General features: G+C 48.1%; 43 protein-coding genes, 1 other RNA gene and 2 pseudogenes (1 of these 46 only partly in view). 12 read left to right on the forward strand and 34 right to left on the reverse strand.

Annotated elements, in window-relative coordinates:
• Window positions 1–258: 258 nt before the first annotated feature.
• From ACTHTS_RS05085 to yhbY, 6 genes are all read right to left on the reverse strand, one after another.
• The gene (locus ACTHTS_RS05085; protein ID WP_440369392.1) at window positions 259–597 is read right to left on the reverse strand and encodes a P-II family nitrogen regulator; all 339 of its coding nucleotides are present in this window, start codon (window positions 595–597) and stop codon (window positions 259–261) included.
• An 89-nt stretch (window positions 598–686) separates the two neighbouring features.
• Complete coding sequence (gene lpdA, locus ACTHTS_RS05090; RefSeq protein ID WP_107769380.1) at window positions 687–2,471, reverse strand: dihydrolipoyl dehydrogenase; 1,785 nt, start codon at window positions 2,469–2,471, stop codon at window positions 687–689.
• A gap of 77 nt (window positions 2,472–2,548) precedes the next feature.
• A complete protein-coding gene (gene aceF, locus ACTHTS_RS05095; RefSeq protein ID WP_440369393.1) occupies window positions 2,549–4,135 on the reverse strand; it encodes a dihydrolipoyllysine-residue acetyltransferase in 1,587 nt (528 codons plus the stop codon).
• A 148-nt stretch (window positions 4,136–4,283) separates the two neighbouring features.
• Entirely contained in the window at window positions 4,284–6,947 is a 2,664-nt protein-coding gene (aceE, locus tag ACTHTS_RS05100; RefSeq protein ID WP_440369394.1) for a pyruvate dehydrogenase (acetyl-transferring), homodimeric type, read from the reverse strand.
• Window positions 6,948–7,540: 593 nt separating this feature from the next.
• Window positions 7,541–8,971, reverse strand: coding sequence for a tetratricopeptide repeat protein (locus tag ACTHTS_RS05105; protein WP_440369395.1), 1,431 nt, complete (start codon window positions 8,969–8,971; stop codon window positions 7,541–7,543).
• 224 nt (window positions 8,972–9,195) lie between these two features.
• Window positions 9,196–9,483 carry a ribosome assembly RNA-binding protein YhbY gene (gene yhbY, locus ACTHTS_RS05110; RefSeq protein ID WP_440369396.1) on the reverse strand — a complete coding sequence of 96 codons (288 nt, stop codon included), beginning with the start codon at window positions 9,481–9,483 and terminating at the stop codon, window positions 9,196–9,198.
• A gap of 112 nt (window positions 9,484–9,595) precedes the next feature.
• Between yhbY and ACTHTS_RS05115 the strand changes: the two genes are divergently transcribed.
• Complete coding sequence (locus tag ACTHTS_RS05115) at window positions 9,596–10,216, forward strand: RlmE family RNA methyltransferase (RefSeq protein ID WP_440369397.1); 621 nt, start codon at window positions 9,596–9,598, stop codon at window positions 10,214–10,216.
• Between the two features lie 70 nt (window positions 10,217–10,286).
• The gene (gene ftsH / locus ACTHTS_RS05120) at window positions 10,287–12,248 is read left to right on the forward strand and encodes an ATP-dependent zinc metalloprotease FtsH (RefSeq protein ID WP_440369398.1); all 1,962 of its coding nucleotides are present in this window, start codon (window positions 10,287–10,289) and stop codon (window positions 12,246–12,248) included.
• A gap of 284 nt (window positions 12,249–12,532) precedes the next feature.
• Here ftsH and tpx read toward each other — a convergent pair whose 3' ends face one another.
• The 3 genes from tpx to trpS form a co-directional block, all read right to left on the reverse strand.
• The gene (gene tpx / locus ACTHTS_RS05125) at window positions 12,533–13,027 is read right to left on the reverse strand and encodes a thiol peroxidase (RefSeq protein WP_440369399.1); all 495 of its coding nucleotides are present in this window, start codon (window positions 13,025–13,027) and stop codon (window positions 12,533–12,535) included.
• Between the two features lie 43 nt (window positions 13,028–13,070).
• Window positions 13,071–13,610, reverse strand: coding sequence for a hypothetical protein (locus ACTHTS_RS05130; protein ID WP_440369400.1), 540 nt, complete (start codon window positions 13,608–13,610; stop codon window positions 13,071–13,073).
• Window positions 13,611–13,693: 83 nt separating this feature from the next.
• The gene (gene trpS / locus ACTHTS_RS05135) at window positions 13,694–14,704 is read right to left on the reverse strand and encodes a tryptophan--tRNA ligase (RefSeq protein WP_440369401.1); all 1,011 of its coding nucleotides are present in this window, start codon (window positions 14,702–14,704) and stop codon (window positions 13,694–13,696) included.
• A 256-nt stretch (window positions 14,705–14,960) separates the two neighbouring features.
• Here trpS and clpB point away from each other — a divergent pair, with 256 nt between their 5' ends.
• Both clpB and ACTHTS_RS05145 read left to right on the forward strand, forming a co-directional pair.
• On the forward strand, window positions 14,961–17,534 hold the full coding sequence (gene clpB, locus ACTHTS_RS05140) for an ATP-dependent chaperone ClpB (RefSeq protein ID WP_440369402.1): 2,574 nt from the start codon (window positions 14,961–14,963) through the stop codon (window positions 17,532–17,534).
• Between the two features lie 229 nt (window positions 17,535–17,763).
• The gene (locus ACTHTS_RS05145; protein ID WP_440369403.1) at window positions 17,764–19,752 is read left to right on the forward strand and encodes a site-specific recombinase; all 1,989 of its coding nucleotides are present in this window, start codon (window positions 17,764–17,766) and stop codon (window positions 19,750–19,752) included.
• Between the two features lie 65 nt (window positions 19,753–19,817).
• Here ACTHTS_RS05145 and clpP read toward each other — a convergent pair whose 3' ends face one another.
• From clpP to ACTHTS_RS05200, 11 genes and pseudogenes are all read right to left on the reverse strand, one after another.
• Window positions 19,818–20,438, reverse strand: coding sequence for an ATP-dependent Clp endopeptidase proteolytic subunit ClpP (gene clpP / locus ACTHTS_RS05150; protein ID WP_003683589.1), 621 nt, complete (start codon window positions 20,436–20,438; stop codon window positions 19,818–19,820).
• A gap of 90 nt (window positions 20,439–20,528) precedes the next feature.
• Window positions 20,529–21,839: a trigger factor gene (tig, locus tag ACTHTS_RS05155; protein WP_440369404.1), complete on the reverse strand. Its 1,311-nt coding sequence runs from the start codon at window positions 21,837–21,839 to the stop codon at window positions 20,529–20,531.
• A gap of 192 nt (window positions 21,840–22,031) precedes the next feature.
• Window positions 22,032–23,672, reverse strand: a pseudogene (locus ACTHTS_RS05160) (DNA translocase FtsK); the annotation flags it as partial.
• Between the two features lie 101 nt (window positions 23,673–23,773).
• Window positions 23,774–24,476, reverse strand: a pseudogene (locus ACTHTS_RS05165) (DNA translocase FtsK 4TM domain-containing protein); the annotation flags it as partial.
• 188 nt (window positions 24,477–24,664) lie between these two features.
• Window positions 24,665–25,216, reverse strand: a complete 552-nt coding sequence (locus ACTHTS_RS05170) for a hypothetical protein (protein ID WP_049328344.1) — start codon at window positions 25,214–25,216, stop codon at window positions 24,665–24,667.
• A 36-nt stretch (window positions 25,217–25,252) separates the two neighbouring features.
• Window positions 25,253–25,606, reverse strand: a complete 354-nt coding sequence (locus tag ACTHTS_RS05175) for a nucleolar protein (RefSeq protein ID WP_440369405.1) — start codon at window positions 25,604–25,606, stop codon at window positions 25,253–25,255.
• 47 nt (window positions 25,607–25,653) lie between these two features.
• A complete protein-coding gene (locus ACTHTS_RS05180; RefSeq protein ID WP_440369406.1) occupies window positions 25,654–27,573 on the reverse strand; it encodes an ATP-binding cassette domain-containing protein in 1,920 nt (639 codons plus the stop codon).
• A gap of 171 nt (window positions 27,574–27,744) precedes the next feature.
• Window positions 27,745–28,512, reverse strand: a complete 768-nt coding sequence (locus ACTHTS_RS05185) for an amino acid ABC transporter ATP-binding protein (protein WP_440369407.1) — start codon at window positions 28,510–28,512, stop codon at window positions 27,745–27,747.
• Between the two features lie 9 nt (window positions 28,513–28,521).
• Window positions 28,522–29,238 carry an amino acid ABC transporter permease gene (locus ACTHTS_RS05190; protein ID WP_049323221.1) on the reverse strand — a complete coding sequence of 239 codons (717 nt, stop codon included), beginning with the start codon at window positions 29,236–29,238 and terminating at the stop codon, window positions 28,522–28,524.
• On the reverse strand, window positions 29,228–30,052 hold the full coding sequence (locus ACTHTS_RS05195; protein ID WP_070625304.1) for an amino acid ABC transporter substrate-binding protein: 825 nt from the start codon (window positions 30,050–30,052) through the stop codon (window positions 29,228–29,230). The genes ACTHTS_RS05190 and ACTHTS_RS05195 overlap by 11 nt, the downstream gene beginning before the upstream one ends.
• 154 nt (window positions 30,053–30,206) lie before the next feature.
• Entirely contained in the window at window positions 30,207–32,117 is a 1,911-nt protein-coding gene (locus ACTHTS_RS05200; protein WP_070625303.1) for an alpha-amylase family protein, read from the reverse strand.
• Between the two features lie 665 nt (window positions 32,118–32,782).
• Between ACTHTS_RS05200 and ACTHTS_RS05205 the strand changes: the two genes are divergently transcribed.
• From ACTHTS_RS05205 to ACTHTS_RS05215, 3 genes are read left to right on the forward strand one after another with little or no spacing between them, the layout of a single operon-like run.
• Window positions 32,783–33,562, forward strand: a complete 780-nt coding sequence (locus tag ACTHTS_RS05205) for a (Fe-S)-binding protein (RefSeq protein WP_114926187.1) — start codon at window positions 32,783–32,785, stop codon at window positions 33,560–33,562.
• Window positions 33,559–34,260, forward strand: a complete 702-nt coding sequence (locus ACTHTS_RS05210; protein WP_440369408.1) for a LutC/YkgG family protein — start codon at window positions 33,559–33,561, stop codon at window positions 34,258–34,260. The genes ACTHTS_RS05205 and ACTHTS_RS05210 overlap by 4 nt, the downstream gene beginning before the upstream one ends.
• Window positions 34,257–35,711, forward strand: a complete 1,455-nt coding sequence (locus tag ACTHTS_RS05215; RefSeq protein ID WP_440369409.1) for a LutB/LldF family L-lactate oxidation iron-sulfur protein — start codon at window positions 34,257–34,259, stop codon at window positions 35,709–35,711. Before ACTHTS_RS05210 ends, ACTHTS_RS05215 begins: the two co-directional genes overlap by 4 nt.
• Before the next feature lie 205 nt (window positions 35,712–35,916).
• Here ACTHTS_RS05215 and ACTHTS_RS05220 read toward each other — a convergent pair whose 3' ends face one another.
• The gene (locus tag ACTHTS_RS05220; protein WP_440369410.1) at window positions 35,917–39,750 is read right to left on the reverse strand and encodes a DUF3683 domain-containing protein; all 3,834 of its coding nucleotides are present in this window, start codon (window positions 39,748–39,750) and stop codon (window positions 35,917–35,919) included.
• Window positions 39,751–40,009: 259 nt separating this feature from the next.
• Here ACTHTS_RS05220 and ffs point away from each other — a divergent pair.
• An RNA gene (ffs, locus tag ACTHTS_RS05225) (signal recognition particle sRNA small type) lies at window positions 40,010–40,106 on the forward strand.
• Window positions 40,107–40,223: 117 nt separating this feature from the next.
• Here ffs and ACTHTS_RS05230 read toward each other — a convergent pair.
• The 6 genes from ACTHTS_RS05230 to ACTHTS_RS05255 all read right to left on the reverse strand — a co-directional run bounded on the left by ACTHTS_RS05230 (window position 40,224) and on the right by ACTHTS_RS05255 (window position 45,356).
• Window positions 40,224–41,441 carry a uracil-xanthine permease family protein gene (locus ACTHTS_RS05230; protein WP_070632985.1) on the reverse strand — a complete coding sequence of 406 codons (1,218 nt, stop codon included), beginning with the start codon at window positions 41,439–41,441 and terminating at the stop codon, window positions 40,224–40,226.
• Between the two features lie 167 nt (window positions 41,442–41,608).
• On the reverse strand, window positions 41,609–41,920 hold the full coding sequence (locus ACTHTS_RS05235; protein WP_440369411.1) for a hypothetical protein: 312 nt from the start codon (window positions 41,918–41,920) through the stop codon (window positions 41,609–41,611).
• Between the two features lie 62 nt (window positions 41,921–41,982).
• Window positions 41,983–42,621 (reverse strand): hypothetical protein, encoded by a 639-nt coding sequence (locus ACTHTS_RS05240; RefSeq protein ID WP_440369412.1) that lies wholly within the window; start codon window positions 42,619–42,621, stop codon window positions 41,983–41,985.
• Window positions 42,621–43,883, reverse strand: coding sequence for a multifunctional CCA addition/repair protein (locus tag ACTHTS_RS05245; protein ID WP_440369413.1), 1,263 nt, complete (start codon window positions 43,881–43,883; stop codon window positions 42,621–42,623). The genes ACTHTS_RS05240 and ACTHTS_RS05245 overlap by 1 nt, the downstream gene beginning before the upstream one ends.
• A gap of 75 nt (window positions 43,884–43,958) precedes the next feature.
• Window positions 43,959–44,921 (reverse strand): SPFH domain-containing protein, encoded by a 963-nt coding sequence (locus ACTHTS_RS05250; RefSeq protein WP_440369414.1) that lies wholly within the window; start codon window positions 44,919–44,921, stop codon window positions 43,959–43,961.
• Window positions 44,922–44,930: 9 nt separating this feature from the next.
• On the reverse strand, window positions 44,931–45,356 hold the full coding sequence (locus tag ACTHTS_RS05255; protein ID WP_049333478.1) for an NfeD family protein: 426 nt from the start codon (window positions 45,354–45,356) through the stop codon (window positions 44,931–44,933).
• 125 nt (window positions 45,357–45,481) lie between these two features.
• Here ACTHTS_RS05255 and ung point away from each other — a divergent pair, with 125 nt between their 5' ends.
• Entirely contained in the window at window positions 45,482–46,141 is a 660-nt protein-coding gene (gene ung / locus ACTHTS_RS05260; RefSeq protein ID WP_440369415.1) for a uracil-DNA glycosylase, read from the forward strand.
• Between the two features lie 54 nt (window positions 46,142–46,195).
• Here ung and ACTHTS_RS05265 read toward each other — a convergent pair whose 3' ends face one another.
• The 5 genes from ACTHTS_RS05265 to ACTHTS_RS05285 all read right to left on the reverse strand — a co-directional run bounded on the left by ACTHTS_RS05265 (window position 46,196) and on the right by ACTHTS_RS05285 (window position 49,960).
• Window positions 46,196–47,269: a sulfate/molybdate ABC transporter ATP-binding protein gene (locus ACTHTS_RS05265; protein ID WP_440369416.1), complete on the reverse strand. Its 1,074-nt coding sequence runs from the start codon at window positions 47,267–47,269 to the stop codon at window positions 46,196–46,198.
• Complete coding sequence (gene cysW, locus ACTHTS_RS05270; RefSeq protein ID WP_049328527.1) at window positions 47,266–48,126, reverse strand: sulfate ABC transporter permease subunit CysW; 861 nt, start codon at window positions 48,124–48,126, stop codon at window positions 47,266–47,268. The genes ACTHTS_RS05265 and cysW overlap by 4 nt, the downstream gene beginning before the upstream one ends.
• A gap of 84 nt (window positions 48,127–48,210) precedes the next feature.
• Window positions 48,211–49,047 carry a sulfate ABC transporter permease subunit CysT gene (gene cysT / locus ACTHTS_RS05275; protein ID WP_063069002.1) on the reverse strand — a complete coding sequence of 279 codons (837 nt, stop codon included), beginning with the start codon at window positions 49,045–49,047 and terminating at the stop codon, window positions 48,211–48,213.
• Between the two features lie 160 nt (window positions 49,048–49,207).
• Entirely contained in the window at window positions 49,208–49,657 is a 450-nt protein-coding gene (locus tag ACTHTS_RS05280) for a DUF4124 domain-containing protein (RefSeq protein ID WP_440369417.1), read from the reverse strand.
• A 12-nt stretch (window positions 49,658–49,669) separates the two neighbouring features.
• A complete protein-coding gene (locus ACTHTS_RS05285; RefSeq protein ID WP_440369418.1) occupies window positions 49,670–49,960 on the reverse strand; it encodes a hypothetical protein in 291 nt (96 codons plus the stop codon).
• An 89-nt stretch (window positions 49,961–50,049) separates the two neighbouring features.
• Here ACTHTS_RS05285 and ACTHTS_RS05290 point away from each other — a divergent pair, with 89 nt between their 5' ends.
• Both ACTHTS_RS05290 and ACTHTS_RS05295 read left to right on the forward strand, forming a co-directional pair.
• Window positions 50,050–51,678 (forward strand): ABC-F family ATPase, encoded by a 1,629-nt coding sequence (locus tag ACTHTS_RS05290; protein WP_440369419.1) that lies wholly within the window; start codon window positions 50,050–50,052, stop codon window positions 51,676–51,678.
• 183 nt (window positions 51,679–51,861) lie between these two features.
• Complete coding sequence (locus ACTHTS_RS05295; protein WP_440369420.1) at window positions 51,862–54,333, forward strand: calcium-binding protein; 2,472 nt, start codon at window positions 51,862–51,864, stop codon at window positions 54,331–54,333.
• An 89-nt stretch (window positions 54,334–54,422) separates the two neighbouring features.
• Here the strand turns inward: ACTHTS_RS05295 and ACTHTS_RS05300 are convergent, their stop codons facing one another.
• Window positions 54,423–55,640, reverse strand: coding sequence for a D-alanyl-D-alanine carboxypeptidase family protein (locus ACTHTS_RS05300; RefSeq protein WP_440369421.1), 1,218 nt, complete (start codon window positions 55,638–55,640; stop codon window positions 54,423–54,425).
• A 205-nt stretch (window positions 55,641–55,845) separates the two neighbouring features.
• Between ACTHTS_RS05300 and ilvA the strand changes: the two genes are divergently transcribed.
• The gene (gene ilvA / locus ACTHTS_RS05305) at window positions 55,846–57,369 is read left to right on the forward strand and encodes a threonine ammonia-lyase, biosynthetic (RefSeq protein WP_107737433.1); all 1,524 of its coding nucleotides are present in this window, start codon (window positions 55,846–55,848) and stop codon (window positions 57,367–57,369) included.
• A gap of 59 nt (window positions 57,370–57,428) precedes the next feature.
• Here the strand turns inward: ilvA and trmB are convergent, their stop codons facing one another.
• On the reverse strand, window positions 57,429–57,671 hold the 3' end of the coding sequence (gene trmB, locus ACTHTS_RS05310; protein WP_440369422.1) for a tRNA (guanosine(46)-N7)-methyltransferase TrmB. 474 nt of this gene lie beyond the right edge of the window; only the last 243 of its 717 coding nucleotides appear in the window; the start codon falls outside the window, past its right edge; the stop codon is at window positions 57,429–57,431.

Below are 57,671 nucleotides of genomic sequence, written 5' to 3' on the forward strand. Positions count from 1 at the left end.
CAAGTATGGGATTGGGGTTAGCCCTGCTTTGGAAAGAGTTATTTGATACGGTAAAGTTGTTCACGAAGGTCAGGTGAAGCATTGCCTTGAATTCCTCCATACTTGATGGCGTGAGGTTTTCGATAATAGGTTTACTTGGATAGACTTTAGAAAATGGGGGGTATTCAATTAATGCCGTTTGAAAAATAAGTCCTGAGCAAACCACGCTACGACTTATTTTTTCAGACGGCATTTGTATTCTGTATTTTGCGATTTCTATTAAAGCGCTGCTTCCGAGCGTTCACCGGTACGGATACGGATAGCCTCTTCAACCGGATAAATGAAGATTTTACCGTCACCGATTTTGCCAGAATGCACGGTTTCTAAAATGGCATCTACAGCCTGATCGACTTTATCGTCAGCCAATACCAATTCGATTTTCACTTTAGGCAGAAAATCGACTGCGTATTCCGCGCCGCGATAAATTTCCGTATGGCCTTTTTGGCGGCCGAAACCTTTGACTTCGCTGACGGTCATGCCGGTAATGCCGATTTCGGTCAAGACTTCGCGCACATCGTCGAGTTTGAAAGGTTTGATAATGGCTTCGATTTTTTTCATATTAATTCTCCTTATTTGAGAAAAGGCCGTCTGAAACATTCAGACGGCCTTTGTTCCATCAAGTTCGTTCAAATCTTATTTGAGTGAACTTATTTCTTTTTCTGAGCAGGCAGGTCGGTACATACGCCCAATGCCACTTCCGCAGCCATACCGATGGATTCGCCCAGGGTTGGGTGTGGGTGGATGGTTTTACCGATATCGGCTGCATCACAGCCCATTTCGATGGCCAAGCAGACTTCGCCGATCATATCGCCGCCATTAGGACCAACGATACCGCCGCCGATGATACGGCCGGTTTCAGCATCAAAAATCAGCTTGGTGAAACCATTGTCGCAACCGTTGGCAATCGCACGGCCGGAAGCAGCCCATGGGAAGTTGGCTTTGGTAATTTTGCGGCCGGAAGCTTTGGCAGACAATTCGGTTTCGCCAACCCATGCTACTTCAGGAGAAGTGTAGGCAACGCCCGGAATAACGCGTGCGTCGAAGTAGGCTTTGTGGCCGGCACAGTTTTCAGCGGCAACATGGCCTTCGTGAACGGCTTTGTGTGCCAACATCGGTTGACCGACGATGTCGCCGATAGCGTAGATGTGCGGCACGTTGGTGCGCATTTGTTTGTCCACTTCGATGAAGCCGCGGTCAGTTACCGCAACGCCTGCTTTTTCGGCGCTAATGAGTTTGCCGTTAGGCGCACGACCGGCGGCAACCAATACGGCATCGTAACGTTGTGGTTCTTTAGGTGCATTTGCACCTTCGAAGGTAACGTAAACGCCGTCTTCTTTAGGCTCGACAGCAACAGTTTTGGTATTAATCATGATGTTGTCAAAACGGTATTCGTTTTGTTTTTGCCATACTTTAACCAAGTCGCGGTCTGCGCCTTGCATCAGGCCGTCCATCATTTCAACAACATCCAGGCGAGAACCCAGCGTGCTGTAAACCGTACCCATTTCGAGACCGATGATACCGCCGCCGATAATCAGCAGTTTGCCCGGTACTTCTTTCAGAGCCAAAGCGCCGCTGGAATCGATGATGCGTGGATCTTCAGGGATGAAAGGCAGTTTGGTTACGCGGCTGCCTGCTGCAATGATACAGTTTTTGAAGGCAACGATTTTTTTCTCGCCGGTAGGTGTAGCTTGTTCGTACACTTCGCTGGTCGTCAGAGAAACTTCCAAGTGGTGCGGATCTAAGAATTGACCGTCACCTTGGATAATGTCTACTTTGCGGCCTTTAGCCATACCTGCCAAACCGGTAGTCAGGCGGGAAACCACGCCGTCTTTGTAGCCGCGCAGCATGTCGATGTCGAGTTCAGGCTCAGGGTATTTGATGCCGTTGGCAGCCAAGTGGCGCACTTCGTCGATAACGGCAGCATTGTGCAACAGGGCTTTGGAAGGGATACAGCCGACGTTCAAGCAAACACCGCCCAAAGTTTTGTAACGTTCAACGATGGCAACTTTCAAGCCTTCGTCAGCAGCGGCAAATGCAGCAGAATAACCGCCAGGGCCGCCACCCAATACGACTACGTCGTATTCGGCATCGGCAGAACCGCCAAATTGTGCAGCTTGAGGAGCTGGAGCAGCAGCTTTAGGGGCTTCTTGTGCAGGAGCAGCTGGTGCTTCGGCTTTAGGAGCGGCAGCCGCACCTTCGGCTTCAACGACTGCAATCAAGCCGCCTTCGGAGATTTTATCGCCGACTTTAACTTTAACTTCTTTAACGACACCTGCAACTTCGGCAGGTACGTCCATAGTGGCTTTATCGGTTTCCAAAGTAATCAGGGTATCGTCCACAGCAATGGTGTCGCCTACATTTACTTCAACCGCAATAATATCTACGTTTTCGTGACCGCCAATGTCGGGCACTTTTAATTCAACTAAGCTCATGTCTAATCTTTCTGAATGATGTTCGGACTTCTTTTTTCAGACGGCCTGAGTAAAAAGGCCGTCTGAAAATGCTCGGATTACAGAGTAATGCGGCGGAAGTCTTTCAACAGGTTAGCCAGGAATACAGTAAAGCGCATACCGGCGGCACCGTCGATGACGCGGTGGTCGAAGGACAGGCTCAATGGGCACATCAGACGAGGAGCGAACTCTTTGCCGTCCCAAACCGGTTTGATTTGGGATTTGCACACGCCCAAGATGGCAACTTCAGGAGCATTCACGATCGGCGTGAAGCCTGTGCCGCCGATACCGCCCAAGCTGGAAATAGTAAAGCATGCGCCTTGCATTTCTTGTGGTTTGAGCTTGCCTTCGCGAGCTTTTTTAGACAATTCGGTCAGCTCTTGGCTGATTTGTTTCAAGCCTTTTTGATCCACGTCTTTGATTACTGGAACAACCAAGCCGTTTGGCGTGTCTGCTGCAAAACCGATGTTGAAGTAGTTTTTCAGTACCAAGTTGTCGCCATCCAAAGAGGCATTGAATTCAGGGAAGGCTTTCAGCGCAGCAACAGAGGCTTTGATGATGAACGCCAATGGGGACAGTTTCACGCCTTCGCGTTCCCATTCTTTGTTCAGCTGTTTGCGGAATTCTTCCAATTCGGTCATGTCCGCTTCTTCGTGTACGGTAACGTGAGGAATCACAACCCAGTTGCGAGAAAGGTTTTGACCGGAAATTTTCTTAATGCGAGACAACTCTTTAACTTCGACGCTGCCGAATTTAGAGAAGTCAACTTTAGGCCATGGCAACAAGTCCAGACCGCCGCCCAAAGAGGCAGCTGCAGGTTTGCCAGCACCGCTTTGCATAACGGATTTAACGAAGGCTTTAACGTCTTCGCCCATGATACGGCCTTTCAGACCGGTACCTTTGACTTGACCCAAATCTACGCCCAATTCACGCGCCAGTTTACGTGCGGAAGGACCTGCATGGGCTTTGGCAAATGCAGCTTCGTCAATTTTGGCAGCTGCAGGTGCAGCCGGAGCAGGCGCAGCGGCTGGTGTGGGAGCAGCAGGAGCCGGAGCAGCGGCTGGTGCAGGTGAGGCAGCTTGAGCGGCAGGAGCAGCTGCGGCGGAACCGGCGGTTTCTACTTCGATAATGGCAGAACCTTCAGATACTTTGTCGCCAACTTTTACAAATACGGCTTTAACCACACCGGCTTCTGTACATGGTACGTCCATGGTGGCTTTGTCGGTTTCCAGAGTAATCAGCGTGTCGTCAACGGCAACAGTGTCGCCAACTTTAATTTCAACGGCAATAATGTCTACATCTGTATGACCGCCAATATCCGGTACAACAACTTTTACAGTTGCCCCGCCTGCAGGGGCTGCGGCAGGAGCGGCAGCTGCAGGAGCCGGAGCTGCATCGGCAGCGGTAGCATCGGTTTCAACGGTCAGAATAACGCCGCCTTCGGAAATTTTATCACCGACTTTAACTTTCACTTCTTTTACTACACCTGCTGCATCGGCAGGTACGTCCATAGTGGCTTTGTCGGTTTCTAAAGTAATCAGGGTGTCGTCAACGGCAATGGTGTCGCCTGCTTTAACTTCTACAGCGATGATGTCGACGTTTTCATGACCGCCGATATCAGGGACTTTGATTTCTACGATACTCATTTGAGTTCCTTTAATATTTTCAGTTTGATGCCGTCTGAAAACTGTTTCACACGGCATCGGTACAGTTCGTCTGTTCAAACCATTCAAACATTTGGTTTTCAGACGGCCTAATGTTGGCATGAAGCAAACAGGCCGTCTGAAACATCAATTAGCGTTTCCAGCTAGGAGCTGCATCGGCTTTGATACCATATTTTTCAATAGCTTGTTGAACGGTTTCTTTGCTGACTTTGCCCTGTTCGGCCAGAGCGCTCAATGCAGCAACGGCAACGTTGTAGCGGTCAACTTCGAAGAAGCTGCGCAGGTTGGCACGGCTGTCGGAACGACCGAAGCCATCGGTACCCAAGACGTGGTAGTCGTTAGGGATGTAGGCACGGATGCGGTCAGCATAGCTGCGGATATAGTCGGTAGCGGCAATTACTGGGCCGTCATGACCTTGCAGTTGAGAAGTAACAAACGGTACTTTTGCAGTTTCCAAAGGATTCAGGCGGTTGAAACGTTCTGCTTCGATAGCGTCGCGATGCAACAGGTTGAAAGATGGGCAAGACCAGATGTCTGCTTCCACGCCGAAGTCGGCTTTCAACAATTCGGCACCGGCAATGACTTCTTGCAGGATGGTACCGGAACCCATCAATTGGACTTTTTTGTTGCCTTTGCCGCCGGCTTTCAGCAAGTACATACCTTTCAGGATGTCTTGTTCTACGCCTTCAGGCATGTCCGGATGGGTGTAGTTTTCATTCATCAGGGTGATGTAGTAGAACACGTCTTCGTGGTTAACATACATGCGGCGCAAGCCATCGTGTACGATAACGGCTACTTCGTATTGGAATGTCGGATCGTAAGAAACGCAGTTTGGAATCAAATCTGCTTGAACATGGCTGTGGCCGTCTTCGTGTTGCAAACCTTCGCCATTCAGTGTTGTACGGCCGGCAGTACCACCCAACAGGAAGCCGCGTGCATGCATATCGCCTGCTGCCCATGTCAAGTCGCCAACGCGTTGGAAACCGAACATAGAGTAGTAGATGTAGAAAGGAATCATGGCAAAGTCGTTGTTTGCGTAGCTGGTCGCAGCAGCAATCCAGTCAGCCATAGCACCTGGTTCGTTAATACCTTCTTGCAAGATTTGACCGTCAACAGACTCTTTATAGAACATCAGTTGGTCTTTATCTTGAGGAGTGTATTGTTGGCCTTTAGGGTTCCAAATACCGTATTGACGGAACATGCCTTCCATACCGAACGTACGGCTTTCATCTGGAACGATAGGCACCACGCGTTTGCCAATTTTTTTGTCTTTTAGCAAAGTAGACAGGATGCGAACGAAAGCCATGGTGGTGGAGAATTCACGGTCACCGCTGGATTTCAGTTGAGCATCAAATGCAGACAGTTCAGGCACTTCCAGAACTTCTTGGGTTGGGTTGCGTTGAGGCAGGTAGCCACCCAAAGCTTCACGGCGTGCATGCAGGTATTTGTATTCTTCACTGTCAGGAGCAAAAGTCAGGTAAGGCAGGTCGCCACTGTCGATTTGCTCGTCAGTTACAGGAATGTCAAAGCGGTCACGGAATTGTTTCAGAGACGCTTTGTCCATTTTTTTGGCTTGGTGGGCAACGTTTTGACCTTCGCCGGATGCACCCATACCGTAACCTTTAATGGTTTTTGCCAAGATTACAGTAGGTTTGCCGTTGGCGTGGTTCGCAGCGCGGTCGTAAGCGTTGTACACTTTTTGAGGGTCATGACCACCGCGGTTCAATGCCCAAATTTCGTCATCAGTCATATCGGCGACCAATGCTTTCAGTTCAGGCGTATTGAAGAAGTGTTCGCGAACGTATGCGCCGTCTTTGGATTTGTAAGTTTGGTAGTCACCGTCCAAGCACTCTTCCATACGTTTGCGCAGGATGCCATCTTTGTCTTTTGCCAAGAGGCGGTCCCAACGACGACCCCAGACGACTTTCACAACATTCCAGCCGGCGCCGGCAAAGTTGCCTTCCAGCTCTTGAATGATTTTGCCGTTACCGCGTACCGGGCCGTCCAAACGTTGCAGGTTACAGTTGATGACGAATACCAAGTTGTCCAAGCCTTCGCGTGAAGCCAGAGCAATAGCACCTTGGCTTTCAGGTTCATCCATTTCACCGTCGCCACAGAATACCCATACTTTACGGCCTTTGGTTTTAGCCAGACCGCGAGATTCCAAGTATTTCAGGAAGCGTGCTTGGTAAATTGCCATCAATGGGCCAAGACCCATAGATACGGTTGGGAATTGCCAGAAGTCAGGCAACAGGTGAGGGTGAGGGTAAGAAGGCAGACCTTTGCCGTCAACTTCTTGACGGAAGTTGTTCAATTGGTCTTCAGTCAGACGGCCTTCAACGAAAGCGCGTGCGTAGATGCCAGGGGCAACGTGGCCTTGGAAGAATACCAAATCGCCTTCTTCGCCTTCGCCTTTAGCTTTCCAGAAGTGGTTGAAGCCGACTTCGTACATAGTGGCGGCTGATTGGAAAGATGCAATATGTCCACCCAATTCCAAATCTTTTTTACCTGCGCGCAAAACGATAGCGGCAGCGTTCCAACGAACGAATGCACGGATGCGGTGTTCGATGTTTTGGTCGCCAGGGATGCCTTTTTCGTCTTCAACGGAAACGGTGTTCAAGTATGGAGTAGTGGTGCCGTGAGGCATACGGATGCCTTTGTCACGGCTGTATTTGACCAAACTTTCCAGCAGGTATTGGGCGCGTTCGCTACCTTCATATTCTAAAACAGAGCTTAACGCGTCTAACCATTCTTTGGTTTCAATTGGGTCAACATCGTGTAATTGGGTGGACATAATATCTATCCTTGTGTTGAGTGTTTTTCAATGACGGAGTATTACTCCGATATTTTCGTTTATCAACAAATGTGAGTTTAAAACGAAAATTCCTAGAGTCAAATTCGAAAAAAGTTTTAATTACTGAAATATTTTCAATACGTTATAACCGTTGATGAAAAATCAGAAAGAATTGAACTTTTTACAAACCAGCTAACCTGCAAATGCTATCAGTAATTGGGCGAACTGGCAAATTGTGCTGTAGATATTGATAGGATTTAGAAGTTGAAATTAAGATTTTTTTAAAGAGTTATGGAGCTTGTTTTTAAATCGGGATATTGAGTGGATACAGTAAAAAAGTATCAGATATTTGAGTAAATGGATTCGGATACGAAAAATATTTTTCAAATTTTGTTGCAAATAGAAAATTAAATTTAGATTATCTGGTTTTTTACAAAGAGAATAGGCCGTCTGAAGACTCTTAAAGAGATTAAGGAGAAATGGGATTTGAAGATGGCGATTGTTGAGGAAGGGTAAATGAAAAAAATGACATGTACAGGCTACTTTAGCGCTGACATGTCATTTATGTAGGAAGTTAGAATTTCAGACGGCCTCTAATTATCAGTAGAGCCTTTTTGAGCGAATTGCTTCCATTGAGTCAAAAGCTCTTTGAGAACGTCTTGCTGTTCATGTCCATGTTGGATGGCTTCTTGCAACCAGAAGCAAGCATTGTTGATGTCTTTTTTTACACCCATGCCGTGATAATACAGGCAGGCAAGATTATATTGAGCCATCGTGTCTCTTTGTTTGGCCGCTGCTTCAAACCATTTTGCAGCTTGAGCGTAGTCGACAGGTACACCTTGTCCGCAGTAATACATCATACCTAGATTGGTTTGGGATTTACTGTGTCCACGTTCTGCGGACTGATGGTATAACTCCAGTGCTTCAGCGTAATTCTGTTTGCGTTTTAAGCCATAGTGCGCTGCAAATGCCAGCTTGTACAGACGCTCGGCTTCTTGACGTTGGAGGGCGATTTCTTTGGTTAGCTCATAGTTTTGCTGGTTATTCAATGCGCTGTCAGACAGAAGTTTTTGGTAAGCGACAAGATTACCTAAATCAGCCGATCGTTGATAATATTGACGGGAGGTGTCTGCATCAACTGCTCGTCCTAATCCGTAGCGATGGATATCACCTAAAAGGCGCAAACCTTCCGGATCATTTTGATCCGCAGCAAATTTAGCGTGCTGATAGGCCTTTTGAGGGTCTCGTTCAGTGTTTTTACCCAGAAGATAGATTTCGGCAAGTGCTACATGCGCATTGCTGTCACCTTGTTCGGCAGCTTTTTCAAACCATTCCAATGCTTCAGCAGGATTTGATACGACTAAGAGTTCTGCAAGAGAAGTTTGCGCTGGAACAATGTCGTAATCGGCGGCAATACGCAAATGTTCGATTGCTTTTTCAGGGTTTTGTGCAACACCTTGCCCCAATTTGTATTGAAGGCCGAGTTGCCAGTGTGCCGCAATAAATCCCTGTGCAGCGGATTGCTGATAAAGTTTATGGGAATATTCCAAATCAGGAGAGCTGGAATATTGGTAATGCTGGGCTAAGAAGTATTGTGCCTGAGGATTTTGTTGTTCGGCAGCTTTCAGTGCCCATTTGACTGCTTCTTGGTCATTGCCATTGTCTGCATATAAACGCATCAGGCGCAGTTGGGCAGGAGCCAATCCTTCTTCGGCAAGCTCTTGATAGGCTGCGATGAGCTTTTCTACTTCTATTCCATTATTTTCTTGTAATTGGAGAAGATTATAGCGGGCGTATGGATGACCAGCTCTTGCAGCTTGCTTTAAATATTCAACTGCAATTGCTAAATCTTGTGCATTTTCGTGGTGTTCGATCAGGCATCCTGCCAGCTGAAATGCAGCCTCAACATGCCCGGCTTCTGCTGCTTCGCAGAGCAATGGGATGGCTCGTGCAAAGTCAGGTGGGTCTTGAGTGATTAATTTTTCTGCTAGCAGAAAAGATTCTTCATATTGTTGAGCATTCATCGGTTTGCTTTTATATTTTGTGAAGGATTAAGAATAAAATAATCGGCCGACAGGGTGCGGCCGTTATGATTTTGTAATTTTGAGGTTATTTACAAAAACAGGCAACCGTATTTGTATTTTTATACTTAGAATAATGGAATAATTTGTTTTATGCTGCATAAATACAACAAAGGCATGTGATAAAATGGGTTGAGAAAATACTTCTGCTGTTTATTCACTTTAAATTATTTATCGTCCGGTTTTTTACGCCACAAAACAAGTAATTTGCCAATATGTTGCACCAGTTGAGCACCCAGTGTTTCACACAGGGTATTACAAATTTCAATACGTTCTGCACGGTCATCGCCAAAAACACGGACTTTAATCAATTCGTGCGCTGTCAATGCGGCGTCGGTTTCTTTAATGACGGAGTCAGTCAAACCTTGTTGGCCAACCATAACAACAGGATGGAGGTGGTGTGCTTGGGCTTTCAAGGCCAAAATTTCTTTAGTGCTTAGTTTGTTATCGCTCATTTTGATAAGTATCCAATTAAAAAGAATAATGGCTATATTGTACGCGATTTAGAACATTTACGGGGGAAATAACGTACAATACTGGTTTTTAACTTAAGCATTTCAAACCAAGATGGCTGTACGCTCAAAATCTTCGAAAGCATGGCTGCATGAGCACGTCAACGATCATTATGTCCATATGGCACAAAAGGACGGATATCGTGCCAGAGCGGCTTATAAATTATTAGAAATCAATCAGAAAGATAAATTAATCAAGCCGGGTACTGTCTTGGCGGATTTGGGTAGTGCACCGGGTAGTTGGTCGCAGGTGGCAGCCAAGCTGGTCGGTAAAACTGGGGCTGTCTTTGCTTTGGATATTTTGCCGATGGATGCGATTGATGGTGTGTCGTTTATTCAGGGAGACTTTAGGGAAGATGCTGTTTTGGAGCAGTTTGAAGCCTTATTGGATAATCGTCCGCTAGACCTTGTAATCTGTGATATGGCACCCAATATGTCAGGCAATGCCGTAACAGACCAGGCACGCAGTTTTTATCTGTGTGAACTGGCTTTGGATTTTGCCTCGCAGCATTTGAAATCCGGAGGCAGTTTTTTGGTGAAGGTGTTTCAAGGCGCGGGCTATCAGGAATATACGGCGGCAATGCGCGAAATTTTTGCCAGTGTACAAACTCGAAAGCCGGATGCTTCCCGCAATCGTTCCAGTGAGATTTACCTATTAGGCAAAAATAAACGCTGACAATGTAGGGTGGGTGCTTTAAAATTCTTTCCCTTGATTTTATTTATTTTGTAACCATGGAGCCTGTTCAGTGGGGAATACCATTAAAAACATATTAGTCTGGGTAGTGGGTGGTGCTATGCTTTTAGCAGCATTCAATGCACTCAGCGATAAGCAGGAAGATAAACAGCAAATCGAATATTCTCAATTTATTCAGCAAGTTAATAGTGGCGAAGTATCCAATGTCAATATCGAAGGATCTGTTGTCAGCGGCTATCTGATTAAAGGTGAGCGCACCGATAAAACTGCCTTTTATACCAATGCGCCTTTGGATGACAACTTGGTTAAAACACTGTTGGACAACAAAGTACGCGTCAAAGTAACTCCGGAAGAAAAACCAAGCATGCTGGCCAGTCTGTTTTACAGCCTGCTGCCGGTTTTGTTGTTGATTGGTGCATGGTTCTACTTCATGCGCATGCAAAGCGGCGGTGGCGGTAAAGGTGGCGCCTTCTCTTTTGGTAAAAGCCGTGCGCGTTTGTTGGATAAAGATTCCAATAAAGTGACTTTTGCCGATGTTGCCGGTTGTGATGAGGCAAAAGAAGAAGTACAAGAAATCGTAGATTATTTAAAAGCCCCCAATCGTTATCAAAGCTTAGGCGGTCGTGTGCCGCGCGGTATTTTGTTGGCAGGCAGCCCCGGTACGGGTAAAACATTGCTGGCCAAAGCAATTGCCGGTGAGGCAGGGGTGCCATTCTTCAGTATCTCAGGTTCTGACTTCGTAGAAATGTTTGTCGGTGTCGGTGCGAGTCGTGTCCGCGATATGTTCGAGCAGGCCAAGAAAAACGCGCCATGCATCATCTTTATCGATGAAATTGATGCGGTTGGCCGTCAGCGTGGTGCCGGTTTGGGCGGTGGCAATGATGAGCGTGAGCAAACATTGAACCAATTGTTGGTTGAAATGGATGGTTTTGAAAGCAATCAAACCGTTATTGTGATCGCAGCAACCAACCGTCCTGATGTACTTGACCCTGCGTTGCAGCGTCCGGGCCGTTTTGACCGTCAAGTCGTTGTTCCACTGCCTGATATCCGTGGCCGTGAACAAATCTTGAAAGTACACGCTAAAAAAGTACCTTTGGATGCATCCGTAGATTTGACTTCTTTAGCACGCGGTACACCTGGTTTTTCAGGTGCGGATTTGGCAAACTTGGTCAATGAAGCAGCTTTGTTTGCCGGCCGTCGCAATAAAGTTAAAGTCGATCAAAGCGATTTTGAAGATGCGAAAGACAAAATCTACATGGGTCCGGAACGTCGCAGCATGGTAATGCACGAAGATGAAAAACGTGCGACAGCCTATCATGAGGCCGGCCATGCAATCGTAGCGGAAAGCCTGCCGTTTACCGATCCGGTTCACAAAGTAACCATCATGCCTCGTGGCCGTGCATTGGGTTTGACTTGGCAACTGCCTGAGCGTGACCGCATCAGTATGTACAAAGACCAAATGCTGAGCCAGCTCTCAATCTTGTTTGGTGGCCGTATTGCTGAAGATATTTTTATTGGCCGTATTTCTACCGGCGCATCTAACGACTTTGAGCGTGCAACTCAAATGGCACGCGAGATGGTAACGCGTTATGGTATGAGCGATAAAATGGGTGTGATGGTTTATGCTGAGAACGAAGGTGAAGTATTCTTGGGTCGCAGCGTAACCCGTTCTCAAAATATTTCCGAGAAAACCCAACAAGATATCGATGCGGAAATCCGCCGTATTTTAGATGAGCAATACCAAGTGGCTTACAAAATCTTGGATGAAAATCGCGATAAGATGGAAACCATGTGCAAAGCACTGATGGATTGGGAAACCATCGATCGAGACCAAGTTTTGGAAATTATGGCCGGTAAACAGCCTAGCCCACCTAAAGATTACAGCCACAATGTCCGCGATGACAAAGTAGAAGAGCCTGAAGCGTCTGTTGCTGAAGCAGCTGAACCTGTTGAGCAAAATGAGGTTCAGAATACTGAGTCAGTAGAAGCAGACAAAACAGATAAATCTGTATAAGGTTTGAAACAGAAAACGGTAGCTTTTAAGCTACCGTTTTTATTTTGAGGATAATCTAAAGGTCTCAGGCTAAGTGCGCCTGTTGCTGCCTAAAAGGTGGTTGGATGCCTGATTAATCAGGTATCCAAGAGGGATTAAGGGGGTATTTGGGTAGAATCAGTGGATATTTGAAACAAAAACAGCCGAAAATCTTTGTTTAGGTTTCGGCTGTCGGGGAAAAAGGAATTTTGCAAAGGTCTCAGGCCGTCTGAAAATTTTCAGACGGCCTGATTTTATTTGGTTGATTACAAAACAGCCAAAGCTGCTTCGTAGTCAGGCTCGTTCGCAATTTCAGAAACCAACTCAGCGTGGAGAACTCGGTTTTGCTCATTCAAAACCACCACTGCGCGAGCAGTCAGTCCGCGTAATGGGCTTTCTGTCAGTGTAACACCGTAATCGTTAGAAAAGCTGCTGCGGAATGTAGAAAGTGTCACTACATTTTCCAAACCTTCTGCACCGCAGAAACGGGCTTGTGCAAACGGTAAATCGGCAGAAATGCACAAGACTGCGGTATTGTCCAAAGACGAGGCACGTTTGTTGAAAGTGCGGACGGACTGGGCGCATACGCCGGTGTCAATACTAGGGAAAATATTCAGCACTTTGCGTTTACCTGCAAAGTCAGCCAATGATTTCTCAGATAGGTCTGCCGCTACCAATGTGAAATCAGGTGCAACTTGGCCGGTAGCGGGCAAATTGCCGTTTGTAGAAATAGGAGAGCCTTGGAAAGTAACTTGAGCCATGATTCAGTCCTTGTGTCAGGGGGAAAATAGGATAGTCTGGATTTTAGTAATGACGGCGGCGGAAATAGAACATGCCTTCGCTGTCAATTTCTAAAATATAGCGGCCGTTTTGTACGGCGGCATAGCCGCTTTTGCCTTCGGTATAAGGTTGCAAAGCAGCGTGTGAAATCAGATAGTCGGTCAGTTTGCTGCCGTCTTGGGCGATATTGTCCACCATTTTTGCAAAGACTGTGTGGCAAACTCCGTTGGCTGACCAGCCGGCTGAACCGCCTTTTTCATTTTTTTCCATGCATTGGCCGCTGATGACTTCTAAGTCGGTAGGGTGCTTGCCAATCAGATTGATGACACCACCCTCTATGCCGTTAATCGGGTAGGTACGTTGTTTTTTACCTTCTTTGGTTTCGCCTTCTTGAGCTGTACCTAAATCCAAACCGGCTATGGCTTGTTCATCGATATATTTAACTTTGAAGGTAGGCTTGGGTGCTTTGCCTGAAGCAGCATCATTGGCTACAGTATCTTCAGATTTACCGCCGCAGGCAGCCAAAGACAGGCTGAGCAAGATAAGGGGAAAGGTTTTTTTCATATGAGAAACCCTAGAAAACGATTATATTTCAAATGATAAACGATATTATGGCCGTCTGAAATATTCAGACGGCCTTACTATTATTATTTCAACGGACGAATACCTACTGCATCGCGTACTTTATCCAACAATTCGCGTGCTTCTTTACGCGCTTTTTGTGCGCCGGCCTGCAAAATGTCTTCAATTTGAGAGGGGTTGGTTGTCAACTCATTGTAACGCTCGCGGGGTTCTGCGAGTTCGGCATTGATTTTTGCACCCAAGAGTTTCTTAGCCTCACCCCAAGCAAGGCCTTCGGCCAGCATTTGCGTGAACTCGGCAGTTTCAGACGGCGTGGAGAAGGCTTTGTAGATTTCAAACAGAGGACTTTCATCAGGCTGTTTCGGCTCGCCGGGTTCTTTCATATTGGTGATGATTTTGTTAACCGATTTTTGGGTCTTCTTGTCGTTTTCCCAAAGCGGAATGGTGTTGCCGTAAGATTTGGACATTTTGCGTCCGTCCAAGCCGACTAAGAGTTCGACATTTTCGTCGATTTTTACTTCAGGCAGGGTGAAGAGTTCTTGGAAGCGGTGGTTAAAGCGACCGGCAATATCACGTGCCATTTCAACGTGTTGGATTTGGTCGCGACCGACTGGTACTTCATGGGCATTGAACATAAGGATGTCGGCAGTCATGAGGATAGGGTAGCTGTACAGACCCATTTCCACACCATGATCCGGATCTTCCTGACCGTTTTCGGTATTTGCCTGCACTGCGGCTTTATAAGCGTGGGCGCGGTTCATCAGGCCTTTTGCAGTGATACAGGTCAGAATCCAGTTCAACTCCATCACTTCGGGAATGTCGCTTTGACGGTAGAAAGTGGTCTGTTCCGGATTGAGTCCGCAGGCGAGCCATGTGGCGGCAACAGCTTGAGTAGATTGATGAATCATTTCCGGCTCATGACATTTGATGATGCCGTGATAGTCGGCCAAAAAGAGGAATGATTCGGTATTAGAATCTTGTGCCGCGCGGATAGCCGGGCGGATGGCTCCGACATAGTTGCCCAAGTGTGGAATACCTGTTGTGGTAACGCCTGTTAAAACTCGTTTTTTGCTCATGAAAGTATCCTTCGGCACAAAGGCCGTCTGAAAATAAATATGGTGCCGATTATACCTGATTATTCTTGATTTTTCAGACGGACTTTTGAGTAAAGGGTAACTGGATAATAAAGTTATACACATAAAATTATAAAAATAAAACTTTATAAAACAATAAGATAATAAAAATTTTGATTAATGGAGTAAATAGCTATTGAGTTATCCACATTTGCGCTTATATAGGCTCTAACAGAATATATTTGAAGAGGAACTTAAAATGAGATTTGATAAATTGACTGCTAAATTTCAGCAAGCTCTGCAAGAAGGTCAAAGTTTGGCTTTGGCTGTGGACAGCAGCTACCTTGAAGCCGGCTTTATCTTAAAAGCGTTGCTTGACGATCAAAACAGTGGTGCAGCTGCGTTACTGGCTCATGCAGGTGTGAATGTGCCTCAAGTAAAACAACGTTTGCAGCAACATTTGAGCAGCTTGCCAAAAGTATCCGGACAAGGTGGTGATATTATGCCTAGCCGTGAGCTGCAAGCTGTATTGAACTTGATGGACAAGGCTGCAACCAAACGCGGCGATGCCTATATCGCCAGCGAACTTTTCTTGCTGGCTTTGGTTCAGCAGAATGATGCGACCGGTAAAATTTTGAAAGAGGCCGGTGCGACCGAACAAAATATCAATGCCGCGATTGATGCGGTACGAGGAGGACAAAACGTGAACGATGCGAATGCTGAAGACCAACGCGATGCTCTGAAAAAATACACGCTCGATCTGACCCAGCGCGCCCGCGACGGCAAACTTGACCCCGTTATCGGCCGCGATGATGAGATTCGTCGTGCGATTCAAGTATTGCAACGCCGTACCAAAAACAACCCTGTGCTGATTGGTGAGCCGGGTGTGGGTAAAACCGCTATTGTTGAAGGCTTGGCGCAACGTATCGTCAACGGCGAAGTACCTGAATCCCTGCGTAACAAACGCCTTTTGGTTCTGGACTTGGCGGCTTTGATTGCCGGCGCGAAATACCGCGGCGAATTTGAAGAACGCTTGAAAGGTGTGTTGAACGACTTGGCTAAAGACGATGGCAATACACTGATTTTCATCGACGAAATCCATACTTTGGTTGGTGCAGGTAAAACCGACGGCGCAATGGATGCGGGCAATATGTTGAAACCGGCTTTAGCGCGCGGCGAATTGCACTGTATCGGTGCGACTACTTTGGATGAATACCGTCAATACATCGAAAAAGACGCTGCACTCGAACGCCGCTTCCAAAAAGTATTGGTTGGCGAGCCAAGCGTGGAAGATACCATCGCTATTTTGCGCGGTTTACAAGAGCGTTATGAAATCCACCACGGCATCGACATCACCGACCCTGCTATCGTTGCGGCAGCAGAGTTGAGCGACCGTTATATTACAGACCGCTTCCTGCCTGATAAAGCGATTGATTTGATCGACGAAGCAGCCAGCCGCATCAAAATGGAACTGGACAGCAAACCTGAGCAAATGGATAAACTTGACCGTCGCATTATCCAGCTCAAAATGGAAAAAATGCACGTTGCCAAAGAAAGCGATGATGCCAGCAAGAAACGTCTGGAATTGATAGACGAAGAAATCGACGGCTTGCAAAAAGAATACGCCGATTTGGACGAAATTTGGAAAGCAGAAAAAGCCTCCTCTTCCAGCACCGCCGACATCAAAAAACAGATGGACGACATCAAAGTCAAAATCGAGCAGGCCAAACGCCAAGGAGATTTTGCCCGTGCATCCGAACTCGAATACGGTGAGTTGCCGAAATTGGGCGCACAGTTGCAAGCTGCGGAAAGTAACCCCGACGGCAAAAAACAAAACAAACTCTTCCGTACCGAAGTTGGTGCGGACGAAGTGGCCGAAATCGTTTCCCGTATGACCGGTATCCCTGTGTCCAAAATGATGGAAGGTGAACGCGATAAGCTGCTGAAGATGGAAGAAGTATTGCACCGCCGCGTGGTTGGTCAAGACGAAGCCGTGCGTGCTGTGTCCGACGCTATCCGCCGCAGCCGTTCCGGTTTGGCCGATCCGAATAAACCTTATGGCAGCTTCCTGTTCTTAGGCCCGACTGGTGTGGGTAAGACCGAATTGTGTAAGGCATTGGCAGGTTTCCTGTTCGACAGCGAAGATCATTTGATTCGTATCGATATGTCCGAATACATGGAAAAACATGCTGTTGCCCGCTTAATCGGCGCGCCTCCCGGCTATGTCGGCTACGAAGAAGGCGGTTACCTGACTGAGCAAGTCCGCCGCAAACCATACAGTGTGATTCTTTTGGATGAAGTGGAAAAAGCCCATCCAGACGTGTTCAACATCCTGTTGCAAGTATTGGATGACGGTCGCCTGACCGATGGACAAGGCCGCACTGTGGACTTTAAAAATACTGTTATCGTCATGACTTCCAACATCGGTAGCCAACATATCCAACAAATGGGTACTCAGGACTACGAAGCGGTGAAAGAAGTTGTGATGGAGGATGTGAAAGAACATTTCCGTCCTGAAATGATCAACCGTATTGACGAAGTAGTCGTGTTCCATGGTTTGGATCAGGCCAATATCCGCAGCATTGCGAAAATCCAGCTTAAAGGTTTGGAGAAACGTTTGGAAGCACAACATCTGCATCTGAAAGTCGATGATGCTGCCTTGGATCTGATTGCCGAAGCCGGTTTTGATCCTGTGTATGGTGCCCGTCCGCTCAAACGCGCCATCCAGTCAGAAATCGAAAATACGCTGGCAAAAGCATTACTTGAAGGTAAATATGCACCTGATAGCACAATCCATGTTAAAGAAGAGGATGGTAAGCTCTTGTTTGAATAAGGTTAAAACAATGTAGTATGTTGTTGTAAAAGGCCGTCTGAAAGAATTCAGACGGCCTTTCTTAGTTATTGATTCACATCATATATTTGTTATGTAATTTGATTATTCATTGAATTTTAGAGAATATTAATTGAAAATCTTGTTCTATAGGTTGACAAAGAATGCGATATAATCTGACCTGTTTGCCGAGGTTCTTGCTAAATATCTCATTTTGTGTAATAATACTACAATGCAAAAACTGACTAATCAAAATCTTCACATTATTTTGTCGGAGCGCTTAAATGATACCGACTTTGTTCTTATTCTCAATGCATTAATCAAATTTTTGCGCAGAGGAGGCAAAAAACAGGCTTCCGAACGTTTCGATTTGATTTTATCTACTTTAAAACAAGACGATGCTTTATGCCGTCAATTCAGCCTGCGCTTCTATGCCTGGCTGTCCAAAGTTCACATCTATCCTGCGCTGATTAAGCTGGGTATTTTCTCGCGCCATAGTTTTACTCGGGAGATGGGCATACGGATTTACGAACGTTTCAGCCCGTCTTATAAAGACTTTTCCAATCTGCGCGAAGTATTTTTATATCTTTTTCATTCGAAAAACGATGATAAATGGTTGCAAACTTTGAGTTTGCGCCAATGGTTGAGTATGTATGAGTTGTTGCAGGGTAAGGCGGATCCTACTTTGCTTCAGACGGCCAGCCGACAGTTGGCAGATGCCCGTTTGCGTGCAGTAGAAATGCTGTCTATTTGGATTGCTTCCGAAGCGATTGAGCCGGATTTAATACGGATTGCCCCCCGTTTGTTGGAGGCAGATTCGGCATTTGTTGCCTTACAACGTGAAATTGCAAAATTGGTAGAACACTATCGCCACAGTGAAGAAACTTACGACACGGCGCACTTGGAGGTCATGTTTGACCAGTGCGACAAGCAAATTGAGTATCTGCGTCGTCGTGGTACAGGAGCAGGGTCTGGCTCATCAGTGAAAGTGGCGCACTTGCTGGAGCGTTTGCAGCAAACTATCAGCCGTCTGAAACTGTTGACCAATATTCAAATTGAAACCGGCAGCCGCACCCGCTTAACCATCAATCTGATGAATGCGATGATTTATGCGGCGGTGGAGCAATACAGCACCAGCCACTTGCGTAAAAGCAGTATCCGAATGCTGGCACGCAGTATTACGGAAAACAAAAGCCATCATGGTGAGCATTACATTACGCGCAACCGTAGTGAATATTTCAAAATGTTTTATTCTGCAGCAGGTGGCGGTGTAATTATTGCTTTGATGGCATTGAATAAAATCCATATTGCGTCTTTGGGATTCGGTGAGTTTACTACTTCATTCCTTGCCGGGCTTAACTACGGCTTAGGCTTTATGCTGATTCATATGCTGCACTGTACCGTTGCGACCAAGCAGCCTGCCATGACGGCGGCGAGTTTTGCCGAACAGGTGGACTCAAATGAAGGCAGCAAAGCGGTGGACAACAAATTGGCAAAACTGCTGATTGACGTGTGCCGTTCGCAAAGTGTTGCCGTGTTTGGCAATGTATCGATTGCCGTATTGTTGGCAGCGGGGATTGCTTGGGCTTATGCCTACACGCATGGCCAGCCTTTATTGGACGAGGCGGTTACAGCCTATCAACTTAAATCTATTGAGATTTTTACTCAGCCGACCTTATGGTACGCTGCTATTGCCGGAGTATGGTTGTTTTGCTCGGGGATTATTGCAGGCTTTTTCGACAACCGTTCCGATTATCTGAACTTGCGTCAGCGCCTGCCTTTTAATCCGTTTTTACGAAAAATCATGCGTCCGCAGCCGCGCCGCCGTTTGGCCGCTTATATTCATAAGCATTACGGCTCGCTTATGGGCAATTTTATTTTCGGTATGCTTTTGGGGATGACCGGCTATTTGGGCCATCTTTTCGGTTTGCCGCTGGATATTCGCCATGTGGCGTTCTCTTCAGCAAATTTGGGTTATGCCGCGATTAGCGGTCATGCAGATATATTCACTTTTATGCTTGGCTTGGCAAGTGTATTGGCAATCGGCATGGTGAATTTGGTGGTCAGCTTTTCTTTAGCTTTGACCGTTGCGCTCCGCTCTCGCGGTACGCGTTTGGGCAGTATGCGTAATCTGCTGAAGAGTTTCTGGAGTCAAGTGAAAGCCAATCCTTTGATTTTGCTGTATCCAGTTCAAGTGAATAACAAAGAAAACACGAAGTAAGATTGAAGAAAGGCCGTCTGAATATATACTTTTCAGACGGCCTTTTAATTTAAAAACTATAAAGATTAGGCTTGCAGAGAGGCACGGTTTTCCAAAACTTGGTCAATCAAACCATATTCTTTAGCTTCATCGGCAGACATATAATTATCGCGGTCGGTATCTCGTTCCAAGTCAGCCAAATCGCGATCACAATGTTTGGCGAGTAAACGGTTCAGTTTCTCTTTGATTTTCAGCAGCTCTTTAGCGTGAATTTCAATATCGGAAGCCTGACCGGCCAAGCCGCCGCTGATGAGCGGTTGGTGAATCATGATGCGGCTGTTTGGCAGGGCAAAGCGTTTACCTTTTTCGCCTGCGGACAACAGGAATGCGCCCATACTTGCCGCTTGGCCCAAGCATAAAGTAGAAACATGAGGCTTGATGAAGTTCATGGTATCGTAAATCGACATACCGGCAGTAACCGAACCGCCCGGGGAGTTGATATAGAAGAAGATATCTTTATCTGGGTTTTCGCTTTCCAAGAACAGTAATTGCGCAACAACCAGATTGGCAGATTCATCTGTCACCGGGCCGATCAAGAAAACGATGCGCTCTTTCAAAAGGCGTGAGTAGATGTCGAATGCGCGCTCACCGCGACCGCTTTGTTCGATAACGGTAGGGACAAGGTAATTATTGAAATCGAAGGACATTTTTGTCTCCTGTTAATGATGGAAAAGCACCAAAGCCATTTAAAGCGCTTCGGTGCTTTTGATTGTCTGTTTCAGACGGCCTTAGAGCAATTAAGCTTGTGCGCCCATTACTTCGTCAAAAGACAGCGCTTTTTCGGTTACTTTAGCTTTGCTCAGAACGAAATCAACAACGTTGCTTTCTACTGCCAAAGAAGTTGGGCCTTGCAGGCGGGAAGGCTCTGCGTAGTACCAGTCGATAACTTCTTGAGGATCTTCGTAGCTTTCAGCGAAGTTGGCAACAACGGCTTTGATTTGGTCTTCAGTTGGCTCAAGTTTGTTTTCTTCAACCAATTTAGCCAAAATCAGACCCAAAGAAACGCGGCGTTCTGCTTGTTCTTTGAACATATCCAAAGGCAGCTCCAAGTTGGCAGCGTCAGCCATACCTTGGTTAACGAAGTTTTGTTTCATTTCGTTTGCCAAGCGGGCGGCTTCTTCGTTGACCAAAGCAACAGGAACTTGCAAATCGGCTGCTTTGAGCAGGGCGTTCATTACAGATTCTTTAGTTTGTTCACCGATGCGGCGCTCAACTTCGCGACCAACGTTTTTCTTCACTTCTTCACGCATCTTGGCAACGTCGCCGTCTTCAATACCCAGAGCTTTAGCAAAGTCAGCGTCAACTTCAGGTAAAGTAGCTTCAGAAACGTTGTTCAGGGTGATGGTGAATACGGCAGATTTACCGGCAACATCTTTACCGTGATAGTCTTCAGGGAAGTTTACAGTAACATCTTTGCTTTCACCGGCTTTCATGCCGACAACACCGGCTTCGAATTCAGGCAGCATTTGACCTGCGCCCAATACGAAAGCGTAGTTTTTAGACGCGCCGCCGGCGAAAGGTTCGCCATCGATTTTGCCTTCAAAGTCGATGATGACGCGGTCGCCGTTTTGGGCTTCGCGGTTAACATGGTTGAAGCGGGTGCGTTGTTTACGCAGGATTTCTACAGTTTGGTCGACTTCGGCATCGCCAACAGTCGCAGTAACTTTTTCTACTTCTTGGGCAGATAGGTCGCCAATAGTTACTTCAGGGAAAACTTCAAAAATAGCGGCAACTTTGAAAGATTCTTGATCGTCTTGTTCTTCAACGCCTTCAAAGCGTGGGTAACCGGCAACTTTCAATTCTTGAGCAACGGCAACTTCGTAGAATTCGCGTTGTACCAATTCGTTGATAACGTCGTTTTGTGCGCTTGCGCCGTACATTTGGGCAATCATTTTGAACGGTGCTTTACCCGGACGGAAGCCGTCAATTTTTGCGCGGCGTTGGGTTTGTTTCAGTTTTTTCTCAGTTTCTGCGTTGATTTTGGACCAAGGCAGAGACAATACTACTTTGCGTTCCAGATTTTCTAAAGTTTCAACAGTTACGCTCATCGTAAGCCCTTAAATTTGTTGTGTTTAAACGGTTATCCTTCTGCTCAGTATTCCGAAGAATTTCGGAAGCGTGCATAAGGTCAAAATTTAGCTGCTTAGTATAACACAATGTTTCATGAATAACATAAAAAGGCCGTCTGAAAAGTGGGAAATTCTTTTCAGACGGCCTTTGTGTTTTGATATTGTTGTTTTTTACAGCTGGTCTTTTTGTGCCAGAATCCGTCGGCTGCCGTTGATGTCTGCAGGAGAGAGAACACCGGCATTTTCAAGCGCATCTATCAAATTGGCGGCACGGTTGTAGCCGATGCGCAATTGGCGTTGCAGGGCGGAAATGGAAGTCTTGCGGCTTTCCAATACGAAGGCAACGGCTTGATCAAATAACTCATCGCTGTTTGCGTTCGGATTGACAATATTGGTGGTTTCGATGGCCGCTTCGCCACTGAGCAGACCTTCCACATAATTGGTCGGAGCCTGTTCTTTGACGAAATTGACGACCTGATGTACTTCATCATCGGAAACAAACGCACCTTGCAGGCGTGTCGGTTCTGCGCTACCCGGTTGCAGGAATAATGAGTCGCCGTATTTGAGCAATTCGTCCGCACCCATTTGGTCAAGAATGGTGCGGCTGTCGATTTTGCTTTGTACGGTAAAGGCCATGCGTGTCGGAATGTTGGCTTTAATCAGGCCGGTAACCACGTCGACACTCGGACGCTGGGTGGCGACAATCATGTGAATGCCTGCCGCACGCGCTTTTTGGGCAAGGCGTGCGATTTGCTGCTCAACGGATTTGCGTTCGGTCATCATCAAGTCTGCCAATTCGTCAATGACGACCACAATCAACGGTAGTTTTTCCAGAGGCTCAGGATCGTCAGGATTTAAGCTGAACGGATTGAGTAATGGCTTACCTGCCGCTTTGGCTTGTTCGACTTTTTGGTTGAAACCGTCCAAATTGCGCACGCCGGCATGGGAAAGCAGGCGGTAGCGTTTTTCCATTTCGGCAACACACCAGTTCAACGCTTGTCCTGCCTCGCGCATATCGGTCACAACCGGACAAAGCAGGTGCGGAATGCCGTCGTAAATGCTCAATTCCAGCATTTTCGGGTCAATCATAATGAAGCGGACTTCGTCGGGCGTGGCTTTGAAGAGCATGGACATAATCATGCCGTTCACACCGACGGATTTACCAGAGCCGGTCATACCTGCGACTAAAAGATGCGGCATTTTTGCCAAGTCGCCGACAACGGGCGTACCTGCAATATCTTTACCCAAAGCAACGGTCAGTTTGGACTTGGCATCGGTAAATACGGATGAAGAGAGGATTTCGCTCAACATCACGTCTTGGCGTTTCTCATTGGGCAATTCAATCCCCATGGTGTTTTTACCGGCAATAGTCTCAACAATGCGTACCGCTTGCAGAGACATCGAGCGCGCCAAATCTTTGGACAGCGCGACAATTTGACTGCCTTTGACACCTTGTGCCGGTTCGATTTCGTAGCGGGTAATCACGGGGCCGGAAGTGGCGGAAACAACCTGTACGCCGATGCCAAATTCAGCCAGCTTGGCTTCGATCAATTCTGCGGTCTGTTGCAATTCATCCGGATTGAAGGCAACCGGTTCTTCAGACGGCATACGCAACAGATTCATGTTGGGTTTGTGGTATTCGCCGTTGTTTTTAGGTTCAGTATCGTCAAACAGGGAAGTTTGGATTTTAGGAGGCGGCGCAACGGATACGGCAACGGTTTTGCGGTTGCTGCTGCTTCCTGCCAACGGAGCAACCGGAGTGGCGGTAATAGCTTTTGCCTCTTTAACCATGCGGCGCGTATTTTGGGTTTCCAAAGCTTCGGCGCTGACATCTTCTTTTTTATTTTGATATTGCGACAGTTTTTTCATCAAGCTGCCAAACAGGCCGCCCACATGGCTGCCGGATTTGGCCATGACTTCCAACCATGACACCTGGGCCAGCAGGGAAATGGATAAAAGCAACATCACCAGCATAATCAACAGGCTGCCCGACTTACCCAACAGCCAAGCCAAGCCTGAACCCGCTAACAAGCCGACCAAGCCGCCTGCACCGACGGGAAGGGATTCGCTCAATGCATTGTCAAACAGGAAATGTTCGATAATCGGGCTGCACACTAGCAGGAGAAACAATGCCAAAGCGGCTACGCCGTGATTGTAGGGCTTGTGGTTTTCCTGCTTTTTCATGGGGCGGAAATTCTTGTAGAGGAAAACGCAAGAGGCGGCTATCCACCACCAAAACGATAAGCCGAACAGATAATATCCGACATCGGAAAGATATGCGCCGAAGAGGCCGCCGAGGTTGGCGACATCGTTGCTTTTGGGAACGCTGCGCGACCATGCAGGGTCGTCCATACTGAAGCTGGCCAGGGAAATGGCCAGATAAATGGTAATAACCAAGCCAAACAGCCATAAAGCATCATTAATCAAGTTGACGACATGCTCGGGACGCGCTTTTTTTTCTTCGTTTCTTTGCAGCTCTTTGGCGGCCTTGAGGCGTTGGGAGACTTTATTGTCGGCTTGAGTTTGTGCTTTGGTGGATTTGCGTGTGGTCGGTTTGGCTGCCGGTTTGGTAGAGACGCGTTTTTTTGTTTGGGTTTTAGAAGATTTTGCAGTCATGAGATAAAGGCCGTCTGAAAAGACCGGGGGTAATGTGCGTAAAGGGCAAATTATACCGTATTTACTAGGCACAAGAAATTGAAACGGGCGTAATCATTATAGGATTCAGGCCGTCTGTTTGGCGTGACGAAAATTTTGGATTTCGTTTCCACCTGTTCAGACGGCCTGATGTTTTGATTGATTTGGACTTACATTCTGCCCAGTTCGCGCTGGAGGGCTTGAATGTTTTTTTCCCTATCCAAAACCGCACCTTGCAATGTGCTGATGGCCTGTTGATTGACGCTGCCGCCTTTGGCTGTCCGCGCTTGGCTCAGTTGCTTTTTGGCATCGGCCAAAGCCGCGCGTTCATTGGATAACTCGGTTTCCAAAATAGAGCGGCGGCTGTTGACGCCGGAGGATTTGGGAACCGGAGGAGGAGCCGTTTCAGAAGCGGTGCGGACAGGAGCAGGTTTGGGTGTTGCCTTATGGTTGGATTTTGCCGCTGTGTTTTTGCTTTTTGCCGGAGCAGTTTGTGATGTCGGCGCATCGAGTGTAGGGGCATCGCTGACCGGGGCGTCGTATCGGCTGCTGCTGTATTTGCCGACAATTGGTAAATCGTTGACGGCTTGGCAGTTGCCGCTTGGGCGCGAGGTATAGACAATCGAGCCGTTGACTTCACAGGTATAGATTTTTGCGGCGTGGGCTTGGCTGTTGAAAACGGCAAGCGGCAGCAGGGATAGGGTAAGCAGATATTTTTTCATGATTCAGGTAGGGCTGATTCGTTGCAGTTGAGCATTTTATTCTTGTTCAGACGGCATGGGCTGTTGTTTTTTAGCTTTTGCACCGTTTTTGTTTTTGCTCGGTTTTTCGGCTTTTTTCTCTTGTTTAGCGGATTTTTCCGCGCGTACCTTTTTCTTAGGCTTTGCACTTGCGCGTTCATCAGAGGCATTGAGACTGCGGATGTTGAGGTGGTAACCGCTGCCTTGATGGCCGCTGATTTTAGGCAATTCGGCCTGTGCGCAGGAGGATTTGGGTTCGGAAGTATAGCTGCTGTTGCCGCAGGAATAAACTGCGGCGGCTGTGTGAAGAGAAATGCTCAAGACGAAAGAGGATACGAGGAAGTATCCGGCTTGTTTGATGATTGAAGTCATGTTTTTCCGTATTGTGTTTTATTTCAGACGGCCTGATGGCTCTATTTTTATTGGGAAAACTCGGCTTCGACATCAACTTGGATTTGCTCAAGCTCTTCCTGCCATTGCAGCCAGTTTTCTTCCAGTTGCGTTAATTTTACTTTAGTTTCTGTTAATTGTGCGAGTGTCTCTTGCAATTTGGGTTTATTTTCTTCTGAATAAGCAGATTCTTGTGCCAAAAATGCTTCACAGGCCGTCTGAATATCAGTCAATCGTGCGATTTCTTTTTCAGCTTTGTCGATTTTTTGCTGAATCGGTTTGCTGCGTTTGGCTTTTTCCTGACGGATTTGTGCTTCTATGCGCTTGGTGTCTTTGCGGCTTTGGCTTTGTGCAGAAGCGGCGGGGGCTGCTGCAGCGTTTTCTTGTGCCAACCGCCATTGACGGTAGTCGTTCAAATCGCCATCGAAGTTGTTCAGACGGCCTTTGTCAATCAATAGGAAGCTGTCGGTAGTCGCTTCAAGCAGGCTGCGGTCGTGCGAAACAACAATCAATGCGCCCTGGAAACTTTGCAGGGCAAGTGTTAGGGCGTGGCGCATATCCAAGTCTAGGTGGTTGGTCGGTTCGTCAAGCAGCAGCAGATTAGGTTTTTGCCAGATAATCATGGCAAGGGCGAGCCGCGCTTTTTCACCACCCGAAAAAGGCTCGGTCTTTTGAACCGCCATATCGCCGGCAAAGTTGAAACCGCCTAAAAAGTTGCGGATTTCCTGTTCGCGGACTTCGGGCGAAAGCTGCTGGATATGCCAAACCGGACTTTGATCGGCGCGCAATGTGTCCAGTTGGTGTTGGGCAAAATAGCCGATATTGAGCTTTTCGGAGCGGATGATGCTGCCGGAAAGCAAATCGATTTTTCCTGCCAATGCTTTGATAAATGTGGATTTACCGCTGCCGTTAACGCCCAACAGGCCGTAACGTGCGCCGCTTTCGAGAGACAAGGTGATATCGTGCAAAACGGTATTGTCGCCATAACCCAAGTCGGCATGGTCGAGTTTCAATAATGGATTGGGCAGGTGGGTCGGATTGGCAAACTCAAAGGAAAACTCGCTATCCAAATGCGCAGGGGCGATGCGCTCAAGTTTGGCTAATGCCTTCATGCGGCTTTGGGCTTGTACGGCCTTTGTGGCTTTGGCTTTGAAACGGTCGATAAAGGATTGCAGATGTTTGATTTGCGCCTGCTGTTTGACGTAGGCGGCTTGTTGTTGCGCCAGACGTTGGGCGCGTTCGGCTTGATAGAAATCGTAATTGCCGCCGTATTGGGTCAGTTTTTGTTGCGACAGCTCGATGGTTTGCGTTGTGGTGGCATTCAAGAAATCACGGTCATGAGAGATGATGATTTGCGTACAGGGCAGGGAAGCGAGATGGTTTTCCAGCCACAACACGGTTTCTAAATCCAAATGGTTGGTCGGTTCGTCCAAAAGCAGTAAATCGGCACGACAAATCAGCGCTTGGGCAAGGTTGAGGCGCATACGCCAGCCGCCGGAGAAGGATTTGACGGGACGGGTATGTTCTTCTTGTGCAAAACCTAAGCCGTTAAGCAGTTTGGCGGCACGTGCCGGAGCAGTGTAGGCATCGATTTCTTCAAGTTTGGCGTGATATTCGGCTTGCTTCATGCCGTCGTTTTGCGTTTCTGCTTGGGCTAAGGCCGTCTGAAAAGCCTGCAATTCGGCATCGCCTTGCAAAACGTAGTCTAAAGCGGAAATATCTAAATCAGGCGTTTCTTGAGAGACGGAAGCCAGCCGCCATGTTTTGGGAATCAGGATTTCGCCGCCATCTTGTGTGATTTCACCTTTTATCAGCGCAAACAGGCTGGATTTGCCCGTACCGTTTTTACCGATTAAACCAACGCGTTGGCCGGGGTTGATTACGGCATCGGCTTTATCGAGCAGGACTTTCAAACCGCGTTGCAGGGTGAGTTTTTTAATTTCTATCATGATGGCAGGCAAGGGGATAAGTAAAACGAAAGGCGATATTTTACCTGAAAAGATATATAAAAGGCCGTCTGAACAAGTATGAAAACGAAATCAACGATTTCTATTTCACTTATTCAGACGGCCTTTATGAAATGACAGTCGGAAATGCTTTCAAATTATCTGTTGTTTCAATTAAATTTGAAGCTCGGCATTGTCCGCACGGATTTGGCGCAGGAATTTTTGTGTGCGCTCATGTTTGGGATGATTGAACAAATCTTGCGGGCTGCCTTGTTCGACAATAACGCCGCCGTCCATCACGACAACGGTGGTTGCCACTTCCAAGGCAAATTTGATTTCATGAGTAACGACAACCATGGTCCAGCCTTCTTGTGCCAATTCCTTCATGGTATCCAAAACATCTTGCACCAATTCAGGGTCAAGCGCGGAAGTTGGTTCGTCAAACAGCATCAATTCAGGCTGAATCGCCAATGCTCGGGCAATACCGACACGCTGCTGTTGACCGCCTGAAAGCTGGTAGGGGTAGAGGTCAATCTTATCGCCCAAACCGACTTTTTCAAGCAATTTGACAGCCTCTTCACGGGCTTTGGCGACAGGCTTGCCTTGTACGGCAACCGGCCCTTCCATAACGTTTTCCAACGCAGTTTTGTGTGGAAAAAGGTTGTATTGTTGGAACACCATGCCGGACTTGCGGCGCAGTGCCAAAATATCGTGTTTGCTTGGTTTTTTGGAAAAATCGATGCTTAACGGCTGCGCGTTGTCAAACTCGATTCGACCTTGTTCAGGCATTTCCAAAGCGTTTAAACAGCGTAAAAACGTGGTTTTGCCTGAGCCGGAAGGGCCTAGGATAACGACCACTTGTCCTTTGCCGACATCCAAATCGATGCCGCGCAAAATGGTATTTTCGCCAAAGGTCTTATGGATATTGCGGATTTTAATCATGACAACTCCTTATTTGGCGACATAGCGGTCAAAGCGTTTTTCCAAGCGCGCCTGAATCAAAAACAGCACTTTGCAGAAACACCAATAAACCAATGCGGCTTCGATATAAACGGGCAAAAAGTCATAAGTACGGTTTGCTGTTTCTTGGGCAACACGGAAAAGCTCGGTTACCGTTACCACGGCGGCAAGCGAGGTATTTTTGAACAAGCCGATAAACTCGTTGCTTAAAGGTGGTACGGCAACGCGGAATGCCTGTGGCGCGATAATACGGCGGAACGTCTGCATATAGGTCATACCGATGGAGAAACCGGCTTCCCATTGGCCTTTAGGTACGGACAAGATTGCCGCGCGTATGGTTTCGGAAGCGTATGCGCCGACATTGAGCGAAAAGCCGATGATGGCGGCAGGAATCGGATCGATATAGATGCCGACGGAAGGCAAACCATAGAATACGATGACCAACTGCACCAAAAGCGGCGTACCGCGAATGACGGAAATATAAAATTCCACCAGCTTCAGCAAGCATTTTTGGAAAATACCGCCGGAGGGCATGATCCGCACCAAAGCAACTGCTACGGCAATAATCATGCCGATAACGAAAGAAGCGATCGCTAAAGGCAAAGACACTGCGAAGCCGGCTTTAACCATAGGCCAAAACGCGCTAATGAGCATATCAGCGCGTGTTTCCGTCATAAACGGCAGAGAGGCAAGGAAATTATTTAACACTGATGTCTTTTCCGAAGAATTGTTCGCCCAGTTTTTTCAGCGTGCCGTCTGCTTTCAGCTCAGTTATGGCTGTGCTGAATTTGGCCAATGCCTCATCATTGCCTTTATTGACAATCAAGCCGGAGCCGACTTTTTCGTCAGCCGGGGCAGACCAAACGATTTGTACGCCGGCATTCGGATTTTTCTTCAGATAGTCCAATACCGCCAATTCGTCGTTCAGGGTTGCATCGGCACGTTTTTGTTCAATCAGGGTCAGGGATTGCGCCAAGCCGTCTACCGGTACGAGTTCTGCGCCTGCAGCTTTGGCTTTTTCACCATAGTTACTGGTCAGGGATTGTGCAGTTTTCACACCTTTGATGTCGTCAATGGATTTGATGTTGCTGTCTTTACGGGCAACCAATACGGCACCGCTCCAGCTATAAGGCTCGGATTTGTCAAAAGTCGCTTGACGCTCAGGGCTGGTCAGGCCGACTTGGTTGGCAACCACGTCAAAACGGCCGGCTTTCAAACCTGCCATCATAGAGTCCCATTGTGTTTCTTTAAATTCAACTTTGATGCCCAGTTTGTCGGCGACTGCGCGGGTTACTTCGACATCGTAGCCGGTCAATTTGCCGTCTTTGTCGTGGTAGGTGAAGGGTGCGTAAGTGCCTTCCGTACCGACTGTGATGGTACCTTTGTTGTTGATACGCTCAATCAGAGAACCGGAGGCCGCGCCGGATTGGGCTGGTGCAGAAGAAGCTGAGTTGCTGCCTTCACCGCCGCAAGCAACCAAAACTACTGCAGCGATGGTGCCGAGTACGAATTTTTTCAACATAGATTTTTACTCCTGATTTTTAGTGTGTCATCTGGTATTAAAGCATGCATTCTAAGCGAAACTACCCAAAATACAAAATACATCTTATGCCTTAAAAGGCCGTCTGAACGCTGATTTGTTTAGACGGCCTTGAGTGGTGTATCAAAATTTCGGCTTATGCAATTTCAAGCCACATGACTTGATAGGGTTGCAGTACTAAATCCTGATTCAGAGAAATGGTTTGACCGCTGATTAAATCGTGTGCTTTAAACGGCATGGCCTGCAGGGTGTGCGCACTGATGGTTTGCGCATGCTCGCTGAAGTTGCCGAATGCTAAAAGCGCGTTGTTGCGCATATAGCCGATGATGTGTTTGTTGTTGGTGTTGAAGGTGACCAATCTGCCGCCATTAAAGCGCGGATTGCTTTGGCGGATGGAAATCATATGGCGCAAACCTTGGAAGATTTGACCGGCAGTGGTCGAGCCGTCATGGCGTTGTTTATACAACTCTTCATCATAACGAGGACGGTGTGCCCAGCGGCTGTCGTCACTCTTGTTGCTGTCGTTCGACCAGTCGTCGTCGTTGAGCGTACCGACTTCGTCGCCTAGATAAATCAGCGGTAAGCCGCCGGTACTCAAAGCGATACTGTACAAAAGTTTGATGCGCTCAACGGCATATGGATCGTTTTGCGCCAAGCCGACCAATGCTGCGGCTGTACCACTGACACGGCAGTCGCCTGTGCTTGGGTTGTATTGGAACGGTACACCGCGCGCGAAGCTGCCGTCGAAATGGTTGACGAAGAAGCGGTTGAGGAATTGTCGGTGGTCGTAGCCGTGAATACCGAACTGCCATGCGTCCTCATCGGCAAATGTCCAGCCGATGTCGTCATGACTGCGGACATAGTTGACCCATGCAGTATGGTCGGGCAGGTTGTGGCGGTAGGTTAGTGCTTGATGGAGCAGGTTGACTTCGCGTGTGGCGAGGGTGTTCCACAACAATGCCATTTGCAGAGGGTTGTAGCCGATTTGGCATTCGTCTTGGCTGATGTATTGGACAACTTGGTCAGGATGGACGATGGCTTCGGATTTGAAGAACACGGCTGGCGCTGCGATACGCATTACGGAGTTAAACGCGCGAATCAGGGCGTGTGCCTGAGGCAGGTTTTCGCAGCTTGTGCCCATTTGCTTCCAAATAAAGGCAACGGCATCCATGCGCAGAATATCAACGCCCAAGTTGGCAAGGAATATCATTTCGCCTGCCATAGCGCGGAATACCCATGGGTTGCTGTAATTCAAGTCCCACTGGAAGGAGTTGAATGTTGTCCATACCCAGCGTCCGTCTTCCAGTTGGGAGAAGCCGCCCGGGTGTTGGTCGGGGAAGATTTCACGCAGAGTGCGGTCGTATTGGTCGGGCATCCAGCGGTCGGGGAAGATGTAGTAGAAGTTGTCGTAGAGCGGATCACCGGCGGCGCAGCCTTTTGCCCATTCGTGTTCGTTAGAAGTGTGATTGAAGATGAAATCTACAACGGCGGAAATACCTGCTTCGTGCAAGGCGGCAATGACATCACGCAAGTCGTCTATTGTGCCTAGTGCCGGATTGACATCGCGGTAGCTGCTGACAGCATAGCCGCCGTCGCTTTTGCCTTCAGGGCATTTAAACGGGGGCATTAGGTGCAGATAGGTCAGACCCAATTCTTGGAAATAAGGGATTTTGGCTTTCAAGCCTTGCAGATCACCTGCGAACAAATCGACGTAGCACACGCCGCCAACCTGTTTGTTGGATAAAATCCAGTCAGGATCATTTTCGCGCGCGATATCGATATCTTTTAAGGATGAGTTGCGTTGGGAATAGCTTTGCCATGCTTGGGAAATCAGTTGCTCCAGCATGGGGAGGACGGCTTCGTTGTTGTTGTAAACATTGTCCAGCTCGTGCATCAGTTTTGGAAAGTGTTCCTCAAGTCGTCTGTCAAACTGTTTCCAGTCTTCAGATGCCTCGATGCTTGCACGCTGTTCGGGAGTGTATATCGATAGGGTGCGTTCTTTAAGGTGATGCAAGGTCAAATCAACCTGTTGAGTCTGGGTCAACATAATGCCTACTCCGAAATTAAGGTGAAATTGTTTTGAAGCTTGGTTTCACTTCTTTTGCAAATCCATGCCGATTGTGGGCGGCTAAGACTGTAATTTTGCGTCAAGAAACTGTCTCAATGATACTGGAAGTGCTTGAGTGTGCAAAGGGTTTTCAAGGTTAGGAACGATGATTTTTAAGTGTTTGATTTTGATTAAAAGTAGGATTAAGCAGATGGAAAGAGGCCTTTTGACGAACTTATCTTTCAGACGGCCTGAGTCTTGTGAGAAAAACTTTTATTTTTATTATCTTAGACATCTTTTTATTCAGATATGGCCGTCTGAAACATATGTACAGCATAATGGGTCGCTTATTTTGTTTAAAAATGAGTCATAGAGATTAAGTTCATGACTTCTGATGTAAATCAAGATTCTATAAAGAGGCAGTTATTGTGTTTTAAATAAAGAGAGAATGTACGAGCTTCATTCATTAAAAAATGAATCCATCAGTTTTCTTGTTGATAGTGGTTATTATGTAGATTATCAAGTTAATAAGGAAAAGGTGTTTGTCTGGTTTGTCATGCTTTTTTAATATTATTTTTTAAAATTAGACTTGACCCATTACAAGCAATTACTTAAAGTATCCATCTTATTTTTACACAAGAAAACGGGTTGTCCCGTTCTAAAAAATGAGCGCAATCAAACCACCACAAATCACTGTATTCGACAGCAAGCCAACCGATGCTTATTTCTTCGGTACTTGCGTTCTCGACCTTTTCATGCCTGAAGCAGGCATGGATGCCATTACTTTAATCGAACAACAGGGTATCCGTGTCCATTATCCAATGGAGCAAAGCTGCTGCGGTCAACCGGCCTATTCGTCAGGCCATCCTAAAGAAGCCTTTGATGTTGCCAAAGCGCAACTGGATTTATTCCCTGAAAATTGGCCGATTGTCGTGCCTTCCGGTTCTTGCGGCGGCATGATGAAACACCACTGGCCGATTTTGTTCAAAGGTACCGAGTACGAGCAAAAAGCCATTGATTGCGCCAACCGTATCATTGAATTTACCCACTTCCTGCTGGCGATTGGTTACAAACCTGAAGATAAAGGCGAGCCGGTTAAAGTGGCTGTTCATACTTCCTGCGCGGCGCGTCGCGAGATGAATGTACATTTGTCAGGCTGGCAGCTGATCGACGGCATGGAAAATGTTGAACGTATCGTTCACGACCATGAAAGCGAGTGCTGCGGTTTTGGCGGTACATTCTCTGTGAAACAAGCCGATATTTCCGGTGCGATGGTAACCGACAAAGTCGCAGCCTTAAAAGAAACAGGCGCAACTGAAATCATCAGCGCGGACTGCGGCTGTATGATGAATATCGGCGGCAAAATTGCCAAAGACGAACCCAATATGCCACGTCCGAAACATATTGCATCTTTCCTGTTGGAACGTACCGGAGGTAAAGCATGAGCGCGCGCGAAAATATTTTAGCGAAATTGAAAAAAGCCGATGCCTTGCCGATGGAAGAACCGCCGGTTTTCGAGTATTACCGTAAAATGGGTGTTTCTTGGGCTAACGATGTCGAGCGCTTGAAACATTGGGCGGCTGCCATGCGTGCCGTTAAAACTGAAATCTATTGGGTTACCAAATCCAACTGGCCGCAAGTATTCCGCCAAGCAGCCGAAGGCAAAGGCTTGAAAAATATTCTGCTCCCATTGGAAACAGAACACGGCCAGCTGGCTCGTGCAGCTTTGGCCGATACCAATATTGAACCGCGCGGTTTTGAGCGAAAAATCGACGACTGGAAAAATGAATTTTTTGCCGATATTGAGGCTGGATTTAGCGGCTCTAAATGCGGTATTGCCCGTACCGGTACGATTATGCTGGAGTCCAGCCCTGTCGAGCCGCGCAGCCTGAGTTTGGTTCCGCCTGTGCATTTCTGCTTGTTTGACACCAGCAAAATGTACAACGAATTCCATAATGCTGTTGAAGGCGAAAAACTGGTAGAAAAAGGCATGCCTACCAACGTTATTTTGATTTCCGGCCCGTCTAAGACTGCCGATATTCAATTGACTTTGGCCTATGGTGCACACGGCCCGCGCGATTTAGTGGTTTTGGCCGTTCTGCCTGATCATATTTCCCCTGCCGATTTGGAGGAAAAAGCATGAGTTCCCAAACCATTAAATTCCATATGAAGCCGGAAACGTTCAAGCAAAACGCCGCGATTTCTTTGCAAGACAAACCTTTGCGTAAAAGCTTGCGCACAGCGATGGACATGCTGATGACCAAGCGCAAAGCCGTTTTGACAGATGAAGAAGAGCTGCAAAGCCTGCGTGACTTGTGTGAACATGTCCGTCAACGTTCGTTGTCCAAATTGCCTGCATTATTGGAACAGCTGGAAGAAAACCTGACCAAGCTGGGCGTTAAAGTCCACTGGGCAGAAACACCTGCCGAAGCCTGCCAAATCATTCACAATATCATTACCGATAAAAACGGCAAGCTGATGGTGAAAGGCAAATCTATGGTCAGCGAAGAGATTGAGCTGAACCATTATCTGCAAGATCAAGGCATTAAAGCAGTTGAGAGCGATTTGGGCGAGTTTATCGTGCAAATGGCCGGCGAGAAACCAACCCATATCGTAATGCCTGCCATTCACAAGACCAAAGAACAGGTTAGCGAGCTTTTCCATCAAAACCTCGGCACGCCATTGACAGACGACGTAGACCAGTTGACCGGATTTGCGCGTAAAGCTTTGCGCGATATTTACAGCACTGCCGATGTCGGTTTGAGCGGTGTGAACTTTGCCGTTGCGGAAACGGGCACTTTGTGTCTGGTTGAAAACGAAGGTAACGGCCGCTTGAGTACCACTGTACCGCCTGTGCACATCGCCATTACCGGTATTGAAAAAGTGGTTGCGAAGCTGTCCGATGTTCCGCCTTTGTACAGCCTGTTGCCACGCTCTGCCATCGGTCAGAACATTACCACTTATTTCAATATGATTACCGGCCCTCGCCGTAGCGAAGAGTTGGACGGCCCTCAAGAAATGCACTTGGTACTGCTTGATAACGGCCGTAGCCAAGCTTATGCAGAAGATCAAATGCGCCGTACTTTGCAATGTATCCGTTGCGGTGCGTGTATGAACCACTGTCCGGTTTATACCCGTATCGGTGGCGCGGCTTACGGTACGACTTATCCCGGCCCGATTGGCGAGATTATCTCTCCGCATTTGTTGGGCTTGGATGCGACACGCGATCTGCCGACTGCATGTACCATGTGTGGCGCCTGTGTTGAAGTTTGTCCGGTACGCATTCCGATTACCGAACAAATGCAACGTCTGCGTGTTGAAGCGCAACGTTCGCCAACCGAAATCGTTCCACATCCTATCCGTGGTCAAGGTGCATCGCATACTTTCGGCGAACAAATGGCATGGCGTACGTTTGACGGTATTTTCAGCGGTAGTAAAGCTTACCGTGCATTCGGTTGGACAGCCACTAAATTCCGTGCATTGACGCCTAGCAAGCAGTTAAGCTGGACCAATAACCATGTTCCGATGAAACCTGCCAAGCAAACATTGCATGAGATGATGGCAGAAAGAAAACGTCAGCAAGAAAAAGCATAAGGCTTAAAAGCATAAGGCTTAATAAATAAAACCTGAGGTATAAAAGGCCTCAGGTTTTATTTTTTTATTGAATGCTGCTGGTGTGGCATCACTATTTGTAAAGGCGTTTGATTTGATTATTTTATCTTGATTCTTTTGAATAAAAAGGCCGTCTGAAATATTTTCAGACGGCCTTTATTACAGCCACAAGTTTTTGTCTAAGTCCTTAGAGCAATACTTTTTCTACACCTCCGTTATTGGCTTTTTTCACAAACTCATCCAGCCAGTTTTCACCGAGGATGTGTTTTGCCATTTCGATGACGATGTAGTCTGCGGGCATATTGTTGTCGTCGGCGTAGCGGCTCAAGCCTTGCAGGCAGGCTGGGCAGGAGGTGAGCATTTTGACGGGTTCGCCCTGCGGCAGCTCTTTGAGGTTTTTCTCAATTTCCTCTTGTTTGCGGAACTTGACCTGAGTGGCAATGTCTGGTCGTTTGACGGCAAACATACCGGACTCGCCGCAGCAGCGGTCGCTTAAGACGACTTTCTGTCCCATCAGGCTGCTAGCCATTTGGGTGGCATTCATGGTTTTGATTGGGGTATGGCAAGGGTCGTGGTAGAGGTATTGCTGACCTTGTACGCCGTTTAGTTGTACCCCCTTTTCAAGCAGGTACTCGTGGATGTCGATGATACGGCAGCCTGGAAAGATTCCCTCAAAACGGTATTTTTCCAGTTGGTCATAGCAGGTACCGCAACTGACGACAACGGTTTTAATGTCGAGGTAGTTGAGGGTGTTTGCCATACGGTGGAAAGCCACGCGGTTGTTGGTGCTCATTTCTTCGGCTTTAGCCTTATTGCCGCCTGCGTCTTGCGGATAGCCGCAACACATATAGCCAGGTGGCAGGACGGTTTGTACACCGACATGCCAGAGCATGGCTTGAACGGCAAGCCCGATTTGGCTGAATAGACGCTCAGAGCCGCAACCGGGGAAGTAGAACACGGCCTCGGCATCTTCTGGTGCAGCCGGATTGCGGATGATGGGGATGCTCTTGTCGTCTTCTATACCCAGCATAGAGCGCGGAGTTTTGGCTGGCACGCTTTTCGGCAAAGGACGGTTGATGAAATGGATAACCTGTTCTTTGATTGAGGCGGTACCGACGGTGGCTTTCGGTTCGGCTTTTTGCTTTTTAGTGCCAATCGGAAGAAGCTTGCCGATTTTGTAGGCAAAGTTTTGTGCAGGGAAGCCGGTCTGTATCATTGCGGCGCGAAGGGCTTTAATGGTTTTCGGGCCTGTGGCGTTCAAAAATGCCATACCCATTGAAGCCGCAGGCGCAAAGCGTTTGTGGCCGGAATCGGCAAGGTAGTTGCGGACGGCTACAGTAACGTCGCCAAAGTCGATGTTGACAGGGCAAGGCTTAACGCAGCGGTGGCACACGGTGCAGTGGTCGCCGATGTCCATCAGTTCTTCAAAATGTTTGACGGAAACGCCGCGACGAGTTTGTTCTTCGTATAAGAAGGCTTCGGTCAACAAGCCTACGCCGAGGATTTTGTTGCGGGGACTGTACAGCAGGTTGGCACGCGGAACGTGAGTAGAGCAAACAGGTTTGCATTTGCCGCAGCGCAGGCAGTCTTTGACGGAATCGGCAATGGTGCCGAGGTCTGATTTTTCCATAATCAGCGATTCCGCCCCCAAGAGCTCGAAAGACGGCGTATAGGCGTTGCGTAAGTCCGAGCCTTTCATCAGTTTGTGACGGTTGAAGGTGTGTTTCGGATCGACTTGGTTTTTGTAGTCCCAAAACGGCTGCAAATCTTCATCGGTCAAAAATTCGAGCTTGGTGATGCCGATGCCGTGTTCGCCCGAAATCACACCGCCGAGCGAGCGGGCGATTTTCATGATGCGTTCTACAGAACGGTAGGCCGTCTGAAGCATTTCGGCATCGTCTGAGTTAACCGGAATATTGGTATGAACGTTACCGTCGCCAGCATGCATATGCAGGGCGACGAACACGCGGCTGCGTACGGTTTTGGCGTGGATTTTGCCCAAGCCTTGGATAATTTTGGTATCTGTTTTGCCGCTGAAAATTTCAGAAAGCGGTTTCATTACGTCTGCTTTGACAGACACGCGCAGGCGGAAATCGCGGAAGGCAATAAAGCAGCTTTCATTGTCTTTGGCTTCGGGCGCGGCGTGGACAGCTGCGCCGTAGCGGGCTTTGTAGTCGGCAAGCGGCGTATCGAGATTGGCGAGCAACCATTCCCAACGCGCTTTGACAGCGGAAACGTGGGCAAGGGCGTGTTTGCCGCGTTCGCCCAAAAGTTCGGCGGTCGGCAGGTCCGTGCCCATTTTGTCGATGGGGAGTTTGCCGGACAGATATTGCTCCAAGGCGGCACAGAGTTTGAGTTTGTTTTGGATGGAAAGCTCAATGTTGATGCGTTCAATGCCGTCTGAATACTCGCCGAGCCTTTCAAGCGGGATTACCACGTCTTCATTGATTTTAAAGGCGTTGGTGTGTTTGGCGATGGCGGCGGTGCGGCTGCGGTCAAGCCAGAAGGTTTTGCGCGCTTCTGGAGATATGGCGATAAAGCCTTCGCCGTCACGGGCGCGGGCGAGTTCGCAGATATGTTCAGCGGCTGCCTGCACGGCGGCTTCATCGTCGGAAACCACGTCTGCCAGCAAGACCATTTTAGGTCGGCCTTTGCCCGCCGCTTTGGTGGCATAACCGACGGCGCGGACGTAGCGCCAGTCTAAATGCTCCAAACCAGCCAGTCGTACGCTTTCATGGGTAAGTAGGAAATCGCGGATTTCAACAATGGACGGCGTGGCGGTAGCGACCGTACCGAAAAATTCCATACACACAGTGCGCGTGTATTTCGGCATTTTATGCAATACGAAGGCAACGCTGGTGATGATGCCATCCGTGCCTTCTTTTTGCACGCCGGGCAGGCCGCTCAAGAATTTGTCGGTAACGTCTTTGCCCAAACCGACTTTGCGGAATTTGTGGCCGGGGATTTCCAAACGTTTGGTATTGACGATATTGAGGCCGTCTGAATCTAGCGTATGTACATCAAACACGGCGGTTTCTTCATCGTGGATTTTGCCAAAATTGTGGCGCACGCGTTCGATACGCAACCATTCGCCTTGAGGGTTAACCATGTTCCAGTAGGCGAGGTTGTCCAAGGCAGTACCCCACAGCACGGCTTTTTTACCGCCTGCGTTCATCGCCACATTACCGCCCACGCAAGACGCATCGGCGGAAGTTGGATCAACGGCGAACACCAAACCTGCCTGATGCGCGGTTTCTTCCACTCGGCGGGTTACTACGCCTGCGCCGCAATGGATAATCGGATGTCTGCCGTCCAAGCCTGCCAGCTCAACGTATTCGACGCCGCGATGCTTGTCGAGTTTTTCGGTATTGATGACTGCGCTGTTTGCGTCCAAAGGTACTGCGCCACCGGTATAACCCGTACCGCCGCCACGCGGAATAATGACCAAATCCAGTTCGATTAAGGCGCGCACCAAAGGCGCGATCTCTGCCTCGGTATCAGGATTGACGACGACAAAAGGATACTCCACGCGCCAGTCGGTCGCATCGGTAACGTGCGTTACGCGAGCCAAGCCGTCAAACATGATGTTGTGCGGCTTGGTGATTTTGCTTAAGCGTTCCAAAATCTGATGGCGTTTTTGGCTGGTTTCATCAAAACTGCCATCAAAACGCTCGACTGCTTTTTCTGCTGCGGCAACCAAGACATCCACTTGCCGATTATCGTCGCGGCGTTTGCGGATTTCATTTAAGCGGTGGCGCATTTCGCGTACCAACGCGGCGCGGCGTTTTGGGTGCTCCAGCAAGTCATCGACCAGATACGGATTGCGCACGACCACCCAAATATCGCCCAATACTTCAAACAGCATTCGTGCCGAACGTCCTGTTTTGCGTTGACCGCGCAGGTCTTGCAGGATTTGCCACGCTTCGTTGCCCAACAGTCGGATGACGATTTCGCGGTCGGTATAAGAAGTATAGTTATAGGGAATTTCTCGAATACGCTGAGGGGCAGTAGTCGTGGTCATGGTCGTGTTCCGTTGATGGATGTAATGTTTTTATATTAAAGGCCGTCTGAAAATGCAATTTCTTCTTGATGGCGTAAAGTGTTAATGTAGTGTAATTTTCGATATTTTTCAACGGAAAAGACGATAAACATTTCAATGGGAATGATTTGCAACTAGGCAATATTGTTTACAATCTTGTCGTGTAAATAGTTTTCAGACGGCCTGACAGATTTTATCGCTTGAGTTTTTCTGTAAAACCGCTATAATGCGTTTCTTCTATGGCGGGTCTCCCCGCATGGTAATTCGGAACACCGGGTCAGGGGCGGAAGCCAGCAGCCCACTCTGATGAGCCAGTGCCGGGGGTTCGGCTCGCCACCTTATTCAAAAATGCCGGAGATAGTTAAGTCTCCGGCATTTTTCATTGTATAAAGCGTAATAAAAAGGCCGTCTGAAACCTTATTTTCAGACGGCCTTTGAGTTTATGAACCAGCTATTTATGCTTCTTCTGATTTTGTATTGGGCAAAACGCAGTTCAGGATAATGGCCAATACGGCGCACAAACCGACACCGGCGAAGCTCAAAGTACCTACTTTGATAATCATGCCGCCAATGCCGGTTGTCAATACGGAGCTGACGATAACCAGGTTTTTAGGCTGCATCAAATCGACTTTCGCATCAATCAATGTTTTGATGCCCAAAGAGGCAATTGTACCGAACAGCAGTAACATAATGCCGCCCATAACCGGCATAGGAATCGAAGCCAAAAACGCGTTGAACTTACCAAAAAACGCCATAAAAATCGCAAAAATTGCCGCCCAAGTCATAATAACGGGGTTGCTGTTTTTGGTAATCATCACCGCGCCGGTTACTTCGCCGTAAGTGGTCACAGGAGGGCCGCCAATCAAACCGGCCACGCACACGCCCAAGCCGTCGCCGGCGAGGGTTTTATCCAAGCCAGGGTCTTTGGTGTAGTTTTTGCCGGTCACATTACCGATGGCCATAATGCCGCCGATGTGTTCGATAGCCGGGGCAATGGCGACGGGCAACATAAACAAGGCAGCCTGCCAGTTGACTTGAGGCGTTTCAAAATGAGGGATCGCAAACCAAGGAGCGTTGATGATGGCGCTGGTATCGACCAAGCCCATGATCAAAGCCAACACATAGCCTGAAGCCACGCCGATCAGAATCGGAATCAGCTTCATCATTTTGCTGCCGAAGACAGAAACAATGACGGTTACCGCAAAGGTAAAGCCGGAGAGAATCAGCGAGTCGATATAGTCGATGACCTGTTTTCCATCTGCCTGACCCATGGCCATGCTGCTGGCTGCAGCGGCCACGGACAAACCGATTACCATAATCACCGGACCGATAACCACGGGCGGCAACAGCTTGTGTACCGCATCCAGACCGCGCCATCTAATTAGCGCGGCAAAGACAAAGTACATGAAACCTGCCGCAAACAGGCCGAACATGGTAGAAGGCAGGCCCCATTCGCCGATGGAGTAGATAATCGGTGCAATAAAGGCAAAAGAAGAGCCGAGGAAAATCGGCACTTTACGTTTGGTAACCAATTGGAACAACAAAGTGCCCAAGCCTGCGCCCAATAATGCCAAAGCCGGGTTCAGACCCGTCAGAAGCGGCACAAGCACCATGGCACCGAATGCGACAAACAAAATCTGCGCACCGGCTACCGCCGTTTTAAGCTGATTCATAAAAGCTCCGAAGAAAATTCAAACGGCGCAGATTATACTGATTTATCCTAGTCATGAACATTTATTTACAAAAGGCCGTCTGAACAAATGTAACGATGACACCTGTTCAGACGGCCTTGTTCGATAACGAATGGTTAATAACTTATCAAAATCGATTAGGAAAATTTTCAGCCGCGTGTTTCGCGCCAAACCAAATAATCGCGCAGGGGTGGCATGGGCGGATTGATGCAGTGCGGACAGATGCCGGTTGTGTCTTCATCGTCGCTGTCGATATGGTAGTCGTTTGGATCGAAGCGCACCTGCTGCATCACAGCTTGCGCCAATGCTTGTTCCTGTATGACATCAAATTCAAATTTTTCCAAAATCTCATTCAATAGGCAGATTTCGCCGTCGCTGAAAGATTCGCTGTGTTTGACAATGAGGCGTTGATAATCTTCATTGCTGATTTTTTCGTGAAGTAAATCGGTATGGATAGTCATGATTTTATAGTTGAAATAAGATGGTCAAGGTGTGGATTATAGCGGATATCGTGGTGGCTGTTTTAAAGGACGTCTTTAAGTTGACGGGCTTTGGCAGATGTGGGGATAAATCTGTTCAATTCAATATTGACTGCCTGAAAATCGTGGCTATCAAAAAAATCGCCGATACGTATGGTTTTTCCCTGATAATCGAAAGACCATGCACCTTGTACACATTTTTGGATACGTAAAATATTGGGAATATTGTGAATTTTTCGTTTCATACCATTTTGGTATAGGCTTTCGTTTGGCAACCTCTGTTTCCTTCCTTGTGCAATAGGAGCTTTGGGAATATGGTCACGAGAATGCCATTCGGAGATTTCTGACAACGGGAAACTACGCCAACGCCCAATGGAGAACAAGGTATAACCATGAGACAGCGTATGGTTACGGATCTTGATGTTTTCACGTACGAAAAGTTGCCAAAGAAGGCCGTAAACAAGTGAACCCACTAAGTAGAAAGTAAAAAGTAAAGGGATGAGAATGGCTTCTAAATTAGTGAAATAGTGTTCTTCAAGGTAAAACGGCGCGATGCATGTAAGAGCAAAGGAAAACATAAGAAATACCGCGGTAAAACCGATTTCCTGCGAATCATGTACAACACGCGCAGATACGGCAATGCCGTCGGGCATACGCTCGATTTTATAACGCGAAGATGCCATCAATAGCCTCCTACTTTGTCTGCCTGATACGCTTTTTGCAGCGGTGTAATTTGCGCCAAGCGGGCATGATCGATTTGTTCGGCAATTAAATGGGCTTTCCCTTGTGCGCGGCACTCTGCGGCAATTTTTCCTGCATCTACTCGGTTGGCGGCCTCAAGTAAGGCCAGCCAGTGTTCGCGTTGCGGATAGGGGGCGTCTTCAAGGTTCAGACGACCTTGTTTGTCGGCCACGCAGACGTTTAAGGCCGTCTGAAAACGTTCGGGGCGGCGGAATGCGTCGGTTTTTTTCAAAACATTCAAAATGGTTTTGCTTTTGAACTGCCCGACTTGATGAAGCATGATGTGCCAACGGCAGACGAGTTCGGCAAGCTCGGCGCAGTGTTTGGGCGCGCGCAGGCGTTGATTGACTTCGCGGACGGGTTCGACGCCGTTGAGGTCGTGTCCGTAGTGTTTCGGCAGGATATCGGCCGGTGTTTTTGCCTTGCCTAAGTCATGCAATAAGGCGGCATAGCGTTCGGCGAGGGATAGATTCATCTCGGCGGCTCGTTGTACAACCATCAGCGTATGAATACCGCTGTCGATTTCGGGATGATAGTCGGCGCGTTGCGGTACGCCGAAAAGGGCATCGACTTCTGGCAGTAAAACTTTGAGTGCGCCGCATTCGCGCAAAACTTCAATCATTCGGCGCGGATTTTTCTCCATCAAGCCTTTGGCCAATTCCTGCCAGACACGTTCGGCAACCAAGGCATCCGCTTCGCCGTTTTCTACCATTTGCCGCATCAGCGACATGGTTTCATCGGCAATTTGAAAACCATAACGCGCGGCAAAACGGGCAATACGCAAAATACGCACGGGGTCTTCAGCAAAGGCAGGCGAAACGTGGCGCAGGATGCCGGCCGCCAAATCTTGTTGTCCGCCGAAAGGGTCGATGATCGTGCCGTCTGAATCTTGCGCCATGGCATTGATGGTCAGGTCGCGGCGCATCAGGTCTTGTTCCAGCGTAACGTCTTTATCGGCATGAAAGCTGAATCCGGCATAGCCTTTGGCGGTTTTGCGCTCGGTACGGGCGAGGGCGTATTCTTCGTGGCTGTCCGGATGGAGAAAGACGGGAAAATCCTTGCCGACGGGTTGATAGCCTTGAGCCAACATGGTTTGCGCATCTGCACCGACGACTACCCAGTCGCGGTCTTTGACGGGCAGGCCTAACAGATGGTCGCGGACGGCGCCGCCGACAAGATAGGTTTTGATGGTTTGTGTATTCATATAAAAATCGAACGATATAAAAAGGCCGTCTGAAAAGCCGTATTGGGTTTTCAGACGGCCTGAATCAGAACGCTATTATGAGGCTTTAGGCTTGTTGCCGTCGATGATTTTCAAACCGGCGGAGACCAAGCTGCCGATGTCGGCAACGTTGGCAGGCATAATCAGCGTGTTGCTTTCTTTAGCCAAATTGCTGAAGGCGGCAACGTATTGCTCGGCAACTTTCAGGTTGACAGCTTCAGCACCGCCCTCTGAGCGGACAGCCTCGGCAATTTTACGGATGGCGTCGGCGTTGGCTTCGGCTACCAGGCGCAGGGCTTCGGCTTCACCTTGTGCGCGGTTGATGCGGGCGATTTTTTCACCGTTTGACGCATTGATGGCGGCTTGCGCTTCACCTTCGGATTGTTGGATTTCTGCCTCGCGCTGACCGCTGGCAAGGTTGATCTGCTCGATTTTACGGCCTTCGGATTCGGCAATGCGCGCGCGTTTCTCACGTTCGGCGGTAATTTGAGCCTGCATGGAGCGCAGAATTTCTTGCGGCGGAACCAAGTCTTTGATTTCGTAACGCAAGACTTTCACGCCCCAAGCGCCTGCCGCTTCGTCCAAAGCAGCAACAACAATGCTGTTGATTTCGTCGCGTTCTTCAAAGGTTTTATCCAACTCCATACGGCCGATGACAGAGCGCAAAGTTGTTTGCGCAAGCTGGGTAATCGCCATGATGTAGTTGCTGGAACCATATGAAGCAAGTTTAGGATCGGTAACTTGGAAGTAGATGATGCCGTCCACAGTCAGCTGAGTGTTGTCGCGGGTAATACAGACTTGGCTGGGAACATCCAAAGGAACTTCTTTCAGCGAGTGGCGATAGGCGACACGGTCGATAAAAGGGATCAGGATGTTCAGGCCTGCGGTCAGCGCTTTGTGAAAACGGCCTAATCGTTCGACCACATAAACTTCCTGCTGCGGCACAACGATAAAGGATTTGAAACCAAAAATAACAACAACGATGAGGATGAGGACGGGGAGGCTGAGCAGAAATTCCATAATGTTTCCTTATGATGATGGTTGGGAGAGTGTGCGGATAATCAGCAGATTGCCGTTTTTGGCAGTAATGACTGCGCTTGAGGCCGTCTGAAAAGTATCTTGAGGCCGTTCGGCTTGTGCCTGCCAGTGTGTGCCGCGGTAGGCGACTTCGTATATATTGTCATGCAGGTGGCGTAGGATGCGGACGTTTTGCCCAATATCCAAATCATCGTTGAGCGCTTGGGGAGCCAAGCGGTTTTTCAGACGGCCGTGTACCAGCCAGATACCGAGTGCGCTGATGATGGCCGCGGTCAAAACAGCGGCAGAAAAGTGACTGCTTAATCCGTACATGATTCCGGCGGCGGCCAGCGCTACGCTGACCACCAAAAGATAAACCGTTCCGATAAACAATTCGACAATTAGAACAACGGCGGCGGCAACAAACCATATCGTCATGCGGCATATCCTTTTAATAATCTTTTGATAATCCTTATCATAATGGCAGCGGCTTAAAATGAAAAGGCTAAGGTTGAAAATTATTTCAGTTATAATAAGTCCATTCAAATACGGAGCGGCAAACAATGCAGACTTGGCATGAGGCAATTGGTGCGGAAAAAGAAAAGGCGTATTTTCAAACGATTTTGGAGAAGGTACGCCATGACAGGCAGGCGGGGATAACCGTTTATCCGCCTGAACGCGACGTATTCAATGCCTTTCGGACGACTGAATTTGGAAATGTAAAAGTAGTGATTTTGGGGCAAGACCCGTATCACGGCGCAGGGCAGGCTCATGGTTTGGCATTTTCCGTCCAGCCTGAAATTGCGGTGCCGCCATCGTTGGTCAATATTTATAAAGAGCTGTCTACGGATATTGAAGGCTTTCAGATTCCGCAACACGGCTATTTGCAGCATTGGGCGGAACAGGGCGTGTTGCTGTTGAACACGGTGTTGACTGTCCGCGCCGGTGCAGCGCATTCTCATGCGACTTTTGGCTGGGAGGCGTTTACCGATGAAGTCATCCGACAATTGGATAAGGAACGTGAGCATTTAGTCTTTATGCTGTGGGGCAGCCATGCGCAGAAAAAAGGCGCGTTTATCGACCGCAACCGCCATTTGGTGCTGACCGCGCCGCATCCTTCCCCTTTATCGGCATATCGCGGCTTTTTCGGCTGCAAACATTTTTCGCAGGCAAACGCTTATTTGCAAGCACATGGTTTAGAGCCGATTGATTGGCAGGTTTAAATAAGATGAAAGGCCGTCTGAAAGTAGATTTTCAGACGGCCTTATTATTTAGTCTTAAATCGAATATTCAATCAGCTCGTTTTGAGAAAAGACATAAACCTGTTTTGGAATCAGATTTAATTCTTTGCCTTCGGCGATTTGGTAACGCGCAGCATCGCTGCCTGCCAGTGTGATATGCACGTCTTGTTTGTCGTGTTTCACCAGAATATGCGTCAATGCGCCGACGGCGTGGATTTTTTCGATTTTGGCACGAATCATCGGTGTTTCGTTTTCGGCTGCAAGCTTCCATTCGTGTGGGCGGATATAGCCGATAGCGGTTTGTTCCTGCCATTTGTAGTGTGTGTCTAATTTCCACGCGAAGCCGTTGTAGTGCCAGATGCCTTTTTCGATGCGACCTTCAAATGCGTCAGTTTCACCGAGGAATTCGGTAACGAAGGCATTTTCGGGTTTGCGGTAAATGGTTTCGGCGCTGCCGGTTTGTTCGATTTTGCCGTGGTTCATGACGACGATTTCGTCGGAAACTTCAAGGGCTTCTTCTTGGTCGTGTGTGACCAAAATGCTGGTTACGCCCAAGTTGTGATGGATGTCGCGCAACCAGGTGCGTAATTCTTTGCGCACTTTGGCATCCAGCGCGCCGAAGGGTTCGTCCAGAAGCAGGAGTTTGGGTTCGACCGCAAGGGCGCGGGCGAGGGCGATGCGTTGGCGTTGGCCGCCGGAGAGTTGGTGTGGATAGGATTTGGCGAGGTGGGAGAGCTGCACGAGTTTGAGCAATTCTTCGACTTTGGCGCGGATTTGTTCTTTGGACGGGCGTTCGGATTTGGGCAATACGGTCAAACCGAAAGCAACGTTGTCAAACACGTTCATATGGCGGAAAAGGGCGTAGTGTTGGAACACGAAACCGACTTTGCGCTCGCGCACATGCTTGGCGGTGACGTCTTGCCCGTCAAAGAGAATTTGGCCACCGTCGGCGTTTTCCAGCCCGGCGATGATGCGCAAGAGCGTGGTTTTGCCGCAGCCGGAAGGGCCGAGCAGGGAAACGAGTTTGCCGGTGGGGACGTTGAGGTTGATGTTTTTCAGCGCGTGGAACGCTCCGAAGTGTTTGTTTAGATTTTGAATAGTAATGCTCATGCTGCGTTCCTTTCGGCGGCGGCGAGTTTTTTGTCTTGTAATTTTGTGATGATATTTTGCACCAGCAAGGTGGCCAAGGCTAAAAGTGCCAATACGCCGGAGAGGGCGAATGCGCCGGTGAAGTTGTATTCGTTGTAGAAGATTTCGACCAAAAGCGGGATGGTGTTGGTTTCGCCGCGAATGTGTCCCGATACCACGCTGACTGCGCCGAACTCGCCCATCGCGCGGGCGTTGGTGAGGATGATGCCGTAGAGCAGCGCCCATTTGATGTTGGGCAGAGTAACGCGCCAAAACATCTGCCAGCCGCTTGCACCGAGAATCAGCGCGGCCTGTTCTTCGCTGTCGCCCTGCGCCTGCATCAAAGGAATGATTTCGCGCGCAACAAAGGGAAAGGTAACAAACAGCGTCGCCAAAATAATGCCGGGGATGGCGAAGATAATCTGTATGCCTTGCGCTTCAAGCCAGCCGCCCAATGCCGTGTGCGCGCCGAACAATAAGACGAACATCAAACCGGCAACCACGGGCGATACGGAAAACGGCAAATCGAGCAGGGTAGTCAGCAACTGCTTGCCGCGGAAGTCAAAACGGGTCAGCAGCCACGCCATCGCCACGCCCAAGACGGCATTGACGGGAACGACAATCAGCGCGGTAATCAGCGTTAATTTGATGGCAGACCAAGCTTCGGGATCGGTCAAGGATTGCAGGTATAAATCCCAACCGCCTTTTAAGGCCTCGTAGAATACGGCAACCAAAGGCACGACCAGCATCAGCAGCAGAAAGCCCAAGGCGGTAGCAGTCAGCAACACGCGCAGCCAACGCGGTTCGCTCAAGTTTGGATTAGTGGAATGGGTTTTCATGTTAGTGAAGTCTCTATTTATTCTTGTATCCGTTTAGGCCGCCTGAAAAATGTTTGCTTGACGTTTCAGACGGCCTGTTGTTTGTTAAACCCTCGCTCCGGCGCGGCGGCTCAAAGTCCATTGCATGATGTTTAAAATCAGCAGGATGACAAACGAAATCATCAGCATAAACAGAGCAACGGCTGACGCACCCTGAGCATCGTATTGCTCCAGTTTTCCGGTAATAATCAAGGGCAGGATTTCAGACACCATCGGAATATTGCCTGCGATAAAAATAACTGAGCCGTATTCGCCGGTAGAGCGGGCAAACATCATGCCTGCACCGGTCAACAGGGCTGGTGTAATTTCTGGCAAGAGGACGCGGCGGAACGTAGTCCAACGGCTTGCGCCCAAAGTCGCCGCCGCTTCTTCATACTCTCCCGACAATTCTTCCAATACCGGCTGCACGGCGCGGACGATAAAGGGTAGGCTGACAACAATCAGCGCAATCCAAATACCGATGGGCGTAAAGGCGATTTTGATACCCAAAGGCTCGAAAAAACGGCCTATCCAACCATTGGGCGCATACAGGGTTGCCAACGCAATGCCTGTTACCGCCGTCGGCAGCGCAAACGGCAAATCGACCAATGCGTTTACCAACCCTTTGCCCGGAAATTCATAGCGCACCAATACCCAGGCGACCAACGTGCCGAACACGATATTGGTCAACATCGCATAAAACGACATTCGCAAACTCAGCCAGACGGCCGCCAAGACATTGGGTTCGGTAATCGTGTTCCAAAATCCGCTCCAGCCGATTTCCGCCGCTTTGGCCGCCATCATCGCAAACGGCAAAACCACCAAAAGCGACAGGCACAAAACCGTCAAACCCAGGCTGAGCTTGAAACCTGGCAATACAGAAGGCGTTTTGAGTAACAACATAATGGCAATCGTCAGAATTTAATACACGCTTACTTTAACAAGGCCGTCTGAAAACTGGAAAGAATGCTTTGTTAGGTATAAAGACGATTTTGTTATATTGAAAAGATGAAAAGGCCGTCTGAAAACCAAATTTCAGACGGCCTTGCTGGTGTGGTAAATATCAATAGGCAACAGGATCTTGATATGCAGGCTGGCGTTGCGCCGCGTCATAGTTTTCCTGAGCCGAGCGGACGGCTTTTTCCAAACTGTTTATCCGTTCGAGATAACGGGCGTAGTTACGCTCATTGCCATAACGCACTTTTTTGCCTTCTTCCAAATTTTTCTTGGCGGTATCTAAAGCACGCTTAGCCGCGCCGACATCAGCTGGATTGACCGGGGCAACAGCTTCTTCTGCTTGCTCGGCTTTGCTTGGGGAAATCGGTGTTGCCGGTGTTGAAACAGGCGCAGAAGTATATACGGACGGTTTGTCGATATTGCTGGCTTTGCAGTTTTTACCGCCGGCTTGGGTATAGACTTTGCGGCCGGCAGAATCGGTACATTCAAAAATAGGCGCGGCGGGAACCGCAGTTGTCAAAGCGAGCAGTAATGTGCTGATCCAAAGTTTGTTCATTTTTATTTTTCCTTAAAACCATTTCCACCAAACAAACAAAGCCGCAATCATGATGATGTTGGCGAATAGGATGGGTTTCCACTGTCTGGGTGCGCGCCGCAATTCGGCGCCCGAGCGCGTGCGGCGGATATAGAAAAACGGGCTGAGCAGCATGGAGGCGGCACATACCAAAATAATCATAGCGTAATAGATTTTGTGCGTTTCCATATCGTTTCTCCGTTTCAGACGGCCTGAAATGCTGTCTACAACGCATTTTTGCGTGAAGCGTTGCCTGTTTTCATCTTGCATCGAAATTGGGCGCATTTGCCATGGCCTCAATCCTGAGGTCTTTGCAAAAATATGCTACAATCGCGTCCGATTATAACATTCTATTTATAAAGGTTTTACGAATAATGATTTCTACCAACGGCATCACCATGCAGTTCGGCGCAAAGCCGCTGTTTGAAAACGTATCCGTCAAATTCGGCGAAGGCAACCGTTACGGCTTGATCGGCGCCAACGGCTCAGGCAAATCCACCTTCATGAAAATCCTCGGCGGCGATTTGGAACAGACTGCCGGCGAAGTAGCGATTGAAAACGGCGTGCGTTTGGGTAAATTACGCCAAGACCAGTTTGCCTACGAAGACATGCGCGTGCTGGATGTGGTGATGATGGGACACACCGAAATGTGGGCGGCGATGACCGAGCGTGATGCGATTTATGCCAACCTCGAAGCCACCGAAGACGACTACATGAAAGCCGCCGAACTGGAAGCCAAGTTCGCCGAATACGACGGCTACACCGCCGAAGCACGCGCTGCCGAATTGTTGGGCGGCGTGGGCATTTCCGAAGATTTGCACAATGCGACTATGGCAGAAGTTGCACCGGGCTTCAAACTGCGCGTATTGCTGGCGCAAGCCCTGTTCTCCAAACCAGATGTATTGCTTTTGGACGAACCGACCAATAACTTGGACATTAATACCATCCGCTGGTTGGAAGGCGTGTTGAACCAGTACGACTCCACCATGATCATCATCTCGCACGACCGTCACTTCTTAAACGAAGTCTGCACACACATGGCGGATTTGGACTACAACACCATCACCATCTATCCGGGCAACTACGACGACTATATGCTCGCTTCTGCCCAATCGCGTGAGCGCGCTCTGAAAGACAATGCCAAGGCAAAAGAGAAACTGCAAGAGCTGCAAGAGTTCGTTGCCCGCTTCTCCGCCAACAAATCCAAAGCCCGTCAGGCAACCAGCCGTCTGAAACAGGCAGACAAAATCAAATCGGAGATGGTCGAAGTCAAACCTTCTACCCGTCAAAACCCATATATCCGTTTTGAAGCCGACGAAAAAGCCAAGTTGCACCGTCAGGCAGTGGAAGTTGAAAAACTGGCCAAACGTTTTGAAACCCAGTTGTTTAAAAACCTGAACTTCATCCTTGAAGCAGGCCAACGCCTTGCCATCATCGGCCCGAACGGCGCAGGTAAATCTACCTTGCTGAAACTCTTGGCCGGCGCATACAACCCCGAATATTCAGACGGCCTGTTGCCGGACGAAGGCACCATCAAATGGGCGGAAAAAGCCAGTGTCGGCTACTATCCGCAAGACCATGAAAACGACTTCGACGTCGATATGGACCTGAGCGAATGGATGCGCCAATGGGGTCAGGAAGGCGATGACGAGCAAGTCATCCGCGGCACTTTGGGCCGCTTGCTCTTCGGCAGCAACGATGTTGTGAAAAAAGTTAAGGTTCTCTCCGGTGGTGAGAAAGGCCGTATGCTTTACGGCAAACTGTTGCTGTTGAAACCCAATGTCTTGGTCATGGACGAACCGACCAACCACATGGACATGGAAAGCATCGAATCCTTGAACATGGCGCTGGAAAAATACAACGGAACGCTGATTTTCGTCTCACACGACCGTCAGTTTGTATCTTCATTGGCTACCCAAATCATCGAATTGGATGGCAAAGGCGGATATGAACACTACTTGGGCGATTACGAAAGCTATCTGGAGAAAAAAGGTTTGGCTTAAATCTTTACCAACAATCTAATAAGGCATTGAGATGCCGTCTGAAAAATTCTATGTTTTCAGACGGCATTTTCTTTTCAAAATTAAACAATAGTATATTGAACTTTTATGCCAAAGTTATGACTAATAAAAGACTTTTACAAAAAAATAATTCAATATTACGACATTTTTGAAGGAATATATTAAATGATAAACATTAAAACAGCAGTGCCTGATGCCTCTCAATATGGTGCAAAACTTGCCTACACGACTTACGAGGCAGAACAAGGCAAGTTGAAGAACGGTATCGTTGAGAACCAGTCTTCTTCTAAAGAAGCAGATCGCGCAACTGCCCGTGAAGCAAGCGGTCAGGCATATGTCGATTTGCCGACCAATGCTTCAGTTTCATTTGTTGCACAAGCAGAAGCCAATGCCGCAACCATCCGTTATACCGTTCCTGACGGTGAAAGCGGTAAAGTAGAAGTCAAAGTCAATAATACAGTGATCGGTACTTTGGATTTGTCTTCCAAATCTAACTGGCAATATTTGGATAACTATACATATCATCCGAATGACGATATTAAAGTTCATGATACGCCTGCGGCAGATAGGCTTGCCCGCTTCCAATTTGACGAAGTCAGCCAATTATTTAAAGATGCCCATATCAATAAAGGAGATACAGTTACCATCACTAATCTCGACAGCACGCCCGTAGGCATTGACTTGATTGATTTGGAAAAGGCACCGGATGCCATTAGACAGCCTGAAAACAGTGTCAGCATTACTGATTTCGGCGCAGTCGCCAATGACGGCTCGGATGATTACCAAGCATTTATGGCTGCGATTGAATCTGCAAAAGCGTCTAAAAAATCTGTTTACATTCCTGAAGGTCAATTTGATTTTTCACGACCGATTTCTCTTTATGTTCCTGATGGCATTAAGATTACCGGTGCAGGGCAATGGTACACTAAGTTACATTTTTTGAATACAGAAGCTGCTAAATACGATGATAAGGGTTATGCGAGCGGTGGCGGTGGTATTACTTTTGAACCCGGTAGTAAAGATATAGATTTGGGCAATCTCTCTATGGATTCAAATCTAAATTCAAGACATGATGAGAAAGCCAATTATAAAGGGATATCCGGCACTTTAGGTACTGGCTCTTCTATTCACGATATCAAAATCGAACATTTTGAAGCTGGCGTATGGATTGGAGATTATTCTAAAAACAAACCTTTAAATTACACTGATGGTTTGACTATCTCCAATGCCACTATTCGTAATAACTTTGCAGACGGCGTTAACTTTGCACAAGGTACCAGCAATTCTACCGTTATCAATTCCAATATCCGCGGCAATGGTGATGATGGCTTAGCAACATGGTCAAGTCATCATGAGAATACCAATGCCCATGTTGCTGAAAATAACCACTTTTTAAACAATACCGTTGAATTAGGCTGGCGTGCGGCAGGTATTGGTATCTTTGGCGGCAAAGGTCATGAAGTAGCCAATAACCTTATCAAAGATAATGCCAATTGGGGTGGCGTACGCTTAAACACAGTCTTCAAAAACAGCCATAATTTTGATTTCAATGATACGGGTATTTCCGTTCACGATAACTTACTGGTAAACAACGGGACTAATGCGGACACATATGGACGTGTTAAAGGTTCTATCGATTTGGAAGAAGGCAGGGATTATGCTACTCCCAAAAAAGATATTTTGGGAGAACTTAACAATATCAAAATTGAAAATAACACTATTGTGAATAATCTTTCCGACCAAGAGATTACTAAAACCCGTAATCCTAAAGAAGGCAATATTCCGGAGCCTGCAAACGAGACTACATTAACCATCGAAAATAATCATAGCCTTTCGGTAGCAGAAAATACTTCTGCAAAAAATATAGTGGAAGTAGATGATCAGAGTCTTACTCAAGCTGCGAATCATTTAGGTGCTGATAATGTCATCACAATTACAGACAGCAGCCATGCTCTTGTCAGCGGCGGCGATGGCAATGACCGTATCAGAGGCGGTTTGGGCAATGATACGATTAACGGTGATTCAGGTAATGACATTATTTTTGGCTATGATGGAGATGACCGTCTAAATGGCGGTCTTGGTAATGACTCTGTACATGGAGGCAATGGCAACGATACCTTATGGGGCGAAAGTGGCAATGACCGTTTGAATGGCGGCGATGGTAACGACGTTTTGTTCGGCGGACAAGGAACCGATTACTTGGTAGGCGGCAAGGGTGCCGATACTTATGTTTTCAGCCTTGGAGAAGGTAAGGATACGATTACCGATAATGTGGGCGAACATAATGCACTGCAATTTGGCCAAAATATCTCTGTTAGTAACCTGCATATTGATGCCATTACTGATGTTCGAGGCAATATCGATTGGAAAATTACCATCAAGGGATCAGAAGGGGACAGCATAACCATCAATGACCAATTCGTTTCCGGTAACACTAACGATGCCGTGATTGATACTTTCCGTTTCGATGAAGGTACATTGAGCTTGCAAGAGTTGATGGGCAGGTTGTCAGGCAACGGCAATATCAATAATTTGTCAGCCGTCAATACGCATACTGAGCGCATGAGCTACTCGTCTGTCGATACGGCTGATGTTCACGATGACACAGCATCTACCGCCAACGCTGGAATTATCTAATTAGCTGTCTTTTAGGCTGAATAAAGGCCGTCTGAAATCTGGAAAATAGATTTCAGACGGCCTTTATTTATGTTTTGATAGAAAGAGGATTAACTGAATAATCCTTTAAACCACAACACAATCGCGTCCCACATACGGCGCAACCAGCTGCCTTCTTCCACGCCGGTCAGGGCAACGACGTCTTTTTCGGCAATAATTTTGCCGTCTTTCATGACTTTCAGTTTACCCAATACTTGGCCTTTTTCAATTGGGGCGAGGACGGGCTGAAGCGTTTCTAAGATTGGTTTGACGTTTTTGCCGGTATCGTGGGGAATGGTAATGTAAACATCGTCCAAGAAACCGATATCTACGGCTTTGGTGCTGCCTTTGTAAACTTTGACTTGGGAAATCACTTCTCCGCCGTTGTAAAGTTTAGGCGTATCAAATGCCTGCAATGACCAGTTGAGCAGTTTGCTGCTTTCGCTGGCGCGCGCTTCGGTAGATTCGGCACCGGCAAGGATGGAAACAATACGGCGGTTGTTGCGTTTGCTGGAAGCGGCGAGATGGTAGCCTGCACCTTCGCTATAGCCGGTTTTCAGACCATCGATACTGCTGTCGCGATAGAGCAGAAGGTTGCGATTGGGCTGCTCGATATTATTGTATTTGAAAGATTTGTTTGCAAACAAAGGATAGTATTTAGGATAGTCATTAATGAGCGCGGCGGCCAAGATGGCAAGGTCGCCAACGGTTGAAACATGGCCGTTAGAAGAAATGCCGGTCGGGTTGTTGAAGTGGGTGTGCTTCATGCCCAAGCGTTTGGCTTCTTCATTCATTTGTTTGACGAATTCGTCGATAGAGCCGTTGCCAATGGCTTCGGCAAGGGTAATGGCGGCATCGTTGGCCGATTGGATGGTTGTACCCTTAATCAAGGAGCTGACGCTGACAGGAACTTTCGGATCAAGGAACATGCGCGAACCTTCGACTTTCCATGCGGTATTGGAAACGGTCAGCATTTGGCTTGCTTCAAGTGTACCGTTTTCTAATGCTTTAAAGGCAAGGTAGGCGGTCATCATTTGCGTCAACGCGGCAGGCTCGATAGGCGTGTCGGCATTGTTGGATGCCAAGGTTTGCTTGCTGTGCAGGTCGGTAACGATGTAGGCGGTTGCCGCGATTTCCGGCGGCGTTGTCGGGCTGTTGATGCTGTGCAGCAGCGGCTGCGTTTGAGTCTCGCCTTGTACGGCAGGTGCGGATGCAACCGGGTCGGCAGCAAGGGCAGGGGTATTCAGGAGGGCAGCAAAAATTAAGCTAAGTAGCGTTTTTTTCATCATTATGTATGGATTTGAATATGAGTGGATACTGTTATGAAGCAAACAGTTTGGCATATTAAATAGATATTAAGCGGACATTATACCGTCTCATTTAGGCTTTGCTAAGATTTTTCTTGCCTTCAGACGGCCTCAGGGGTATGGTTTTAACTTTTTCCTCCGGTCGATTTGACCGAATTGCAATTTATTTCCGAACACTAAAAATACCATGAACCATTCCCTTCCTCTTTCTGATTATCTAACCCGTATTTTGACCGCTTCCGTTTATGATGTAGCCGTAGAAACGCCTTTAGATTTGGCGCGCAGTCTGTCAGGCCGTCTGAACAATCAGGTTTTGCTCAAACGCGAAGATTTGCAGCCTGTGTTTTCGTTCAAAATCCGCGGTGCGTACAACAAAATGGCGAAGCTGCCTAAAGAAGCCTTGGATTGTGGCGTGATTGCTGCCAGCGCGGGCAACCATGCGCAGGGTGTGGCTTTATCGGCGCAGTATTTGGGTTGCCGCGCCGTCATCGTGATGCCGGAAACAACGCCTAAAATCAAAATTGACGCGGTAAAGAGCCGAGGCGGCGAAGTGGTATTGAAAGGCGTGTCTTACAACGATGCCTATGATTATGCGATGGAGTTGGCAGAAAAGGAAAAACTGACCTATATCGCGCCATTTGATGATCCTGACGTAATTGCCGGTCAGGGAACCATCGGCATGGAAATTCTCCGTCAACACCGCAATATCAATGCGATTTTTGTTCCGATTGGCGGCGGCGGTTTGGCAGCAGGCGTAGCGGCATTTATCAAACAGGTTTGCCCTGAGATTAAAGTGATTGGCGTGCAAACCGATGACTCTTGCTGTATGAAGCAATCGGTAGAAGCAGGGAAAATCGTACATTTGAAAGATGTCGGCCTGTTTTCAGACGGCACAGCGGTTAAAGTGGTGGGTGAGGAAACCTTCCGCCTGTGTAAAGAGCTGTTGGACGAAATTATTACGGTCAATACGGATATGTTGTGCGGCGCGATTAAAGATATTTTTGACGATACGCGCAGCATTACCGAACCTGCAGGCGCATTGGCGCTTGCCGGCTTGAAGGCTTACGTTGCGAAAAACAATATCCAAGGTCAAAACTTGGTTGCCGTCACCAGTGGCGCCAATATGAACTTCCACCGCTTACGCCACGTTTCAGAGCGCAGTGAGCTGGGCGAGGGCAACGAAGGCATTTTCGCCGTTACTATTCCCGAAGAAAAGGGCAGCTTCCTGAAGTTTATCAATTTGTTGGGAAGCCGGAACATTACTGAGTTCAATTATCGCTACGGCAGCGATAAAAATGCGCATATTTTTGTCGGTTTGCAAACCGCCGGTGCGCAAGATTTGGCAGTCATCAGTGAACAACTGACTGAAGCAGGCCTGCCCAATGTCGATTTGACCAATGATGAAATCGCCAAAATCCATATCCGTTACATGGTCGGCGGCCGTACGGAAAAAGTAGCCAACGAACGTTTGGTCAGCTTTGAATTTCCTGAGCGCCCGGGTGCGTTGTCCCGTTTCTTGAACCATATGCGTGCCGAATGGAATATTACTTTGTTCCATTACCGCAACCATGGTGCAGACTATGGCCGTATTTTGGTCGGTATCGATGTACCTGAAAGTGACAATGAAGCCTTTACCGACTTTTTGGAGAGCTTGGGTTATGTTTATAAAGAAGAAACCGATAATCCGGCTTATAAACTTTTCTTGGCTTAATCAGTAAGATAAAAGGCCGTCTGAAACTTTTCAGACGGCCTTGTGTTTTATGTTTGGCTTTATTTCTTACGGAACACCAAGTCCCAAACGCCATGACCCAATCGTTTGCCTCGGGCTTCAAATTTGGTTTCAGGGCGATAATCGGGCGTAGGGGCATAATCGGCAGCCGTGTTTTGCAAAGCATCGAAACTGCTCAAAACTTCCAGCATTTGCACGGCGTATTCTTCCCAGTCGGTCGCCATATGGACATAGCCGCCGCTTTTGAGTTTGGGCAGCAGCTTTTCAACAAACGGCACTTGTAC

The sequence above is a fragment of the Neisseria sp. P0019.S003 genome (genome assembly GCF_051957115.1).
GTDB lineage: Bacteria > Pseudomonadota > Gammaproteobacteria > Burkholderiales > Neisseriaceae > Neisseria > Neisseria flavescens_D.

Coding starts and splice junctions, on each gene's coding strand:
- ACTHTS_RS05085 (WP_440369392.1), bottom strand. CDS start 597: ATGAAAAAAATCGAAGCCATTATCAAACCTTTCAAACTCGACGATGTG.
- lpdA (WP_107769380.1), bottom strand. CDS start 2,471: ATGAGCTTAGTTGAATTAAAAGTGCCCGACATTGGCGGTCACGAAAAC.
- aceF (WP_440369393.1), bottom strand. CDS start 4,135: ATGAGTATCGTAGAAATCAAAGTCCCTGATATCGGCGGTCATGAAAAC.
- aceE (WP_440369394.1), bottom strand. CDS start 6,947: ATGTCCACCCAATTACACGATGTTGACCCAATTGAAACCAAAGAATGG.
- ACTHTS_RS05105 (WP_440369395.1), bottom strand. CDS start 8,971: ATGAATGCTCAACAATATGAAGAATCTTTTCTGCTAGCAGAAAAATTA.
- yhbY (WP_440369396.1), bottom strand. CDS start 9,483: ATGAGCGATAACAAACTAAGCACTAAAGAAATTTTGGCCTTGAAAGCC.
- ACTHTS_RS05115 (WP_440369397.1), top strand. CDS start 9,596: ATGGCTGTACGCTCAAAATCTTCGAAAGCATGGCTGCATGAGCACGTC.
- tpx (WP_440369399.1), bottom strand. CDS start 13,027: ATGGCTCAAGTTACTTTCCAAGGCTCTCCTATTTCTACAAACGGCAAT.
- ACTHTS_RS05130 (WP_440369400.1), bottom strand. CDS start 13,610: ATGAAAAAAACCTTTCCCCTTATCTTGCTCAGCCTGTCTTTGGCTGCC.
- trpS (WP_440369401.1), bottom strand. CDS start 14,704: ATGAGCAAAAAACGAGTTTTAACAGGCGTTACCACAACAGGTATTCCA.
- clpB (WP_440369402.1), top strand. CDS start 14,961: ATGAGATTTGATAAATTGACTGCTAAATTTCAGCAAGCTCTGCAAGAA.
- ACTHTS_RS05145 (WP_440369403.1), top strand. CDS start 17,764: ATGCAAAAACTGACTAATCAAAATCTTCACATTATTTTGTCGGAGCGC.
- clpP (WP_003683589.1), bottom strand. CDS start 20,438: ATGTCCTTCGATTTCAATAATTACCTTGTCCCTACCGTTATCGAACAA.
- tig (WP_440369404.1), bottom strand. CDS start 21,839: ATGAGCGTAACTGTTGAAACTTTAGAAAATCTGGAACGCAAAGTAGTA.
- ACTHTS_RS05170 (WP_049328344.1), bottom strand. CDS start 25,216: ATGAAAAAATATCTGCTTACCCTATCCCTGCTGCCGCTTGCCGTTTTC.
- ACTHTS_RS05175 (WP_440369405.1), bottom strand. CDS start 25,606: ATGACTTCAATCATCAAACAAGCCGGATACTTCCTCGTATCCTCTTTC.
- ACTHTS_RS05180 (WP_440369406.1), bottom strand. CDS start 27,573: ATGATAGAAATTAAAAAACTCACCCTGCAACGCGGTTTGAAAGTCCTG.
- ACTHTS_RS05185 (WP_440369407.1), bottom strand. CDS start 28,512: ATGATTAAAATCCGCAATATCCATAAGACCTTTGGCGAAAATACCATT.
- ACTHTS_RS05195 (WP_070625304.1), bottom strand. CDS start 30,052: ATGTTGAAAAAATTCGTACTCGGCACCATCGCTGCAGTAGTTTTGGTT.
- ACTHTS_RS05200 (WP_070625303.1), bottom strand. CDS start 32,117: ATGTTGACCCAGACTCAACAGGTTGATTTGACCTTGCATCACCTTAAA.
- ACTHTS_RS05205 (WP_114926187.1), top strand. CDS start 32,783: ATGAGCGCAATCAAACCACCACAAATCACTGTATTCGACAGCAAGCCA.
- ACTHTS_RS05210 (WP_440369408.1), top strand. CDS start 33,559: ATGAGCGCGCGCGAAAATATTTTAGCGAAATTGAAAAAAGCCGATGCC.
- ACTHTS_RS05215 (WP_440369409.1), top strand. CDS start 34,257: ATGAGTTCCCAAACCATTAAATTCCATATGAAGCCGGAAACGTTCAAG.
- ACTHTS_RS05220 (WP_440369410.1), bottom strand. CDS start 39,750: ATGACCACGACTACTGCCCCTCAGCGTATTCGAGAAATTCCCTATAAC.
- ACTHTS_RS05230 (WP_070632985.1), bottom strand. CDS start 41,441: ATGAATCAGCTTAAAACGGCGGTAGCCGGTGCGCAGATTTTGTTTGTC.
- ACTHTS_RS05235 (WP_440369411.1), bottom strand. CDS start 41,920: ATGACTATCCATACCGATTTACTTCACGAAAAAATCAGCAATGAAGAT.
- ACTHTS_RS05240 (WP_440369412.1), bottom strand. CDS start 42,621: ATGGCATCTTCGCGTTATAAAATCGAGCGTATGCCCGACGGCATTGCC.
- ACTHTS_RS05245 (WP_440369413.1), bottom strand. CDS start 43,883: ATGAATACACAAACCATCAAAACCTATCTTGTCGGCGGCGCCGTCCGC.
- ACTHTS_RS05250 (WP_440369414.1), bottom strand. CDS start 44,921: ATGGAATTTCTGCTCAGCCTCCCCGTCCTCATCCTCATCGTTGTTGTT.
- ACTHTS_RS05255 (WP_049333478.1), bottom strand. CDS start 45,356: ATGACGATATGGTTTGTTGCCGCCGCCGTTGTTCTAATTGTCGAATTG.
- ung (WP_440369415.1), top strand. CDS start 45,482: ATGCAGACTTGGCATGAGGCAATTGGTGCGGAAAAAGAAAAGGCGTAT.
- ACTHTS_RS05265 (WP_440369416.1), bottom strand. CDS start 47,269: ATGAGCATTACTATTCAAAATCTAAACAAACACTTCGGAGCGTTCCAC.
- cysW (WP_049328527.1), bottom strand. CDS start 48,126: ATGAAAACCCATTCCACTAATCCAAACTTGAGCGAACCGCGTTGGCTG.
- cysT (WP_063069002.1), bottom strand. CDS start 49,047: ATGTTGTTACTCAAAACGCCTTCTGTATTGCCAGGTTTCAAGCTCAGC.
- ACTHTS_RS05280 (WP_440369417.1), bottom strand. CDS start 49,657: ATGAACAAACTTTGGATCAGCACATTACTGCTCGCTTTGACAACTGCG.
- ACTHTS_RS05285 (WP_440369418.1), bottom strand. CDS start 49,960: ATGCGCCCAATTTCGATGCAAGATGAAAACAGGCAACGCTTCACGCAA.
- ACTHTS_RS05290 (WP_440369419.1), top strand. CDS start 50,050: ATGATTTCTACCAACGGCATCACCATGCAGTTCGGCGCAAAGCCGCTG.
- ACTHTS_RS05295 (WP_440369420.1), top strand. CDS start 51,862: ATGATAAACATTAAAACAGCAGTGCCTGATGCCTCTCAATATGGTGCA.
- ACTHTS_RS05300 (WP_440369421.1), bottom strand. CDS start 55,640: ATGATGAAAAAAACGCTACTTAGCTTAATTTTTGCTGCCCTCCTGAAT.
- ilvA (WP_107737433.1), top strand. CDS start 55,846: ATGAACCATTCCCTTCCTCTTTCTGATTATCTAACCCGTATTTTGACC.